This is a genomic window from Methylobacterium sp. JK268 (genome assembly GCF_054052225.1).
Genome location: NZ_JBSVZN010000043.1, coordinates 1 through 57671, shown reverse-complemented (window position 1 = coordinate 57671; position 57671 = coordinate 1). Strand labels below are relative to the sequence as shown.

The 57671-nt window shown below is 69.0% G+C and carries 51 protein-coding genes and 1 pseudogene (1 of these 52 running past the window's edge); 21 read left to right on the top strand and 31 right to left on the bottom strand.

Translation table 11 applies throughout. From position 1 onward, the window contains the following. The 5 genes from ACW9J6_RS31490 to ACW9J6_RS31470 all read left to right on the top strand — a co-directional run. On the top strand, window positions 1-808 hold the 3' portion of the coding sequence (locus tag ACW9J6_RS31490; protein WP_457120264.1) for a hypothetical protein. Its footprint begins 554 nt before the window's first position; 808 of the gene's 1362 nt are visible here — the last part of the coding sequence; the start codon falls outside the window, past its left edge; its stop codon occupies window positions 806-808. Between the two features lie 737 nt (window positions 809-1545). Next, on the top strand, window positions 1546-2787 hold the full coding sequence (locus tag ACW9J6_RS31485; RefSeq protein ID WP_457120263.1) for a PGN_0703 family putative restriction endonuclease: 1242 nt from the start codon (window positions 1546-1548) through the stop codon (window positions 2785-2787). A gap of 334 nt (window positions 2788-3121) precedes the next feature. Continuing rightward, entirely contained in the window at window positions 3122-3643 is a 522-nt protein-coding gene (locus ACW9J6_RS31480) for a hypothetical protein (RefSeq protein WP_457120262.1), read from the top strand. 103 nt (window positions 3644-3746) lie between these two features. After that, window positions 3747-3917 (top strand): hypothetical protein, encoded by a 171-nt coding sequence (locus ACW9J6_RS31475; protein ID WP_457120261.1) that lies wholly within the window; start codon window positions 3747-3749, stop codon window positions 3915-3917. Between the two features lie 317 nt (window positions 3918-4234). After that, on the top strand, window positions 4235-4738 hold the full coding sequence (locus tag ACW9J6_RS31470) for a hypothetical protein (RefSeq protein ID WP_457120260.1): 504 nt from the start codon (window positions 4235-4237) through the stop codon (window positions 4736-4738). A gap of 374 nt (window positions 4739-5112) precedes the next feature. Here the strand turns inward: ACW9J6_RS31470 and arsH are convergent, their stop codons facing one another. Further along, window positions 5113-5859, bottom strand: a complete 747-nt coding sequence (gene arsH / locus ACW9J6_RS31465) for an arsenical resistance protein ArsH (protein ID WP_457120259.1) — start codon at window positions 5857-5859, stop codon at window positions 5113-5115. Window positions 5860-5909: 50 nt separating this feature from the next. On the opposite strand from arsH, the gene ACW9J6_RS31460 reads away from it, so the two are divergent. From ACW9J6_RS31460 to ACW9J6_RS31445, 4 genes are read left to right on the top strand one after another with little or no spacing between them, the layout of a single operon-like run. Beyond that, the gene (locus ACW9J6_RS31460; protein WP_457120258.1) at window positions 5910-6269 is read left to right on the top strand and encodes an ArsR/SmtB family transcription factor; all 360 of its coding nucleotides are present in this window, start codon (window positions 5910-5912) and stop codon (window positions 6267-6269) included. Further along, window positions 6262-6699: an arsenate reductase (glutaredoxin) gene (arsC, locus tag ACW9J6_RS31455; protein WP_457120257.1), complete on the top strand. Its 438-nt coding sequence runs from the start codon at window positions 6262-6264 to the stop codon at window positions 6697-6699. The genes ACW9J6_RS31460 and arsC overlap by 8 nt, the downstream gene beginning before the upstream one ends. Before the next feature lie 6 nt (window positions 6700-6705). Further along, window positions 6706-7773, top strand: coding sequence for an ACR3 family arsenite efflux transporter (gene arsB, locus ACW9J6_RS31450; RefSeq protein WP_457120256.1), 1068 nt, complete (start codon window positions 6706-6708; stop codon window positions 7771-7773). Further along, complete coding sequence (locus tag ACW9J6_RS31445; RefSeq protein WP_457120255.1) at window positions 7763-8965, top strand: MFS transporter; 1203 nt, start codon at window positions 7763-7765, stop codon at window positions 8963-8965. Before arsB ends, ACW9J6_RS31445 begins: the two co-directional genes overlap by 11 nt. A 125-nt stretch (window positions 8966-9090) precedes the next feature. Here ACW9J6_RS31445 and ACW9J6_RS31440 read toward each other — a convergent pair whose 3' ends face one another. Together ACW9J6_RS31440 and ACW9J6_RS31435 are read right to left on the bottom strand one after the other, a co-directional pair. Next, window positions 9091-9261, bottom strand: a complete 171-nt coding sequence (locus ACW9J6_RS31440; protein WP_457120254.1) for a hypothetical protein — start codon at window positions 9259-9261, stop codon at window positions 9091-9093. A gap of 94 nt (window positions 9262-9355) precedes the next feature. After that, window positions 9356-9811: a Cj0069 family protein gene (locus tag ACW9J6_RS31435; RefSeq protein ID WP_457120253.1), complete on the bottom strand. Its 456-nt coding sequence runs from the start codon at window positions 9809-9811 to the stop codon at window positions 9356-9358. A gap of 6 nt (window positions 9812-9817) precedes the next feature. Between ACW9J6_RS31435 and ACW9J6_RS31430 the strand changes: the two are divergent. Further along, a pseudogene (locus tag ACW9J6_RS31430) lies at window positions 9818-10010 on the top strand (DUF1236 domain-containing protein); the annotation flags it as partial. Between the two features lie 112 nt (window positions 10011-10122). Here the strand turns inward: ACW9J6_RS31430 and ACW9J6_RS31425 are convergent. Together ACW9J6_RS31425 and ACW9J6_RS31420 are read right to left on the bottom strand one after the other, a co-directional pair. Further along, entirely contained in the window at window positions 10123-10851 is a 729-nt protein-coding gene (locus ACW9J6_RS31425) for a sigma-70 family RNA polymerase sigma factor (protein WP_457120252.1), read from the bottom strand. A gap of 386 nt (window positions 10852-11237) precedes the next feature. Then, a complete protein-coding gene (locus ACW9J6_RS31420; protein WP_457120251.1) occupies window positions 11238-11513 on the bottom strand; it encodes a hypothetical protein in 276 nt (91 codons plus the stop codon). A 254-nt stretch (window positions 11514-11767) separates the two neighbouring features. Here ACW9J6_RS31420 and ACW9J6_RS31415 point away from each other — a divergent pair, with 254 nt between their 5' ends. From ACW9J6_RS31415 to ACW9J6_RS31405, 3 genes are all read left to right on the top strand, one after another. Then, complete coding sequence (locus ACW9J6_RS31415) at window positions 11768-12628, top strand: Dps family protein (protein ID WP_457120250.1); 861 nt, start codon at window positions 11768-11770, stop codon at window positions 12626-12628. 384 nt (window positions 12629-13012) lie between these two features. Then, window positions 13013-13540, top strand: coding sequence for a cytochrome b (locus tag ACW9J6_RS31410; protein ID WP_457120268.1), 528 nt, complete (start codon window positions 13013-13015; stop codon window positions 13538-13540). 5 nt (window positions 13541-13545) lie between these two features. Then, a complete protein-coding gene (locus tag ACW9J6_RS31405; protein ID WP_457120249.1) occupies window positions 13546-14241 on the top strand; it encodes a VIT1/CCC1 transporter family protein in 696 nt (231 codons plus the stop codon). Here the strand turns inward: ACW9J6_RS31405 and ACW9J6_RS31400 are convergent. The 4 genes from ACW9J6_RS31400 to ACW9J6_RS31385 are packed head-to-tail and all read right to left on the bottom strand — an operon-like array spanning window position 14238 to window position 19464. After that, a complete protein-coding gene (locus ACW9J6_RS31400; RefSeq protein ID WP_457120248.1) occupies window positions 14238-14630 on the bottom strand; it encodes a hypothetical protein in 393 nt (130 codons plus the stop codon). The two genes, ACW9J6_RS31405 and ACW9J6_RS31400, sit on opposite strands and share 4 nt — an antisense overlap. Further along, window positions 14627-14929, bottom strand: coding sequence for a hypothetical protein (locus tag ACW9J6_RS31395; RefSeq protein WP_457120247.1), 303 nt, complete (start codon window positions 14927-14929; stop codon window positions 14627-14629). The genes ACW9J6_RS31400 and ACW9J6_RS31395 overlap by 4 nt, the downstream gene beginning before the upstream one ends. A 16-nt stretch (window positions 14930-14945) precedes the next feature. Next, window positions 14946-18080, bottom strand: a complete 3135-nt coding sequence (locus ACW9J6_RS31390) for an efflux RND transporter permease subunit (protein ID WP_457120246.1) — start codon at window positions 18078-18080, stop codon at window positions 14946-14948. 4 nt (window positions 18081-18084) lie between these two features. Beyond that, window positions 18085-19464 carry an efflux RND transporter periplasmic adaptor subunit gene (locus ACW9J6_RS31385; RefSeq protein ID WP_457120245.1) on the bottom strand — a complete coding sequence of 460 codons (1380 nt, stop codon included), beginning with the start codon at window positions 19462-19464 and terminating at the stop codon, window positions 18085-18087. Window positions 19465-19970: 506 nt separating this feature from the next. Here ACW9J6_RS31385 and ACW9J6_RS31380 point away from each other — a divergent pair. From ACW9J6_RS31380 to ACW9J6_RS31355, 6 genes are all read left to right on the top strand, one after another. Further along, window positions 19971-20225 (top strand): hypothetical protein, encoded by a 255-nt coding sequence (locus ACW9J6_RS31380; protein WP_457120244.1) that lies wholly within the window; start codon window positions 19971-19973, stop codon window positions 20223-20225. Between the two features lie 159 nt (window positions 20226-20384). Then, entirely contained in the window at window positions 20385-22160 is a 1776-nt protein-coding gene (locus ACW9J6_RS31375; RefSeq protein WP_457120243.1) for an ABC transporter permease, read from the top strand. Window positions 22161-22194: 34 nt separating this feature from the next. Next, complete coding sequence (locus ACW9J6_RS31370; protein WP_457120242.1) at window positions 22195-23565, top strand: ABC transporter ATP-binding protein; 1371 nt, start codon at window positions 22195-22197, stop codon at window positions 23563-23565. A gap of 128 nt (window positions 23566-23693) precedes the next feature. Then, window positions 23694-24005 (top strand): hypothetical protein, encoded by a 312-nt coding sequence (locus ACW9J6_RS31365; protein ID WP_457120241.1) that lies wholly within the window; start codon window positions 23694-23696, stop codon window positions 24003-24005. 762 nt (window positions 24006-24767) lie between these two features. Further along, window positions 24768-25769, top strand: a complete 1002-nt coding sequence (locus tag ACW9J6_RS31360) for an ArdC family protein (protein ID WP_457120240.1) — start codon at window positions 24768-24770, stop codon at window positions 25767-25769. After that, window positions 25766-26341 carry a hypothetical protein gene (locus ACW9J6_RS31355; RefSeq protein WP_457120239.1) on the top strand — a complete coding sequence of 192 codons (576 nt, stop codon included), beginning with the start codon at window positions 25766-25768 and terminating at the stop codon, window positions 26339-26341. Before ACW9J6_RS31360 ends, ACW9J6_RS31355 begins: the two co-directional genes overlap by 4 nt. Window positions 26342-26434: 93 nt before the next feature. On the opposite strand, the gene ACW9J6_RS31350 is transcribed toward ACW9J6_RS31355, so the two are convergent. The 19 genes from ACW9J6_RS31350 to ACW9J6_RS31260 form a co-directional block, all read right to left on the bottom strand. Continuing rightward, window positions 26435-28771, bottom strand: a complete 2337-nt coding sequence (locus ACW9J6_RS31350; RefSeq protein ID WP_457120238.1) for a hypothetical protein — start codon at window positions 28769-28771, stop codon at window positions 26435-26437. Further along, window positions 28768-30897 (bottom strand): AAA family ATPase, encoded by a 2130-nt coding sequence (locus tag ACW9J6_RS31345; RefSeq protein ID WP_457120237.1) that lies wholly within the window; start codon window positions 30895-30897, stop codon window positions 28768-28770. Before ACW9J6_RS31345 ends, ACW9J6_RS31350 begins: the two co-directional genes overlap by 4 nt. 102 nt (window positions 30898-30999) lie before the next feature. Continuing rightward, on the bottom strand, window positions 31000-32583 hold the full coding sequence (locus ACW9J6_RS31340) for a hypothetical protein (protein WP_457120236.1): 1584 nt from the start codon (window positions 32581-32583) through the stop codon (window positions 31000-31002). 79 nt (window positions 32584-32662) lie between these two features. Next, window positions 32663-32875, bottom strand: coding sequence for a helix-turn-helix transcriptional regulator (locus tag ACW9J6_RS31335; protein ID WP_457120235.1), 213 nt, complete (start codon window positions 32873-32875; stop codon window positions 32663-32665). 87 nt (window positions 32876-32962) lie between these two features. Continuing rightward, the gene (locus ACW9J6_RS31330) at window positions 32963-33913 is read right to left on the bottom strand and encodes a hypothetical protein (RefSeq protein ID WP_457120234.1); all 951 of its coding nucleotides are present in this window, start codon (window positions 33911-33913) and stop codon (window positions 32963-32965) included. Between the two features lie 54 nt (window positions 33914-33967). Next, on the bottom strand, window positions 33968-35149 hold the full coding sequence (locus ACW9J6_RS31325) for a tyrosine-type recombinase/integrase (RefSeq protein ID WP_457120233.1): 1182 nt from the start codon (window positions 35147-35149) through the stop codon (window positions 33968-33970). Window positions 35150-35577: 428 nt separating this feature from the next. Further along, window positions 35578-38001 (bottom strand): PAS domain-containing protein, encoded by a 2424-nt coding sequence (locus tag ACW9J6_RS31320; protein WP_457120232.1) that lies wholly within the window; start codon window positions 37999-38001, stop codon window positions 35578-35580. 309 nt (window positions 38002-38310) lie between these two features. Further along, window positions 38311-38916 (bottom strand): SOUL family heme-binding protein, encoded by a 606-nt coding sequence (locus tag ACW9J6_RS31315; protein WP_457120231.1) that lies wholly within the window; start codon window positions 38914-38916, stop codon window positions 38311-38313. Between the two features lie 62 nt (window positions 38917-38978). After that, window positions 38979-40091, bottom strand: coding sequence for an FAD-binding domain-containing protein (locus ACW9J6_RS31310; RefSeq protein WP_457120230.1), 1113 nt, complete (start codon window positions 40089-40091; stop codon window positions 38979-38981). A 35-nt stretch (window positions 40092-40126) separates the two neighbouring features. Beyond that, entirely contained in the window at window positions 40127-40777 is a 651-nt protein-coding gene (locus ACW9J6_RS31305; protein WP_457120229.1) for an NAD(P)-dependent oxidoreductase, read from the bottom strand. 93 nt (window positions 40778-40870) lie between these two features. Continuing rightward, entirely contained in the window at window positions 40871-41353 is a 483-nt protein-coding gene (locus ACW9J6_RS31300; protein WP_457120267.1) for a hypothetical protein, read from the bottom strand. A gap of 116 nt (window positions 41354-41469) precedes the next feature. Further along, window positions 41470-41952 (bottom strand): Hsp20 family protein, encoded by a 483-nt coding sequence (locus ACW9J6_RS31295; protein WP_457120228.1) that lies wholly within the window; start codon window positions 41950-41952, stop codon window positions 41470-41472. A 157-nt stretch (window positions 41953-42109) separates the two neighbouring features. Next, window positions 42110-44287, bottom strand: coding sequence for a carboxypeptidase-like regulatory domain-containing protein (locus ACW9J6_RS31290; RefSeq protein ID WP_457120227.1), 2178 nt, complete (start codon window positions 44285-44287; stop codon window positions 42110-42112). 298 nt (window positions 44288-44585) lie between these two features. Continuing rightward, window positions 44586-45371: an ABC transporter substrate-binding protein gene (locus tag ACW9J6_RS31285; RefSeq protein WP_457120226.1), complete on the bottom strand. Its 786-nt coding sequence runs from the start codon at window positions 45369-45371 to the stop codon at window positions 44586-44588. Between the two features lie 21 nt (window positions 45372-45392). Next, window positions 45393-46394 carry a fumarylacetoacetate hydrolase family protein gene (locus ACW9J6_RS31280; RefSeq protein WP_457120225.1) on the bottom strand — a complete coding sequence of 334 codons (1002 nt, stop codon included), beginning with the start codon at window positions 46392-46394 and terminating at the stop codon, window positions 45393-45395. 14 nt (window positions 46395-46408) lie between these two features. Continuing rightward, a complete protein-coding gene (locus tag ACW9J6_RS31275) occupies window positions 46409-47224 on the bottom strand; it encodes a class II aldolase/adducin family protein (RefSeq protein ID WP_457120224.1) in 816 nt (271 codons plus the stop codon). A 136-nt stretch (window positions 47225-47360) separates the two neighbouring features. After that, the gene (locus ACW9J6_RS31270; protein WP_457120223.1) at window positions 47361-48017 is read right to left on the bottom strand and encodes a carboxymuconolactone decarboxylase family protein; all 657 of its coding nucleotides are present in this window, start codon (window positions 48015-48017) and stop codon (window positions 47361-47363) included. 97 nt (window positions 48018-48114) lie between these two features. Further along, window positions 48115-49167, bottom strand: a complete 1053-nt coding sequence (locus ACW9J6_RS31265; protein WP_457120222.1) for an esterase — start codon at window positions 49165-49167, stop codon at window positions 48115-48117. Window positions 49168-49264: 97 nt separating this feature from the next. After that, window positions 49265-49705 carry a hypothetical protein gene (locus tag ACW9J6_RS31260; RefSeq protein ID WP_457120221.1) on the bottom strand — a complete coding sequence of 147 codons (441 nt, stop codon included), beginning with the start codon at window positions 49703-49705 and terminating at the stop codon, window positions 49265-49267. Window positions 49706-50417: 712 nt separating this feature from the next. Here ACW9J6_RS31260 and ACW9J6_RS31255 point away from each other — a divergent pair. Next, window positions 50418-51110 (top strand): ArsR/SmtB family transcription factor, encoded by a 693-nt coding sequence (locus ACW9J6_RS31255; protein WP_457120220.1) that lies wholly within the window; start codon window positions 50418-50420, stop codon window positions 51108-51110. 60 nt (window positions 51111-51170) lie between these two features. Here ACW9J6_RS31255 and paoC read toward each other — a convergent pair whose 3' ends face one another. The 3 genes from paoC to paoA are packed head-to-tail and all read right to left on the bottom strand — an operon-like array spanning window position 51171 to window position 54913. Further along, window positions 51171-53402: an aldehyde oxidoreductase molybdenum-binding subunit PaoC gene (gene paoC, locus ACW9J6_RS31250; RefSeq protein WP_457120219.1), complete on the bottom strand. Its 2232-nt coding sequence runs from the start codon at window positions 53400-53402 to the stop codon at window positions 51171-51173. A gap of 3 nt (window positions 53403-53405) precedes the next feature. Next, a complete protein-coding gene (locus ACW9J6_RS31245) occupies window positions 53406-54356 on the bottom strand; it encodes an FAD binding domain-containing protein (protein ID WP_457120218.1) in 951 nt (316 codons plus the stop codon). Beyond that, entirely contained in the window at window positions 54353-54913 is a 561-nt protein-coding gene (gene paoA / locus ACW9J6_RS31240; protein WP_457120217.1) for an aldehyde dehydrogenase iron-sulfur subunit PaoA, read from the bottom strand. The genes ACW9J6_RS31245 and paoA overlap by 4 nt, the downstream gene beginning before the upstream one ends. A 395-nt stretch (window positions 54914-55308) precedes the next feature. Between paoA and ACW9J6_RS31235 the strand changes: the two genes are divergently transcribed. Beyond that, window positions 55309-57671 (top strand): phosphatase PAP2 family protein (locus ACW9J6_RS31235; RefSeq protein WP_457120216.1); only part of this gene is annotated, 2363 nt, incomplete at its 3' end.

The following is a 57671-nucleotide window of genomic DNA, read 5'->3' as shown; positions in this document are numbered from 1 at the left end:
GTCCATCCTCGCGACCAGTAATCCGGCGAGGCGCGCCGAGGCCTGGCTCGAGAAAGGGGGGATCGACGACAGCAACCCCGTCGCGAATCGAGGTGACCGGTACGAGGAGTTGTACCGTGGCCGCATTGTCGACGCGATCGGGCGGAACGCGCTCATGAGGACCGCGGCCTGCGCGCAGCGCGAAATCAAGAAGTCGAAAGATTTTCCAGAACAGGTGGACCTGCTCGTCTCGTTCGGCGGCTTGTGCCTCGTGGCGGAAATCAAATTCTTCCTGATGCCCGTCGACGTGCACGAGCGCGAGCGGTACGACGAAAAACTCCGAAAGGCGGCCGAACAGGCCAAACGAAAGATGGAGGCGCTGCGGGCCAGGCCGGATGTCGTGGCGTCGGCGCTTGGCATCGACCTCGATGCCGCCAAGACGCTCAGGCTGCTCCCCCTTGTCGTGACGGCGCAGGGCTACGGGTTCTCCACCAAAGTCGACGACGTTTGGATCATGGAGGCCGAGTTCCTGCGGACGTACCTCTCCGGTGACGAGGTCGTGACCGGTCTGGCCATGGTGCCCGCGACTGGCAAATCCGTGCAACAGACGATCTCCTTCTACAACGGCGAGGGGTCCGCGGCGGCCAAGTTCGAGGAGACGATAGCCAAGCCCTACGTCCTCAAGCGTTTCCTCGACCGCGTGAAGTGGAAGGAAACCCCTTTTCCGGCCTTGTCCGGCCGCGAGACAGTCGTCGAGGCACCCACGCTTAACGACGTTTCCGGGTTCGAGCGCTTGCAAATAGAGGCAATGGCCGCGGAACTCGGTTGACGAAAATCAAGGACGGGATCAACGACGCCGTCTGATGCTCGGCAGCAGCCAGGCGAGAGACGGCCGCGGTCACGAGAAGCGCTCGGGTGGAGCTGCGGCCCTGCTCCTCTCAGCGTGACGCCGGCTCAGCGAAATGCACAGCCCGCCAAGGTCGACGCGGGGTGTTCGCTCATCCGCGACGACCGTGCGAAAGCAGTCGAGCGGGTTACGGCCAGGTCGGCCGACCTAGCTCAGTGAGCCTGCCCGTAAGCAGACGTTCTGAGGTTCGCAGATGGGTCAGGTGTAGTGGTTCAGCACCGACCAACCCAACGCCAGCTCATGGCGTATCCTATAAGCGATATTCATATGACGGCGCTTTGACGCACGAGACCGAGTACGACTCGGCCGTCGGACCCGCTATCTTCGGGAAAACATCAGCCAGACCAGGGACGAGGCGCACGCAGCCGGCCGAGTGGCGGCAGTGGTGCACTACCTGCGCCTACCACCCCTACACCGACACCCGCCGGCATGCCAGCCGTACCGCCACCGACATGGACGACGACGGCTGCGACCGCCCCCCTGGCGGACCAGCACCTCGACTGGTGACCACGCCGAAGCACCAGCGCAACCACGACTATGCGCACTGCCGGCGTGGCTCCCGACAACGCCGCGCCGTCCTCTTCGTCGTTCATCCCGCTGCCCCCTTCCGGGAAGCCCGGTCTAGCCGCCCCCCGCGGCCCTGACCCAGGATTCACCCGATGGACATCACTGCACACCTTCCTTCCGCCGCCGACCCCGACACCCTCGCAGCGGCCGCCCGCGCCGTACTTGACCCCTCCGGCCTCGGCCCGATCGACCGCGTGCCCCTCATTCCCGAGGCCGCCCGCCGCCGACACCGCGTCTTCGTGCCCACCGACCACCGCTTCAAGGCCGCCGCCCGTTTCCTCCAGGCGCTCTGGCGCGAGGACCGCGGCCTCGCGATGGGCACCTACGTCAACCGCCGTGAGCCGCATCGCCCCCGCCGCCTCGGCTCGCGCATCTCGACCGCAGCCGGCGCGCTCGGCGCCAACTTCCTTCATCCGGACATCGTCCCGGTCGTCACGCGCGCGCTGGCGTATCGCGAGCCGTGCGCGGCCTACGACATCGACCGCCTCAAGACCAACCTGCTGTCCTCCCAGCCGCTGGCCTTCAACCTGTTCGGCCCGCTCGCCCGCGACCTGCAACTCGCCACCCGCTTCGTCACGGAGTTCCTGCCGGGGACGGTAACGGAGGTCACGGACATGCTCTTCGAGCACAGCCCGGGCCGCGGCGACCCGCGCTTCACCGCCGACCGCACCGCCTACGACATCGTCTTGCGCGGCCGGAACGCGACCGGCGCACGCGGCCTGATCTGCATCGAGATCAAGTATAGCGAGCCTGGCCACGAGCCCGCGCCCCCACCCCACCCGCGGCACACACAGATCGCACACGCCACCCCAGGCCTGTTCGTGGACCCCGACGCCCCGACCCTGACAGGCGCCACCTGTCAGCAGTTCTTCCGCCAGCACTGCCTCGCGAGCGCCATGCTCACGGCCGGACTCGCGGACACAGCGACCCTGGTCTTCATCGCCCCCGCCCACAACCAGTCCGCGCACACCGCAGCGGCGACCTACCGGCGCCACCTCACGGACCCCCAGACGGGCCCGATACCGTTCGTGCCCACAACGCTGGAGCACGCATTCGCGGCTATGGCGACCGCCGGTCTCCCAGACCACGCCCGCGCCCTTCATCGACGTTACACCGACTGGTGGCTCGTCGACGGCGAACTCGACCTCGCCGCAGCGGCGGCGGTCGCTGTATCGGCCTCTCACGCCGTCACGCTGCCGTCGTCGGCAGTACCGGCTAAAGCTCGCGGCCCTAGGGGTAAGGCCTCACCATCAAACGGCGGCACAACGGTTCGTACGCCTCACGGGTCGCACCGCGCTCGCACCACAACGCCGGCGGCGGACATCGCTGCCTGATCACCCTTTAGCTGCTGTAAGCAGGCCACCGGAACCGACCGCATCTATTACTACTCTTTCCCCGGCGCGCGCGACGTGTCGGGGCACCTCACAAGACGATGCCCACCGACCTGCCACCAACATACGCGCTGGCACAGACTGGCCGCCCCCACTCTGCCAGCAGCCCGGCCGCGCAGCCGAATTAAGCTGACGTGCCGCCGATGCGGCCTCACAGACACGCACACCACGCAGTCTGTCTGTGTGTACGGCCGCGATGCCCAAAACTATATGACAGTAGTCGCCCCGCAAAACTGAAGTGCAAGGCGGCAACTCACTGTCACAAAGGAGCTATCTCGTGAGCAAGGATCCCATAATATCGCTGACCAAGATCGCCAAAAAGATCAAGGTGCATGACCACTACCTGGCCCGCCGCCTGGAGACCAAAGCCGACGACGCATACCGCACGTGGCGCGACCCGAACTCCTTCCTGCGCTGGTTCGTGCCGCCAGAGCTGAGTGTCGTCTCCTACGAACACGACGAGGAACAGAACAAGATCGTTCTTGAGAACAATCTCGGACACGAGATCGGATACCGCCTCCGCTACAACCGCGACGAGCCAAACTCCATCATCCAGCTCAGTGGCGGCCTGTACTTCGACGACCAGCGCGAAGGCGAAAACGAGGCGACCTTCACCGTCAAGTTCGACGAACTCACCGAGCTGTGCGACGTGCTCGGCGAAGAGACAAAGGTCACGTTCGTCCAACTGCTCATCCGCCATCCCACTGTCTCGGCCTGGTACAGCGCTGACGGCTGCGGCCTTCACAAGCAATGGACGTCCGCATTTGAGCGTTACGTCGCGCGCGCCGAAGCGCGCTGATTCCAAGGCGGGGCGAGGCCATGGGCGACTCGCCCCGCGCTCAATGGTTGTCTACGGCGTGGCCGACTATCGCGACGCGACTTGCGCTGGAGAGCGAGCCCCCGTGGCGGACCCCGCTCACGGTAAGGTCAAGCATCACGCTGCCAACCAGATCCCCGTGCGGGAGGACAGGGTCGGGGCGTACCTCGAACGCGACTTTCTGCTGCGCATGCGCGGCGAACGGGACGGCCAAGTCAACCTGATCTCAGCCGTTGAAATCGTGCGGGAGGACTGATCAGTTCCGGGTTGAGGGCGACCTAGCCCTCATCTTGGGGGCGCGGACACGGTCCACTCAGCTGCTGTGCGCCAAACAACCGAGTCGCAACGCTTGATAGCTTCGTAGAAGCGGTGCGAAGGTGCTCTGTAGCAAATCAAGCCAATCTTGTTTAAACTATTTCCGTCGATCGACAGCGCCGCACCAGCTTCGGCAGCAAGAATCACTTATCCCACCTCCACTTCTGCACCTGCCGACGGCAGGCACCACTTCCCTGGTTCCCATACCAACTCGCTGCACAGCACTGGTGCGGCGTCCCTCCCACAGGACGCCACGCGATGTTCACGCACCACACCGATCCCGCTCCCTCCGTCAGCTCGCTCACCACAAGCCGCCGAGTCGACGTCACACCGTACGCGCTCGAACACGCCCTTGAGGCTGCATTTCTGTCCACGCGCAAACCGGAGGGCGTGAGCCGACACCCGATCGTAATCGATCTCAAGTTCGGCACCCAAGGTCGAGGCGCGATCACCTTCTGCTGCCAAGAAACGAGCACCAGCGAACGTCGGCCTCTTCGAGCGCAACGCCGATCATACTGGGAGCTGACAGTCGCGACGGAGGGTGACGGGCGCACTCGCGGAGAGACTAGAACTCCCGCCTTTGCGCTGACCGTGGCTCTGACGCCGCTCCTTCATCCAGGGCGGCCCTTAGCAACCCGCATCGGCATGTCCCTCCACCTCGTTCATGAACCCTGGTGGCCAGCCGACCTGACCGACACGCTCGCAAGCCTCGCCAACACCTGGCATCGCTGCATCGCGGAACGCACGCAATCGACGGCTTGAGCTAGCCGGGAGCGGTACGCGCGCCACCGCGACCAGCCAAGGCGGCACATCGACGAAATCGCGCCCCTCTACGCCCTGCCAAGTGCCTGAAACTTGGCACGTCTGACCGCGCGACTTCTGCCAACATGCCGCCTCGGCCGCACCCAACGACCTGTAGCTCACCCCCACCCGGAGCCGGCCGAGAAGGACTACGGCGCCCGGATCCTTGAGCGGCTCACCGAGGTCGGGAGCCAACTCGACCCCTTCCGGGCCGGTGAGTTCTGGAACCGCATCATACAGGAGATAGTCGAGCTCCTGGTCGAGCGGAGCCCCCCTAACGCCGACGGAGATCCTGCCAGAGCTCCGGACCTGGACGACCCGGACGGACGACGGCGTCAGCGCCTCGCGAACCCGATGTCGGTGGCGACCGCCTTCAGGCGCTCCGGCTCTCGCTCCTTCCTCTCGGAGTAGCGGTCGACGAGGTACTCGGCCCGGCCGCGGGTCAGCAGGGTGAACTTCATCAGCTCCTCGCAGACATCCACCACCCGGTCGTAGAGCGGCCCCGACCGCATGCGGCCGGCATCGTCGAACTCCTTGTAGGCCATCGGCACCGACGACTGGTTCGGGATGGTCACCATCCGCATCCAGCGCCCGAGCACCCGCAGACTGTTGACCGCGTTGAAGCTCTGTGACCCGCCCGAAACCTGCATCACCGCGAGCGTTCGCCCCTGGGTCGGGCGCACCGAGCCCTCGCTGAGCGGCAGCCAGTCGACCTGCGCCTTCATCACCCCGGTGAGGTTGCCGTGCCGCTCGGGGCTGACCCAGACCTGCCCCTCAGACCAGATCGAGAGTTGCCTCAGCTCCTGCACCTTCGGGTGGTCGGCCGTCGCATCGTCGGGCAGCGGTAGGCCATGCGCGTGGAAGAGGCGCACCTCGCCGCCCATCGCCTCCAGCAAGCGGGCGGCCTCGCAGGCGAGGAAGCGGCTGAAAGACCGGTCCCGGAGCGACCCGTAGAGAATCAGGAAGCGGGGCGCGTGCGCCAACGGCGCCGACGCTTCCACCCGCTCGGGGGTCGGCATCTCGAAGTGCGTTTCGGAGAGGTTCGGCATCCCGTCGGCGAACGGCTGCTGGGGCTTGTCCACGCTGCGATCATCCCATATTATTCAACAAACGTTGAATTGATGGATCATCTATGGACGAACGGCAAGCCCTCGCCGCCTTCGCGGCCCTCGGCCAGGAGCACCGGCTTCGGGTCGTGCGCGCCCTCGTGACCGCCGGGCCGGACGGCCTTGCCGCCGGCGCGCTGGCGAGCGAGGTCGGTATTGCGAGCACCAACCTGTCCTTCCACCTGAAGGAGCTCTCCCATGCTGGGCTGATCACGTCCCGGCGCGAGGGCAAGTCGGTCATCTACAGCGCCGCCTACGCCGGTCTGTCCGGCCTGATCGCCTTCCTGATGCGCGACTGCTGTCAGGGCCGGCCCGAGGTCTGCGCCCCGGCCGTCGCTGCCCTGTCCGCCTGCGACTGCCCCACCGGAGACACCGCTCATGCCTGAGGCGTTCGACGTCGTCGTCTACCACAACCCCGCCTGCGGCACGTCCCGCAATACCCTGGCGATGATCCGCAATGCCGGCGTCGAGCCACACGTCGTCGAGTACCTCAAGACGCCCCCGAGCCGGACGCTTCTGATGCAACTGCTCGCCCGGGCCGGCCTCTCGGTCCGGGACGCACTGCGCGAGAAGGGCACGCCCTACGCCGAGCTCGGTCTCGCCGACCCAGCGCTGACTGACGACCAGCTCCTCGACGCCGTCGAGGCCCACCCGGTCCTGCTCAACCGCCCGCTGGTGGTGAGCCCGAAGGGCGTGCGCCTGTGCCGGCCGTCCGAGGCGGTGCTGGACCTGCTCCCCGCCCAGCAGGGCGAGTTCGTAAAGGAGGACGGCGAGCGCGTCGTCGACGAGCGCGGTCGCCGCTTCGCCATCGCCTGAGGCACCATGAGCACCTTCGAGCGCTACCTTACCCTGTGGGTCGCCCTCTGCATCGTGGCCGGCATCGCGCTCGGCCACGTCATGCCGGGCTTCTTCCACGCCGTCGGCGCCGCCGAGGTCGCCAAGGTGAACCTGCCGGTCGCCGTCCTGATCTGGCTCATGGTCATCCCCATGCTGCTCAAGATCGACTTCGCCTCGCTGCGGCACGTCGGCCGGCACTGGCGTGGCATCGGCGTGACGCTGTTCGTCAACTGGGCGGTGAAGCCCTTCTCGATGGCCGCGCTCGGCTGGCTTTTCATCGGCTACCTGTTCCGGCCCTACCTGCCGGCCGACCAAGTCGAAAGCTACATCGCCGGCCTAATCATACTAGCGGCAGCCCCCTGCACCGCCATGGTGTTTGTCTGGTCGAACCTGACCCGCGGCGAACCGCATTTCACCCTGAGCCAAGTGGCGCTCAACGACAGCATCATGGTGGTGGCCTTTGCCCCCATCGTCGGCCTGCTGCTCGGGCTCTCCGCGATCACGGTACCTTGGGGCACGCTGATGCTGTCAGTGGCGCTCTACATTGTCATCCCGGTGGTGGTCGCGCAGGTCGTGCGGCGGAGCCTCCTCGCCTCGGGCGGTCAAGCCTCCCTCGACCGGGTGCTCGCCAAACTCGGGCAGGTCTCGCTCGTCGCGCTGCTCGCGACCCTTGTGCTGCTGTTCGGCTTTCAAGGCGAGCAGATCCTGGCCCAGCCGGCGGTGATTGGCCTGCTGGCGGTACCCATCCTCATCCAAGTCTACTTCAATTCGGGGCTGGCCTACCTTCTGAACCGGATCGCTGGCGAGCAGCACTGCGTCGCCGGCCCGTCAGCGCTGATCGGTGCCTCGAACTTCTTCGAGCTTGCGGTGGCCGCGGCCATCAGCCTATTCGGCTTCAACTCGGGCGCGGCGCTAGCCACCGTGGTCGGCGTCCTCATTGAGGTGCCGGTCATGCTCTCGGTCGTGTGGATCGTGAACCGGAGCCAGGGCTGGTACGAGCGCGGGGCGGCGGGCAAGGGAGCGGTCATGAAGCCCGCCTCCCGTGAGGTCTGAGGTCCGCAACCGCCTCGTCGTCATCTCCGCCCTAGGCGTGGTGGAGATCCTCGCCTGGGGCTCGTCCTTCTACCTGCTGGCGGTGCTCGCCGGCCCCATCGCGGCGGATACCGGCTGGCCACTGGCCTGGGTGGTCGGTGGACTATCCATCGGCCTCCTGGTCGCCGCCCTGGCCTCGCCCCACGTGGGAATCCTTATCCACCGGCACGGGGGTCGCCCGGTCCTGGCATCCGCAGCCCTGCTGCTGGCGGCAGGCCACGTCGTGCTCAGCCTGTCGCCGAGCCTGCCGGTGTTCCTCGTCGGCTGGCTCCTCCTCGGTCTCGGCATGGGCTGCGGGCTTTACGATCCGGCCTTCGCCACTCTCGGTCGCCTCTACGGGGCCGAGGCGCGGCCAGCCATCACCACTCTGACGCTCTGGGGCGGGTTCGCCAGTACCGTCTGCTGGCCGCTCTCAGCCTTCCTCGTGGAGCAGGTCGGCTGGCGCCACGCCTGCCTGGCCTATGCCGCGTTACATCTCGCCGTGACCCTGCCGCTCGTGCTCGGCCTTATCCCGGGGGCGCCTGAGCCGGGGAACGTGCGAGGAGAGGGACACCACGCCGACGGTTCGTTGACGCCCCGCGAGCGCCGGGCCTACCTGCTGATGGCCGGCGTGCTGGTCCTAGGCGGCACCGTGATGACGCTGGTCTCGGTACACCTGATCACGCTGCTGCAGGCCCGTGGCGTCGCGCTCGCCGCAGCCGTCTCCTACGGCGCGCTGATCGGGCCGGCACAGGTCGGGGCCCGCATCGTCGAGATGGCGAACAAGGGTCGACACCACCCGCTCTGGACTCTGACCGTGGCCATGGTGCTGGTTGTCGTAGGGTTGGCCATCCTAGCGGCGGACGTGCCAGCAGTCGGCCTCGCTCTGGTCCTTTACGGCGCGGGCAACGGGATCTACTCCATCGCCCGGGGTACGGTGCCGCTCGCCCTGTTCGGCCCAGGCCGCTACCCGGTCCTAGTGGGCCGCCTGGCGCGGCCGGGATTGGTCGCACAGGCGCTCGCTCCCTCGCTCGGTGCCCTGGCCCTCGCCTACGGCGGCGCCGACGCTGCCTACGGCCTGCTGGCGGCGCTCGCGCTGGCGAACCTATGGTTGGCCATAACTTTGTGGGGCGCGCGGCCGGACGTCGTCGAGGGAAGCGGGGGGCTTGGCTGAAGGGAGCCTGCCCGCCGGCTTCAGAACAGGTTCAACGCGGTCCATGCAGTCTGGCGACATCTCGAATGGAGAGGGTCCGCCCGTGAAGCTCCGCGTCGCCGGTCTGATCGCTGCCACTCTCGTGCTCATACCACGGCGCGGCCTCCGCGCAGTGGTATGAGCACGGGCCGCAGCACTACAATCACCAACACCGGCACCATCACCGCCATCCTGGCCATGGCTACGGCCACGACTTCGAGCGGCACCGCCACCACGGCTACGACCGCCCTGTCCACTTCGAGTGCGGTGACCACCATCACCACCGCAGATACTGACGGCGTCGGCCGAATACCGAACGCGTGCCGCCGCCCGGTCGGGCGGCGAGCCGACTACCAAAGCATGCTCCGTCGATCAGCGGGCACGGGACCCAGTCAGCAGCCTCAGCGTCGTCGCGGCCAGGACGTCGTGCGCCTCCTCCGAGATAGGGTACACCGAGCTCGCATTGATCTCGCACAGCACGTAGCTGTCCTCACCAGCCGCGTCCTTCGTCCCGAGCAGGAAGTCGGCGTCCCAGACCACCGGCAGGTCATCCTCCCGCAATCCGAGCCGTGCCGCCATCTCGGGTATCCACTTCACCTCCATCAGGGCGCGCAACCTCTGAAAGCGCGCGTCCTCTGGCCCCGAGTAGAGACGGGGCGGTGCCCGCTCGTGATCAGGTGAAGCCAGGGCAGTGACGTACTGGGTGCCGAACCCCGCGACCCGCGTGCCACTCACGTAGCAGCGGACCATCCCCTCAAGATGCCGAGACTGAAAGGGCTGGTCGACAAGGGTGCCGCCAGCCGCGAAGTCGACGGCGCGCTCGGCCACAGGGCACGCTGCGCGGCTGAAGGGGCCGAGCGCGGGGCCGACGCGGCTGGTCCCGTCGGCGGGATCGTCGGAGGTGCAGTCCGTGCCGCGGCCGGCACCATCGGCGATCTCCTGGACGTCGACGACCGCCCCCCGCTTCCGCTCCTACGTTCGCGAGCGCGGCGTGCGGTCCTACAGCTGGGGAGGACCGGTGCAGGTCGACCGAGGGCGTCGCATCGTCGAGGTCATCGACTGAGACCTGTGGTCCAACCCTGACATGATGGAGCCCGCGCGGCCTGTACCGTAGCGGGCTCTCGCTCTCGGGGTACGGCTTAAGCCAAGCTGCGGTCCGCCTCGATGCCGAGCAGCTCGGCGAGCAACGTCCGGGCCCGGCTGACGCGGCTTTTGACGGTCCCGACCTGGCAGCCGATTAGCTCAGCGGCGGCCTCGTATGTCATGCCCTGGGCGGCCACGAGAATCAGGGCCTCGCGCTGGGGGACGGGCAACCTGCCTAGGTACTGCCATACCCGTCGCAGGTCGCTGCTCGCCTCCTGCGCGGCGGGCGCCGCGACGTTCCCGGCAAGCATGCCGTCCGCATCCTCGACTTCGCGCTTGCGCTTGCGGCACTCGGTATAGAACTGGTTGCGCAGGATGGTGCAGAGCCAGGCCTTCAGGTTGCTCCCCGGGTCGAAGCGGTGCCGATTCGCCCATGCCCTGAGCAGCGTCTCCTGCACGAGGTCGTCGGCCGCCGTTGGGTTGATCGCGAGCGAGAGGGCGAACGCGCGAAGGCCCGGCAGGGAGGCCATGAGTTCGGCACGAAAGCCGTCGCCTGCCACCGACGGGATCGGTGCAGGCCCGACATCCAGCTTTGTGATCAGGTCGAGGAGCGCATCGGGCTGCCGCTCCGCGAGGATGGTGGCGTAGAACGCCTTGAGCTCGGAACCGAGATGCATACGTACGGCTTCCGGCATCCCGCGCCCGGCGGGGTTTACGCTCGGCGACGTGAGCACGGGTTCAGTTTGGGTACCCGGCGCGGCTACCGGGACGGCTGCAACGGTCATGCCTACTTTCGACCTCGCCAAGTACTGCGTTCACCTGGACATTTTTCGGAAGATCTCCTGGGAGCTTCTGGCAAACCAAAGCTGAACGCGCCCTAATGAAGTGTTCATTCGATTGCCAGCCGAGCGTGGCGATATAGCTCGCCTACGCTGCCGTTTCTGTCGGCAAGCGCTGGAGACGATGCCGCATGCATGCGGCACGACGCCTGCTATAACGCGGCCGGCCACAATGGGCGCGTTTGCGATGCGACGCCCGAGTGCGAGGCCGCGGCACCTGCCAGTTCGAGCACATCCCTCAAGGTCCGGCACAGTGCGCCCACAGCAATCGAGGCCGCGGGAGCAATGAACTACCGCGCCCATAATCCCAGCCTGACAGGCACGAAAACCGATCACGGGAACAGGGAAAGCCCGTGACCTGGAAGCAGGGTAGTGCAACTCCGGTCCCCGTTCAGCTCCAGCGTCAAACCCTTGAGATACGCGGCGATCCGCCTGCGCGCGCCGGGCTCCGAGCAGGCGACCGTAAAGCCAATGGCGAGGGTCTCACCCTCGTAGCGGCGCAGCACCGACTCGGCCATCAGCGCGACTTCGCGCTCGGCCTGAGCCGTCAGAACGCGCAAGCCCTCTCGCGTGGCCAGGGTCACCTCGTAGCGGAAGGCAGCAGTCACGGATCAGCTCTCGTCGGCGGCTGGGTCCGGGCCCCAGCCCGGATCGAAGTCACGGTAACGGACGAAGTCCATAAACCGATCCAACATTCCCTCCTGGTCATGAGCGATGATCCGGCTCAACACCAGCCTACGGGAGACCATCGAACCTTAAATTCGGTGTCATTCAGGAACGTCGGGCGGACCCCGTTCGTCCTCGTCTGCCGGATCGCACCGCCGGCATCTTCTTCGTCTTCGCTGCTCACCCAAGGTTCCTGATGAACAGCTCGATCAAGTCACTCGCGATCGGACTTCTTATCGTCTCGACGGCCCTGCCACCTGCCTTCGCCCGCGAGGCCGCCGTCGCGCAGACCCGAAGCGCGGCACCCTCCGCCACTCACGTCTTCGCTCGCATGCAGCTTGCACAAGCCGACCGGACAGGGGCCGCAGCAGACCCGCAGGCATCGGGAGCGCGGACCGACGGCGTCCGCCAGTCCTCGCAGACCCAGGTCACCAGCCGGCAGTCGCTCGGCGCCTTCCCGACGAACGAGATCAGCCGCCAGCCGGTAATTGACCTCGGCGCCGGCGAGGACGGAGTGAAGAAAGACATCACCGCCCTGCAGCAAACGCTCACAGAATTGCAGCAGCTCCAGCTCCAGACCAAGCAGGCGCACTGGAATGCGTCCGGCACACTGTACTATCCGCTGCATCTCCTGTTGCAGGAGCACTACGAGGGCCTGTCGAAATACGCCGACACCATCGCGGAGCGGCTGCTCGCTGTCGGCGCCTCGGCAGACGGTCGGGCCAACACCATCGTGCGGACCTCAGGCGTACCTGAGATCCCCGGCGGCTTCCTCGACGACGCGCAGATCCTGGTGTGGTTCACCAACGCCTACAAGCGCGTCGGCGAGGAGGTGCACGCGGCCATCAAAACGACGGAGGATGTCGACCCGACCACCTCGAACCTGCTGCAGGAGATCGAGCACGGCGTCGCCAAGTACCAGTGGCAGATGCGGGCACAGCTCCAGCGGACGCAGACTGACCCGAACACCGGCTGGGACCTCAACGACAACAAGCCGGTCGACCTACAGGGCCAGCAGGGCCAGAAGGCTCCGAGCCAGGCGCCCGCTAAGCCTTGAGGCGATGCGCCCCCCCGCAGCCAGGCGCGGGGGCGCCCTTGACCCACACTTAGTTTGTAGTAGTTCTAGAAAGACTATGCAGCGTCGGGATCGAACTGCTCCCCAGTCTCCCCTCCCACCCGGCCAGCGGGCCATACTCCTCCGGCTCGACCGGGAGGGGCCGCTCGTCTCGCCCAAGCCATGGGAGATGCGGACGGTCCGGTCCCTGCGCGAGTGCGGACTGATCCGGCCGCGACTATCGAGCCGGGACCCCGAGGGCCTTTGGTTTCTCAGCGCCAAGGGCAGGCGGGCCACCGAGCCGCTGGGCCCGGCCGTCGGCGACCGTCATCACACCGCAGCATCACCGGCTTAAGCAGGACCTCGACCATGACGGCACGTGGGGACATGACGCCCCAGGCGGCGCGATACGACGGCGGCACCATCGCGCTGCATTGGCTGACCGCCGTGCTCGTGTTCGGCCTGTGGCTGGTCGGGACCTTCCTGGAAGACCTCGTCCCCAAGGGGGCGCTTCGTTCCGGCATCTGGTCGGCCCACTTCGATTTCGGCTTCGTCCTCACCGCCTTAGTCGTGGCCCTCCTCGTCTGGCGACGGGCCGGAGGACGCGACCTCCCGGTGGAGGATCCCGGTCCACTTCACCGCCTCGCCAAGGCGACCCACGCCGCGCTGTACGTCCTGCTGATCGTCATCGTCGGCCTCGGCATCACCAACGCCTTTGTGCGCGGCGTCTCCCTCGGTCCGGTCAGCCTGCCGCAACTCGGCGACCCGGAATGGCGGCGGTCCCTGACGCACTGGCACGGGCTCGCCGCCAACATCCTGATGGCCCTGGCCCTGTTCCACGCGGTCGCCGCCCTCGTGCACCACTACCTCTGGCATGACGCCGTCCTGCGGCGCATGCTGCCCCGGAGATCCTGACGACCATGCGACCCGTCCACCGCGAGCGTCACCTCATCGACCGGATCGGCTGGCTGCGCGCCGCCGTCCTCGGCGCCAACGACGGCCTCGTCTCCACCGCAAGCCTGATCGTCGGCGTGGCGGCCTCCGCCGCCAACACCAGCGAGATCCTGGTCGCCGGCAGCGCGGGACTCGTGGCGGGCGCGATGTCGATGGCGGCGGGCGAGTACGTCTCGGTCAGTTCCCAGTCCGACACCGAGCAGGCCGACCTCGCCCGCGAGCGCCAGGAACTCGCCGACGACCCGGGCGCTGAGCGGGAGGAACTGGCGCGGATTTACGTCGACCGCGGCCTCGACCATGCACTCGCCCTTCAGGTCGCCGAGCAACTCATGGCCAAGGACGCGCTCGGTGCCCACGCCCGGGACGAACTCGGCATCTCCGAGGTGACGACGGCCCGGCCGGTCCAGGCGGCGTTGACCTCGGCGGCGACCTTCTCGGCCGGTGCCGCGCTACCCCTTGCGACGGCGGCGCTCTCCCCCGGCAACCTCACGGTATATACGGTGTCGGGGGCCTCGCTGATGTTCCTGGCGGTGCTCGGGGCGCTCGGCGCCAAGGCGGGCGGCGCACCCATCGCCCGGGCCACGGCGCGGGTGACCTTCTGGGGTGTACTGGCCATGGCCGTCACCGCCGGCATCGGCAGCCTGGTCGGTAAGGCCGTCTAGTTACCGTTGCGGAACGTGGCAGTGCATCTTCGGTGGTACGCTCCCGCAATCGAGCGAGCAGTCTGGTCGGGCCGGCAGAACCACCGCAGGGCGCCGGTCTTCCAGCAGGAACCCGACCAGTACCAATGGGCCGCGTCGGGCGACTCGACGAAGGATGCCGGCGCGTCCGGCGACGCGGCGGGTTGCTGGCCGAGGGCGGCGGAAAGCCCGGCCACGGTGGCGAGCATCGCGTACATGGTACGGATCATGTGCAACCCATCTCCGGGGTTTTCGTCGGTTTGAAGACTTCTCGGCCGGCCGGCCGAACGAGGTTCGGAGATCGGGCGGCAGGCGTCGACCGGTTGCGGCAGGCTGATCTGACGGTGGGAGACGCGGCGCCAGTCGGTCACGGACGTACGACCGTCGGAAACTTGGTTGAGAGCCCTACGCATACGGCATCCAGGTTCCGATAGGCGGCCAGCCGGTCGAACTGCGCCGCGCCGGAGTAGATTTCCGTCGCGCCGATGCTGGATCCGACCTCCTCGAAACATTCGCGCGCCTGCTCGACGATGGCGGGATTGAACGCCGAGAACCGACAGACCGCCGTCGCTTGCCTGAGGAAGCCGTGCATGCGCAGGAAGTCAGGGCAGGCGAATGTTCGCGACGCAGCGGGCGCGACCGTGCCACAGACCAGGATCAGCCCCGCCACGAACGGGAGTCTTCGGTCACGCATCGACGCTGACCCGACCTGCGAGAAGGGGTGACCGTTTCTCCTTCGCGGGCGCCTTAGCTCCAGGCCAACGCAGCCTCGATACGAAAGGGTAGACGGCCGGTAGGACCACCAGCGTCAGCAGCGTCGCAGTGAGCAGGCCGCCGATCACGACCGTGGCCAGGGGGCGCTGCACCTCGGCGCCCGCGCTGGTCGACAGCGCCATCGGCAGGAAGCCGAGCGTCGCGACCAGCGCGGTCGTCATGACCGGCCTAAGCCGCATCCTCGCGGCCTGCATCGCGGCCGCCTCCGGCGAGAGGCCCGAGCGCTCCAGATCGCGGATGTAGCTCGCCAGAACCACGCCGTTCAGCACCGCTATGCCGAAGGTCGCGATGAACCCCACGGCGGCGGAGACCGAGAAGGGCAGTCCGCGGAGGTAGAGCGCGACGATGCCCCCCGTCGCCGCCACCGGCACGTTGAGGAAAATCAAGCCCGCGATCCGCAGGTCGCCGAACATGACGACCAGCAGCAGCAGGATCGCCGCCATCGCGGCGGGAACCACCACCGAAAGACGTGAGGTGGCCTCCTGCAGGTTCTGGAACTGCCCGCTCCAGCGGAGGGCGTAGCGCGGGGGCAGGGACACTTGGCTCCTGACGGCTTCCCGCGCCTCCGCGACGAAGCCCTGGACGTCGCGGCCCCGGACGTTCGCCTGGACGGAGATGCGGCGCTGAAGGCGCTCGCGGCTGATCTGCGCCGGCCCGGTCCCGGCCTCGACGGTCGCGACCTCGGACAGCGGCACGAGCGGCCGGCCCGCGCGACCGACGGGCAGGGAGCGTATCCGCCCGATGTCGCCGCGGTCGCCGGCGTCGAGCCTCACCACGATGTCGGTGATGGCGTTGTCCTCGCGGTAGACCATCCCGGACGAGCGTCCTCCGACCGCTTCGACCACGTCGAGAATCTCGCTCGCGCTGACGCCGTAGCGAGCCGCCGCGGCGCGGTCGATCTGGATGGTCACGGCCGGCATCCCGGCCTGCGCCTCGGCCTTCACGTCGGCGGCCCCGCGGACGCCAGAGACGGTACGCACGATGGCGTCGGCCCTGTCCTTGAGGACTTCGAGATCGTCGCCGTAGAGGCTGATCGCCACGTCGCCGCGCACGCCCTCAAGGAGGTCGTCCATCCGCATCTGAATCGGCTGCGAGAAGGAATACGCCACCCCCGGCACCTTCGCCCGAAGGCGCGCTTCGAAGGCCGCCACGAGACCTTCCTGCGTCTCCGCCGTGGTCCACGTCGAGGGATCGGTCAACGCGATGAAGCTGTCGGTCGATTCCACGCCCATCGGGTCGGTGGGGATCTCGGCGCTGCCGGTGAGCGACACGACGCGCTTCACTTCCGGAAAGGACTTCAGCACCGACTCGATCCGGTTGACCGCCATGAGGGACGCGTCGAGGTTGATGCCCGGCAGCTTCTCCGAGGTGACGACGATGGAGCCTTCGGAGAGCTTCGGCAGGAACTCTCCGCCTAGCCGGGTCGCCAGCAGGCAGCTTCCCGCAAAGAGGACCAGGGTGGCGAGCACTGTGACGCCCGCCCGCCGCTCGGCGACCCGGAGCACCGGCTCGTAGGTTGCGCGCATCGCACGGACCAACCGGGTCTCCCGCTCGCCGACGCCGCTGCCCGAGAGCATGATCGCCGCGAGAGCAGGCATCAGCGTCATGGTGAGGACGAGGGAGCCGGCGAGCGCCAGGATCACCGTCACCGCCATCGGGCGGAACATCTTCCCGGCCACACCTTCGAGGGCGAGCACCGGTACGTACACGAGCATGATGATGGCCACCGCGAAGAGGATGGGCTTCGCCACCTCGGCGGCGGCGTCGCGGATCACCTCGAAGGGCGGCCGGTCCGGGTGCTCGCCACGGGCGCGCAGCACGTTTTCGACCATCACCACGGCGCCGTCGACGATCAGGCCGAAGTCGATGGCTCCGAGGCTCATCAGGTTGCCCGACAGCCCGAGGAAACGCATGCCCGCGAACGCCATTAGCATGGAGAGCGGTATGGCGGCCGCGACGACGAGCCCGGCTCGCAGGTTGCCGAGCAGGAGGAGCAGGACCGCAACGACGAGCGCCGCGCCCTCGACGAGGTTGTGCTCGACCGTGCGGATCGTCCGCTCGACGAGGGTCGACCGGTCGTAATAGGGCTTGATCTCGACGCCCTGCGGAAGTTGGGGGCGCAGTTCCTCGACGGTGGCCTTCACCCTCTCCACCACGGCGCTGGCGTTCTCCCCCTGCTGCATCATGGCGATGCCGACCACCGTCTCGCCGCCGGCGTCGTGGCTGACCGCCCCCAGGCGGACCTTGGGCGCCTCGATGACCTCGCCGAGGTCGGCGACGGTGACCGGCAGGCCGCCCGCATTGGTGGCCACCACGATGCCGGAGATGTCCGAGGGGCCCTTGGCGAGGCCGAGGCCGCGGATCGTCTGCTGCTGGTCGTTGTGCTCGATGTAGGCACCGCCCCGCGCCAGGTTGTTCTCGGACAACGCGGCGTAGACCTGCCCCAGGGTGATGCCGTAGCGGCGGAGCGCATCGGAGGAGACGCGCGCCTCGTAGGTCGGCAACTGGCCGCCGTAGATGTTCACGTCGGCGATGCCTGGCGTCAGCTTCAACCGGGGTGCGACGGTCCATTGCAGGATGCGCTTGAGCTCCATCGGCGAGTAGGCGGGACCGCGCAGCTCGAACTGGTAGATCTCGCCGAGCCCGGTCGCCATCGGACCCATCTGCGGGTCGCCGACTCCTGCCGGCATCATGGTCTTGGCCGCAGGCAGCCGCTGGAACACCTGGGCGCGCGCTTCCGTAACGGGAACGCCGTCGTCGAAGGTGACGTAGACGGCGGAGACGCCGGCCCTCGACGTCGAGCGAATGCCGGTGAGTCCCGGCGCGCCGGCCATCGCGTTTTCCACGGGGAAGCTGACCAGGCGCTCGACCTCAAGCGGCCCGAGGCCCGGCGACAGGGTGAGGATCATCACCTGCTTCGGCGAGATGTCCGGCACCGCGTCGACGGACAGGGCCCGCAGGTTGGCGAGGCCGCCGGCCGCGCCGGCCAACGCGACCGCGAGGACGAGCCAGCGGCGGCGGATCAGGAGGGAAAACCAAGCCGACATCGGATCAATCCGTGGAGCCCAGGAGGCCGCGCATGAGGATGGCCTTGAGGCCGAAGCTGCCGTCGGTCGCCACGGTCTCGCCGTCGGCAACGCCCTCGACCACCTCGACCCAGTCGGGTCTCTGCAGGCCGAGGGTCAGCGTCCGCTTCTCGAAACGCTCCTCCCCCGTGCGCACGAAGGCGATGAGACCGTCTTGCGTCTGCTGGACGGCGGAGGCCGGTATGGTCACCCCCTCCCGGTCGAGGTCGGCGGCGATCTCGACCGAGACGAACATGTTGGCGCGCAGCAGGCCCGCCGAGTTGTCGATCTCGATCCGCGCGGGTGCCGTGTTGCTGGCGGGGTCGACCGCGGCGTTCACGGATCGGACCCGGCCGTCGAGGCGGGGACGGCTCGGAGCAGCCCTCACGGACGCAGCGTCGCCGGCTTTCACCGCGGTCATGTCGCTGCCGTAGAGGCTCGCCAGCACCTGCACCCGTGACGGATCCGCCACCGTGAAGGCATCGCGTCCGGTGTCGACCACCTCGCCTAGGGTGATGCCCGCGGTCGTCACGACACCGTCGAGGGGCGCGACGATGGCGCTGGTGCCCGGGGCGGCCCCGGCTTCCGGGGCGAGGCGCTCGTACTGGGCGGTGAACAACTCGACCTTGGACTGGGCCGAAAGCGTCGCCGCATGAGCCTTGGCGAGATCGACCCTGCGGCGGTCCGCCTCCGACTGCGCGACACTGCCGACCTTCAGGAGATCGAGCCCGCGCTTCAAATTCGTCTCAGCGACCGCCTCGGTCGCCTGTGCCTCGGCGAGGCTTGCCTTCGCCTCGGACAGGCCGTTGCGCGCGTCGAGGACGCCCGCCGCGTCGAGGGTCGCAAGCGTCTGTCCAGCCCGGACGGTGTCGCCGGGTTGAACCGCGAGGCTCGTCACCCGGCCCGGCGTGCGAGGCTTCACGTGCGCGACGCGACGTTCGTCGAAGGCGACCATCCCCGGCGCCCGCACCGGCTGAAGGATTCGGCGGGTCGTGGCCTGCCCCGACGCGAGCCGGAGACTTGCTTGGCCGGCGGCATTGAGGATCACCACGTTCGGATCGACCTGGGTCGCGACTTCGGCCTGGTCGCTCGACCGCGTCGACGCCTCAGGAGCGGCTCCCGTCGCAAGCCCCATCAGAACGAGGTAGGGGCGAATGACCGCTTCCGTCGGGGGTAGCAGCGTATCGCGCATCGACCAGACGCACCCGCCCATCAAGCAAACGCCACCCAAAACAATCGTAGGCAGTCGTATTGCGCGCGATATGGATGTCCGGTAGCCGACATCGACCGTCGCGCTTCCGGGAGCGACTCCACCGTGATCGCGAGAGCCCCGATCGCCGTCTGCGGCCGCGGACTGCGGTTCCATCGTCAAAAGCAAGGCCGCCCCCGGCAACTCATTCTAGAATTATTCTAGAGTAGGGCGTTGAGGGAATCGACGTCCACTAAATTTGCGTTCACTGCCGTGAGCGTTCGGGCTGCCGGCCACCCGGACCCTGGGCGGGAATAACTCGGCGAGGAGCGGCGCTTCGGACCCGACAGGCGATGGGTCTGGCGGTCGGCTGATGCGCCGATGATTGCAGCGGCGTCACGGCATGGGGCGTCCGCCGAGATACCTGCACACTCGCGTGAACGCACCGCGGCGAGGCACGCTGGCGCTTGACTGCACGATGATCCGGTGTCAGTGCGTCGACGCCGGGCAAAGCCATCATCGGCTCCGCGCAACCCACATTCAGGATCCCTGAACCCCATGCCAAGCGACAGTCACAGTCGATTGTCCGCGCCGTTCGCGCCGACCGTTTCCCGCTTGGACGCCTGACCCGGCGCACCTTCAGGAACCGGCCGCACGGACGGCCGGACCATAAAAGGTGCACCATGAACATGATCGTCTCGATCCGTGCGCGCGCTCATGCACGCGCCGTCGTTATGGACCTGCGGAACGGCGTCGTTGCCCAGCGATCCATCGCCCCGTCCACGCTAGCTCCGGCCCGGCGCGGCGCCCTGCGAGCCCGGTGGTCCACCGACCCGGTGAGCGGCCGCCTGGAATGCCGGTGGACGTCCGACGAAGACGTGCCGGACAGTTGCTGCGCCGCGCACGCCATGACGTCTATCGAGCGATTGGCCGCCTGAAGCTATCCCCTGCGCATAGCCTGACGTCGCGGCGGCCGGGCCGCCGCGCGATCAGCTTTGGGGTGTGCGTCGCATTTGCGCCGCGTGCGCGTTCTCGCCTGTCCGACTGAGTCCTTTCCACCCCAAGCTTAAGCAGCGCTGCTGCCGGCGAGATTCTGAATGCTCGACGCCCGCGCCATCCATGATGCTACGCGCCGTGCGCCCCTCGGCGTCGGCCGCTTGGGCAAGGCCCTGCTGCCCAATGGCTACGACGTCGTGGCCTTCTTCATCGTGATCGGCGGGCTCGTCGCGCTGACGCACGGCGTCCACGAGATGCGCGCGCCGCTCGTCGCCCTCGACGTGAATCCCGTCACGCTCGATCTGTGGAAGCTGCCCGACTACGCCCTGCGCACGACCCTGCGCATGTTCGCGGCCATGGCCGCCTCGCTCGTCTTCACCTTCATGGTCGCGACGCTCGCCGCCAAGAGCCGCAAGGCCGAGCTCGTGATCGTGCCCGCCCTCGACATCCTACAATCCGTGCCGGTGCTGGGCTTCCTGACCTTCACGGTCCTGTTCTTCCTGAACCTGTTCCCTGCGAGCCAGCTCGGCGCGGAATGCGCGGCGATCTTCGCGATCTTTACGAGCCAAGCCTGGAACATGGCCTTCTCGTTCTATCAGTCGCTCCGTAACGTGCCGCGCGATCTGACCGAGGTCGCCAAGGGCTTCGGCTTCTCGCCCTGGCTCACGTTCCTGCGCCTCGAAGCGCCCTACGCCGTTCCGGGCCTCGTCTGGAACGCCATGATGTCGATGTCGGGCGGCTGGTTCTTTGTCGTCGCCTCAGAGGCGATCTCGGTCGGAGACAATCGTATCGCCCTGCCGGGCATCGGCGCGTGGCTCTCCCTGGCCATCGAGCGGCGCAATATCCCGGCCATCGCCTGGGCCGTCTTCGCGATCGCCGTCGTTATCCTGCTCTACGATCAGCTCGTATTCCGGCCGATCGTGGCGTGGGCGGACAAATTTCGCTTCGAGCAGGTCGCCGCGCAGCGCCGGCCGCAATCGTGGGTCTACGACCTGATGCGGGCGACACGGCTCGCCAAGACTCTCGTTTGGCCGGTGCGCTGGCTCATGGGGCACCTGACCCTGCTGCTCGCGTCGTCCCGCGTGCGCCGAAGCTCCTCGACCGATCGTCAGGCGGCGGCAACGGCGACTGGATCGAACCTCGACATCGTCTGGCTGGTCCTCGTCGTGGCGGTCGCCGCCTACGCGGCGTGGCACGTCTTCGCGTATGTCAGCGCGACGCTGGGCCTCGCCGACCTGCTGCAGGCCCTCGGCGACGGCCTCCTGACGCTTCTGCGGGTGATCGTCCTGATCGCGTTGGCGTCGCTGATCTGGGTGCCGGTCGGCATCTGGGTGGGTCTCCGGCCGACCGTGGCGGAGCGCGTTCAGCCGCTAGCCCAATTTCTGGCGGCTTTCCCCGCCAACGTGCTGTTCCCTTTCGCGGTCGTGGCGATCGTCGCCTTCCACCTCGACGCCAACGTCTGGCTGTCACCGCTGATGGTGCTCGGCACCCAGTGGTACATCCTGTTCAACGTCATTGCCGGGGCGAGCGCGTTTCCGACGGACCTGCGCGAAGCGGCGACGCTCTACCGGCTGCGCCGCTGGCAATGGTGGCGGCAGGTCATCCTGCCGGGGATCTTTCCCTACTACGTCACCGGCGCGTTGACCGCCTCCGGCGGCTCCTGGAACGCGAGCATCGTCGCCGAGGTCGCCAGCTGGGGCGACATCAAGCTGCGAGCGGCCGGCCTCGGCGCGTACATCGCCGACGCTAGCGAAGCCGGGGACTTCCCGCGCGTCGTGCTCGGCGTCGCGGTGATGAGCGTCTTCGTCGTAGCCTTCAATCGCCTGATCTGGCGACCGCTCTACGCCTACGGCGAACGGCGCTTCCGCCTGAACTGACCCAGCGCAGCCCATGCCTTTCGGAGCTCCATCCATGGATGCCACGGTCGATCCATCGATCACGGCGGCCTCGGCCGCCCCCGCGCTCGTGTCGGTCTCGGGGATCAAACACTTCTATCATAAGGGCGGCGCGCCCGACCTCGTCGTCCTCGACGACGTCGATGTCGATCTGCACTCGGGTGAGATCGTCTCGCTGCTCGGCCGCTCGGGCTCGGGCAAGTCGACGTTGTTGCGCATCATCGCCGGTCTGATGCCGCCGAGCCGCGGCACGGTGCGGATCGGTGACGAGATCGTGCAGGGCCCCGCCCGTCAGATCGCCATGGTGTTCCAGTCCTTCGCACTGTTTCCCTGGCTGACGGTGCTGCAGAACGTTGAGGTCGGGCTCGAGGCGCAGGGCGTTCGGCCGGCCGAGCGTCGCACGCGCGCGCTCGCCGCCATCGACCTCATCGGCCTTGACGGCTTCGAGAGCGCCTACCCCAAGGAACTCTCCGGCGGCATGCGCCAGCGCGTCGGCTTGGCCCGGGCGCTGGTCGTCCAGCCCGAGATCCTGCTGATGGACGAGCCGTTCTCCGCCCTCGACGTCCTGACCGCCGAGAATCTACGCACCGACCTGCTCGATCTCTGGATCGAGGGCCGGATGCCGACCCGCTCGATCCTGATGGTGACCCACAACATCGAGGAGGCGGTGCTGATGAGCGACCGGATCCTAGTGTTCTCGTCCAATCCCGGGCGGGTCGTGGCCGACATTCGGGTCGAGCTGACGCAGCCGCGCAACCGCCTCGACCCGACCTTCCGGGCCATCGTCGATGACATCTACGCGCGGATGACGGCACGCCAAGTCACAGCCGCCGGACACGAGGTCTCGGCGGCGGACGTGCCGTCCCAGCCGAGAGAAGGGCTGTTTCCCGGTATCGGCATCGGCATGATCCTCCCCGCAGTCTCGACCAATCTGCTGGCCGGCTTGATGGAAGCGGTCGCGGGCACGCCGTACGAAGGCCAAGCCGACCTGCCACTGCTCGCGAGCGCGCTGGCGCTGGAGATCGACGACCTCTTTCCCATCGCCGAGACGCTCCAACTCCTGCGCTTCGCCGAACTGGAGGGTGGCGACATTCGTCTCACCCCCGACGGCCGACGCTTTGCCGAGGGCGACATCGATGAGCGCAAGGCCCTCTTCGCCCAGCACCTGATCGCGCACGTCCCGCTCGCGGCGCATGTCCGCCGTGTCCTTGACGACCGCAGCTCTCACGCCGCCCCGCGAACCCGCTTCCAGGTCGAGCTGGAGGACCACATGTCGGAGGATTACGCCGACCAGACCCTGAAGGCCCTGATCTCCTGGGGCCGTTACGCCGAGGCGTTCGCCTACGATGAAGCGGCCGGGACCTTCAGCCTGGAGGATCCGAAGTGAGGTCGCGGCGTCTATCGCCGGGGCAGCGGATCGCGCGTCGCCTGCTCGCCCTATCACGGACGGTTCGCGACTGGAGCATTTGGGCGTATCACCGGGGCTGGCTTGGGGCGGCAGCGACTAGCCACCTGTTGATGGTCGCCGACGCGATCGCGGCGAAAGCCGCCCACCTTGCCGTACGCGGGCTCGTCCAGATCAAAGCTGCGCCGGCTCCCGGATTTCCGTCGGTCACCCTGGTGACGATGCGGACGATTCCAGTCGGCGTTCTGGCAGCAGCGCTAGGGCCAGGCCTTCGCGGCCTCGCAATTCTGTTCGCCGTCGCTTGCGCCGCCGCCTCTGCGATCATCCGCAAGCAGAGCCCCGTATCCCCGCGCCTCACGGATTGGGATGTTGCTGTTGCCGCATGCTTCGGCGGGGCCATCCTCGATCGCGTTTTCTCGTAGCTCTCGGGCGGTCACGATGCGCAAGCTGCTTCGCGCGATGCCACGCGATTGGCACGTATAGGCGACGTTCGTCGCGGTCGGACTATCGAGCCACACCGATGCAGTCGCGGCCGACCTTGGGCGCCCGGCCGTCGGTTCCCAGGCAGTTACCTACACCGACTGGTCGGGTACCCGGGGACGAGCCGGCAGGTGCACCGCTTCGTCGCCGAGCGCCGGACGAGGCCGGTCCGATCAGGCCGCAAACCCCTCTGTGCGAGGGCCAGTGCATCGCAGCGGCCTGGCACGGAAGCTCCATTGCCGCCCGCACGGCAAATGGCGTGGCTGCTCGTCCAGCCACGCTCAGGGCTGGACGCTGGCGACGCAGCTGTCGTGAGACGCATCGAGCAGGATGACACCGCACGGACGATCACGGGTCTGGCTAGCCGCTTCACGGCCCTGGTGCGCGCCGCAGGGAAGGGCAATCCCACTCAAAGGTTGCACCTCGATCCGCCGGTCGACCGACGGCGTGGCTCCGGGATCCGGACCTCCTCGGTGGAGGCAAGCCGGCCTCCCTCAAACGTTCACCAGGATCCAGAACAAACAGTCAAACAGGGCGAGCCCCCTGCAGACAGCAGGCAGGAATGCGCGGCGCCGACCCAGCGCACCCGGCGGAAGCCGAGGTGCGAGAGCCCCGGACACCATTGAGCCGGTCAACATCGCCAGCCGCCCCGGGAAACAGCAGTCAGGCCGCAAAGACGCGGCTGCTCGGAGCCTCGCCCCTTCATGTCCGCCACCGACCTGCACACCCGCGTTGTCGCCATCATCCTGGCGCAGCTCGATACCGCCGACCCCGCTTCGTGGACCCCGCCCTGGCATGGCGCCGATCCCATGCCGCGCAACGCACACACGGGCCGACGCTACCGCGGACTGAACATCCTGGCGCTGTGGTGCGCCGCGCAGGCGCACGGCTACGCCGATGCACGCTGGGCGACCTACCGGCAATGGGCCGCGCTCGGCGCCCAGGTTCGTCGGGCCGAGCGCGGCTCGCTGGTTCTGTTCTACAAGGAACTACCCCGCAGCGCCCGCGCCGACACGAGTGATGCCGACACGATGGATGGCGCCCCCTTCGTCGCCCGCGCCGCCTACGTCTTCAACGCCGCCCAGGTCGACACAGCCCCGCCGGCAGCCAGCGCCCCCAGCAGGATGTCACCGCCCACGCCCCTACCCCTACCCACCTTCGACGCCTTCGTCACCGCCACCGGCGCGCGCATCACCGAAGGCGGCACCCGCGCCTGCTACGTCCCGGCCATGGACACGATTCGTCTGCCGCCCCGCGCCGCCTTCCACACGCCCACAGGCTACGCAGGCACGCTCGCCCACGAACTCATCCATTGGACCGGCGCCCCCCACCGGCTCGCCCGCGACCTCACGGGCCGGTTCGGCGCCCGCGCCTACGCCGCCGAGGAGCTGACAGCCGAACTCGGCGCCGCTTTCGTGCTGGCAGACCTCGGTATCGCGCGCACGCCGCACCCGGACCACGCCGCCTACTGCGCCTCCTGGGCACCCCTGCTGCGAGCGGACCCGCGCGCACTCAGTCACGCCGCCACCCAAGCCTCGCGCGCGGCCGACTACCTCGCCGCCCTGCCGACATCGGACAACGCGATCCGCGCCGCTGGCGAGCACAACGGCGAACACAGCGCCGCCACCCCGGACATCACCACCGACCAACCGCCCCCAAGCGCGACGCCGGCCGCTATGCGCCCCACTTGCGCGAGCGCGGCATGAGCACGGTGCCGCCCCTCTCCCGCCGCGTGCTCATCGCCCTGCACCCGACCACGCCGACGACCGGACCGGACAGCGTAGAGCCAACAGCCGTCGCCCGCGCCTTCGTCCGCGTAGAGGCCGCCCTCGAGGCGCACCTTACCGCCCTGTCAGTCCTCGACCGGATCGAGGAGGCGGTGGTGACCGCCCACGGCTATCCGCGCGTCCCCCTGCCGAGCCGGAGCGGTGCACCAGACTACGCCGCGGACACCGCCACGATCACACGACGCCTCGGTCCCGGCCCGACCGCGCGCCGGCTCACCGCCGAGTTGCGCCGCCGACAGATGACTTTCGCGCAGGCCGCGGCTGCGACCGGCCTGGGCACAGCCAGAGCGCAGGAGGCGCGGACGGCGCGGGAGCTGAGCGACGCAGCCTGCCACCTACTGTTGGCGCCGGCCGAGGTCCGCGCCGACCTCGCGCTCAAGCTCACCGTGCTGATTGCGGCGGGCGAGGCGACAGGGGACGACGCACTCACTTTCCCCTGGCTCTACCTGCGCGCGCTGCACGCCGACCTGACTGGAATAGCGGCCGAATAGATCGGACTTCGTGACATCCGTCAGGGCGAGGCAATGAGCCTCGGGGTCGCGCGCGCCCAGGCCGGGCTACCCCTCGAGCACATCGAAAGGCCTTCACGAGCCGTCCGTCTCCGCCAACCACATCTCGATCATTCGCGTCCAGATTACCCCAACGTCCACCCCCTCGCGACTAGCCTGTGCCCCGGCCATGACGGCCAATGCCTCAAATCTCTGCTCATTGAGGTGGCGCAGGGCCAAGTCGGACGTCGCGATTACTGTCTCACCCCCATTGACGCCGCACAAATGGACTACCTGCAACAGGGCCTGGACACGTCGCGTCGCCTCAATGCGCGAAATTTGCCAGCGCCGCATCAGCTCGGTCAGAACGCTGTGATCTCCGATCAGGAGCGCGGGCCAGAACGACAGGATCGCCTCGCTCCAGCCATACCCGAGAGCAGTACGGATCGCGGCTAGGCTTGTGGCTCTCTCCGCGGCGACGATCCCGCAAGCTTCGTGCAGGCGCCCGGGAAGGCCAGCGCTGGCTTCGATCAGTAGGGCGCGGGTGGCCGTGTCGAGGATTTTTCCGTGCGTGGCGAGCATCACCCGCAGCACAGCATCGGCTTCGCTATCATCGAGTGGGCGCACGGGGTAGTCGAAGCAGCGCGATTGCCCAGCCAGCCGCACCGCCCTTCGATCCCGGGCGAGCAGCACGAAGCTTGCCCAGGTACTGTTCTCCATCGGGTCGAGCAGCGCGTCGAAGATCGCCGGCGGGTACCGATCGGCGTTGTCGACGATGACCACGCAGCGGCGCCCCCAGAACGTCGATCGGATGGCGCCCGCGACCGACCCGGTGATACTGGCGATGCGATCGCTCGCGCCGTCGTATGAGAAGATCCTCGGATGCGAGCCGTCGGGGTAGGAACAAGATGTGCACACGCCGCAGGCAAGGCCCTCGGCGCGCGGCGCCTCGCACAGTATTGTCCGAGCGTAAACCCGGGCCAGGGTGCGCTTGCCGACCCCATCCGGACCGTGGAGCAGGAGGTTGTTGGCTGATTCCGGCTGGGCCGCTTGCCGACGAAGCGCAGCCACGAGACGCGTTCTACCGATCAGCGTTGCAAAGCTCTGCGGTGGGGTTGTCACGCTCGATTGCGCCACCGTCTTCGTCTCCGGCTGCGCCATTCCCTCAAGCCCGCAATCACATGGCGCGAGCCAGCTGCGGGCAGCCATGACCTTGACCAGCAGACGGAGTATCCATCCGTGATGGGCACCCGGCGTTCGCACGATTGCCGCTTCGATTGCATCCAAGAGTTCCGCGCGGGGTCGTGCCAGCGGCCCTTCCTCAACGCGGAGCCCCAAGGTGCGTCCGAGCGCTGACCATCGGCCGGCCAAGGGATCCGCATCCTCCACATCCGGTGCCCGCGCGAGGAAATCGCGCCCAAGGCCTGCCAGGTTCGTGACGACCGTATCCGGGCCTCTCCGATACCCGGTCGTCTCCTCGTGCTGGCTCGAACCGAGGCGCTCCTCCCAGGCAAGCAGCAGCGCTGCCCAAAGAAGGCCGCCGTCGAAGATCCGCCGCGGGGATACACGCCCACGTTGAGCAAGTCGGGATCCAAACGGTACCGATGATCGAAGCAGCACGCTTGACTTGCGGTATATCTCGCTCAGGAGTTCGGCGGTGGTCCAGCCACAACCCGAGCGCCGTTCGTCAAGCCCGCTGACGAAATCGACGAGATCTTGCTCGCGGCGAAGTTCCGTGAGGTTGCGCAGGGTCGGCAGCAGCGCGTGCCGCCCCGACCGGCGCACCGTGGCACGGGTGTGCAGGGCTACATCGAAGCGCCGCGTCAACGGGTCAAGGCACACGAGCACGCGCTCGTCGAACGCCTGCATGATCGCTGGCAGCTCGGCCCGGGCCTCGACCAGCTCCCCGAAACTCTTCACGAAACCGGGCTGGGCCAGGAGATCTACATCGGATGCGAGGTCGGTCGTCGCCGCGAGATAGGCCAAGATCGGCCGCAGGCTCTCGCGGGTGACCACTGGTTCTTCAAGAACGAGGACGTCGGCCTCGATCTTGCGCCATGCGGCGTGCTGCGCCACTTCGCTGCCGTGCGGCACGGCGTGGATGCTGGGGTGCGGCAGGCTGTTCGATAGATCGTTGAGCGCAGATGACAGCTTCATGCGGGTGAGGCCCCGCGTTGGCCGCTTCGGCCAATCGTAGCGGAACAAAGCGCTGCCGATGATGCCCGTGAAGTCGAAGCCGTTTGGCGGCGGCAGCGCAGCGGGCGCCACCGTGCGGCTGTCCCGCGCGGCGCTCTGTTCCAGGATGGCATGCAGTCGCGGGCGCAAGATCCCCGAGCGATAGCGATACACCACCGGTCGGTCCAAGGCCGGCAACCCCGCCCGACACGCCTCCAGTAAGTAGTCGACGTCGAGCCTGGGTCTCGCGAGCGTCACGCCCACCACCCCCGCCAGCTGCGTACTCGCGAGTGCGGATCGGGCGACCAGGTTCGCATGACGGTCTCGATTGCCGCTTGGGTCGCGTCAGGATTGTCGCGGTAGCGCAGCCGAATTTTCTCGATCTCGGCCGTGCGCTTCAATCGGCGCTCCACGCGATCCGCGCGCTCGCTTGTCTCCCATCCAGTCCTGATCTCGGCGAAGGCGCCATCGTCGAACGCCGATAGCGGAGCGAGGCGGTATTCACAGGCTCGAGCGATGGCCGTGTCGGACAACTTCTCAGAGACGCTGACACGGGCAACATCGTAGACGGGGCCCGAAGACCTGGCGCGAACACCGAGTAGCGCGCAGAGCGGTCGATACTGCTCGCGGGTACAATCCCAGACCTCGAGCCGGTCCGACAAGCCCCCACACAGGGCGAGTGCGACGTCCCAATGAAACGCCAGGGCGGTCGTCTCGCCGGCAGGGGCCATCCGCGGCAGCACGACGCCGCGGGCGGCTGGGTGAGGCCCGCACCAGCCCCGCGCCCAGGCGTCTAATCCGGGCAGACCGGTCGCCAGTCCGTTCGGCCCCCCGGACGAGTCGGGTTCGGGCATGATGACATGCGCGACGAGGTGGCCGACCACGCCGAGTGCTGCATCGCGCTCGACCAGGGTGATGCTTGCGAACACAGTGCCGCCGCCGGCCTCGGCCCTGGCGTCCAAATCATTGCGGAACGCCCTGATCAGGCGGATCGCCTCGGCCTGCGGTCGCGCCCCGGCACACTCCGGCCGAATCTCGAAGGCAGCGTTGAAGAAGACGGCGTGCTCCTGAACCAGGAACGAGGCGGCGTTGACGATCCACCGGGCCTCCTGCGCCGTCAGGAAGCCGGGTTCGCCCGTCTCACCGCGAAGGCTGGCCAGCGAAGGTGCAAGGGGCGCGAAGCCCTGGTGCGCCGCCGCCATCGAGGCCGCGTCCGTCGCAGGTAACGGCGGGGTGAGCTTGCGACCTATGGCGTCGGCACTGGCTGCATTGCCGTTGACGAGCTGGTGGAACAGCGTCAGGCGCAACGCGAGCGCCGTGTCGTCGCGCGCCGGCTCGCCCCCCACCCAGAAATCCATCATCGCACACCAGATCGGCGCCAGCTCAGCCGGTCGAGCCAAGCCCAGCCGCTGCAGAAACTGATCCACGATCGACCGGCGCGTGCTCTCGGGAATCGCGTCGATCAACCCGTCGAGGAGCAGGCGGCGATGCAGAATGTCGTTGTGGTAGAGGGAGACCAAGAAGCCCTGAATCCAGCGAACTTTGTCGCTACCGGCCTCCCGCCAGTCACCAAGAACGGCCGTCTGCCGATCGAGACGGCCTTCGCCAAGCGCCTCGAAGTAGGCGACCAGCGCGTCGGTCTGGTCCGCATCGAAGGCCTCGCGTACCTGCTCGACCTTCACGTACGGGCGTTTGCCGTCGTAGACCCGTTCGAGGCCGAACAGCAGGTCCCGGGGATAGCCGTTGCGCAGACCCGCGAGTAGCTCCAGGGCACCAGGTTCGTAGTCGATCTCTGCCTTCTTAGCGATCCGGCGCAGGAACGCGACCGCCATGGGTACGGACAAGGGCCTAACCAGCACATCGAGCAGACGGGAGCGCAACGCCGGCCGGAGGCGCTCCATCTCCGTTGTGGCGAAAAAGAACAGCACCCCTTTAGCGGGCCTCTCCACGGCATCGAGGAGCATGTCGCAAGCGCTCGGCGTTAGGGCATGGGCCTCGTCGAAGAACAAGATGCGGTAGCGGAACACCCGCTCCTCGCGGTTACGCTCGTGCACCCACTGCCGAATTTGAGCGAGCTCACCGCCGCGCGCGGCGACGTTGTAGGTGTCAAAGTAGGTGATTTCGTCCTCGACGAACCCCCTGCACGGCTCGCAATGTTTGCAGCAGGGCGAGCCGTCCGGGGCGGGGTTCTCGCAGTTCAGGGCGCGGGCGTAGATCTGAGCAAGGGCGGTCTTCCCGGAGCCGGAGGAGCCGTGAAGCAGGATCGAGCGACCGAGTTGCCCGAAGCGGATCAGGTTGGCCAGGCAGGTGACTGCGCTTTCCTGTACGAACACTTCCGAGAATACTTCCGGGCGATACTTGTCGGCGAAGTTTTTCTCGCGCATGGGATACCACAGCAGGTCAGTTGCGGCCGGGGGTAGGAATGCGTTGCCCCACGCCGGACCCGGACTTGGGCCGGCGTGGGGCAGCGGTTGCGATCGACAACCTCAGAGCGCAATTGTCGGCTCGGCGGTGCGGAACCGATCCGGATCACGGCGCGTGGGTCCGTTTGGATCCAACGGCATCTCGACGGGACTACGAGGGTACTTCAGAGGATATACCCATCCCTTGCTCACGCGGACCTTGGGCCTAAAGGGCACCTCGGGATCACCCACGAGCACCGACATGCGCAAGCTGAAGGCCATGTTCGAGATCGCCACGCCCATGCGCGCGCACAGCAACTCCCGCAACTCGTCCGCCCGCACACCGCCACGCACGGTGATGTTCAGCACGGCCTCGTCGTGGACGTCGAGTTCAAGGAGATAGTCCCGCAGCGGATCCACGGGTGTCGCCGCGGCCTGCAGGGCCGCCAGGGCACTCAGGTGCTCCACGATCGGCGAAGGGCCGAACCCGTCGACCGAGCGCCACAAGAGGTGATAGTCAGTCTCGTTGACGGCCCGCCATACCGCCGCGTCGCCTCCCTTGGCGACAGCACCGTTGCGGAACGGCAGCCCGACGAAGCGGCGGTGGCCGGTCGGATCGGCAATGAGCGCACCGATGGGTTCGTTGGCCGTGCCGATCGGAGTGCAGCGCTGGTGCCGGTTCTCGGCGAACGACGAGCCGAGGCGGCGGCGGCTCACCGTCTCAGCCGTAAGCAGACTTTTGAGTACCGGGACCTGCCGCGGATCGAGACGTTCGACGTCGTCGACTATCACGACGGGCGAGCGGAGGATGTCGCCGCTGCGAGGATCGGCGAGTTGGGAGAGGAGCACCGGCGCGCTTGCCAGTTCCATCAGCGGCGCGACGAACCGCTTCAGCAATGTGGTCTTGCCGGTACCCTGCCTCGGGCTGAAAATTACAACCATGAGATGGTGCTCGACGGGCAGCCAGAGCTGCTTGCGCTTCACTTGCCAGATGAAGTGCTGCAGCACGGCCACGCCCAGTTTCGGGTCGATCGCCAAGGTTGTGCTGACGAGATCAAACCACAGTGTTCGCGCCTGCTGGTGCTCGGCAAGGTTGAGAGGATTGTACAGGAGCGGTTTCATCACGGCATTATAGCGGGCATGCTGCTCCTCCCGGGCAACGCGGCTGAGAGCCCGCCGCATATCGGCCGCGATAAACGGGTGACCGCCGCCGCGAACCTCGTCCATTACCGTGTCAAACAACCTTCGGAGGCTCCAATCGTCTGGGCGAGCGAGCCAGGCTCGCACCTCCTCGCGGCCGAAGCCTCGATGGGGCTCGCTGCCGACCACAATTGACAGGTCGAACAGGATGACGAGATCGTTTGACGCAATGACCTCGCGCACGAGAAGTACGGCTTTCTCGTCGAGGCGTGCATCCGCGACTGCATCGGACACGCAACAGCCGGCCGCCGCGGGAGCGGGCGACGCGTCGGCAACCCCAATCTGCGCGGGCGGGCGATCGCGCAGCACCTGACGGGCCTCAAGCAAACGTAGGTACGAGGCAATCCGGGCTGGGTCGCTGCCGTCCGGGTGGCGGCGCTTGGCCATTTCACGAAAGCGAGCTTCGATGCTCTTGAGTGTCACGCCACGCGGCAGTTCGAGTTCACGATAGGCGTCTTCTAGGGTCATCGGATTCAAGCTCCCTCGAAGCCGGGTCGCGGCATGGCGTGCCCGGCCGATCCATCGTCTGCGGTGATCGGGATGGGCCTCAGCCGACCCGGGCGACGCCATTCTCGGCGAGTTCCTGAATCAGGTGAGCGGGCCACACGGTGATGCCGGGGCCGAGCTTGATCGGTTGCGGGTAGCGTCCGGAGGCGACGCCCGCCCACCAGGTTGAGCGGGCGATTGGCAGCAACCCATGCGGCTTCACGATCTGGCTGACGCGCAGGCAGGCCGAAGGAGGGTGTGGAGAATGAGGCATGACGGCTCCCGCCAACGAGGTCGATGACGGGAGAGTGTCAGGCTGCAGCTTCTACGTACGGAAGCCGTGGCGTCGCTAAGAGAAGTTCTAGGGCAGCGGTTCGATTTTCTCTTCCATGAGGGGGTCGTGGCGGAGCTTGGCCAGCTTCTTGTCGGCCTCTGGGAGCGTGGCGACGGCGGATCGAATGTACCCCAGTACAGTCTTTGGATCCTTCGCGTTCCAATAATCTTTCAGGATGTCCCGGATTATCCGGGTTGCAGCGTTGCGCTTACCATCCGGCCTGAACCCGTATATGTCGACGCACAGCGCGGCAAAGAGCTTCACCGACATCTGGTAGTAAGGCTTATTTACTTCTTCCAGCCTCGCCGTAAGATGTTCGATCTGACGACGAAGAGCTTTCACTTCGTGGTTCGTCCCCTCGTGCTCCTGACCGGGCATACCGGTTGGCACCGTGCTGCCTGGCTCTGCAACTAGCGCGTCGGGCAGCCGCAAGTCCTTGAGCATTGCCCACTTGATGAACGATGTCGGGGAGAGGGGCTCGACCAACACGCCGACCCAGAAGGCCCGTTCGAGCAACTCCTGCCGTTTTATGATCTCGGCGGCTGCTTTCGTTAGCCCATAGTTCCTCCGGGCCCAGGCAGCGAGATTAACACTCGTGCGGGGCGCAAAGCCGAACCAGAGGCTAAGGGCTTCCGCCGGATACCACACTTCCTTGCGTGCCCAATCTCGAAGCGTAATATCGTCTGCCGGAGCGCAATATAAATCTAACTCACGTTGCAGCTCACGGCGTTCGTTTTCGTAGAGGCGCTCAAATTCAGCTTCCGGCATACTCGCTAAAGACTCGAAGCGCACATTACGCTCCTCCCTATCGTCATCGGTGAGAAGAACGTCGCGCTCTTCCTCCGTGAGAGATTCGAGATAGTATACGCTTGGAATACCGGTTTGACGCTGAATGACAAAATCTATCCGCTGGGCCCGGGTTTCCATAGGCGCAGCAACCTCGTCCGATGCAACCCGCCAATCGCTCTCTTTGCGCATATTTACAAGCCTCCTACGACAATCGCAACCGCATAGATTTATCTGCACGCACGTTCACTGTCGACAATCCAAATATATTGCCCATACATGCATCAATTCTCTACGTTTTTCCAATAAATCGCCGCGACGGTAGGCGGCCTCGACGCGATTTTCCACAGTATGCGCAAGAGCCATCTCGGACACCTCGCGCGGCAGGTTAGTCTGCTCCGCTGCCCAGTCTCGGAACGACGACCGAAATCCGTGTGCCGTGATGCCGAGCTCCATGCGCCGCAACAGCATCAAGAATACCATGTTCGACAGTGGTCGCTCGCCCGAACGTCCGGGGAATACCAGTGCCATGCCCGTGCTCAGCGCCTTCGCCCGAGCCAAGACCGCTAGAGCCCGGTCCGACAACGGCACCCGGTGCTCGCGCCCCGCCTTCATGCGTGCGGCGGGCACCGTCCAGAGCCGTTCGGCTATGTCGACCTCAGACCAGTTCATGCCCAGCACCTCGCCGGTGCGGGCCGCAGTCAGGATCAGGAATTCGAAAGCCAGACGCACCGGTTCGCTACCGCCGCAAGTCCGCAGCCGGGCCACGAAGGCCGGCACCTCAGCGTAGGGCAGTGCCGCATGGTGCTCGTCCCGGTCGGTCTGCTTTGGCAACCCCTTGCCCACGCCGTCGATCGGATTATCGCCCGAGCGGTGCCCGGCGGCCTTAGCCCAGTCCATCACCGTGCCGATCCGCTGCCGCACCCGGCGAGCGGTCTCAGGCTTGGTCAGCCAGATCGGTGCTAGCGCCTTCAACACGTCTGGCGTCGCGATCCGATCGACGGGCATCGCGCCGAGGTGAGGGCAGGCGTAGGTCTGCAGCGTATTTATCCACTGCTGGGCATGCTTGGCGTTCTTCCAGGTTGCCTTGTGCTCGTCGTGCACCTTCTCGACAGCCTCGGCGAACGTAGGGACGCTGATCGGGGTCTTGCGACGTTCAGCCAACGGATCGCCGCCCTCGCGGGCGAGTTTCCGGAACGCGAGGGCCTTCTCGCGAGCTTCGGCGAGAGGCACGACGCTGAGACCGCCGAGGCCGATATCGCGACGGTGACCTTGAACGATGGTGCGCAACATCCAGCGCTTGGCACCAGAGGGATCGACGACAAGGTAAAGACCATTGCCGTCGGCATAGCGGCCGGGTGCCTTCAGCGCTCGGATTTTGATAGCTGTAAGGGCCTTGTCGGGATGGCGTCCCCTGGCCTTCGTCATCGCCTTCCCCCAATCTTTCAGCCCACATTTCAGCCCACATTATGTACTGGATGCGTCTGGGCTACAATGGACGAGCCAGGTCACGTTGTGGAGCTCAACGCTCTGATTTGCCTTGGCTTTTGGATTGGACTAGATCGCCTGGGATCTGTGCTGGGCGGACTCCGTCTCCGCCACCTGCCCCCTAACAGCCAAAAATCGATTACGCGGCAAGCGGTTTGGCGTGCGCCAACAAGAGACTTGTCCCCGCAGAACGACGCCGCGGAAAAAGCCTGGGCGCATGGCGTGATCGGCACCGAACGGACCCCTAGCGAGCCCGGCCTCGTGTCAGGTGATTGGCCGGGCATGAGGTCAAGGGCAAGAGGCCCCCGTCGGACGCGTCGCCTCAAGGTCCCGGAGAGTGGGCGACCGGCCGTGCGAGACAGGGCCGTTCAGGCCGATGCACGATGTCGTCTGGTTGAAGCCCCCCTCAGGGCGCCCGCAACCTGCTCCGCGGAGTAAGGCTTGCGCACGACCTCGAAATCGTGGGTGTCGTCCTGGGCCAGCACGTCGCTGTAGCCGGTCGTCAGAATCACTGGCAGTCCGGGGTGGCTCGCCCGCAGCCGGCGGGCCAGTTCGACGCCGTCTATGCCCGGCATCACCACGTCCGAGAAGACGGCATCGAACCGGGAGGGAGTCCGCTCCATCTCGGCGAGCGCCGCCTCGGCGTTGTGCGCCCAGACGGTGGCATGGCCGAGGTCCTCCAGGAGTTGCGTGCAGAAGCGCCCGACGTCGAGATTGTCCTCGACGATGAGGACGCACAGCCTGCGCGCCGCCTCCGTCGCCGCGATGGGGCCCCCGGCGGGACTGACGGCCGGGATGGGCGGCGGAGCGACCTGGGGCAGGTACAGCACGAACGTGGACCCATGCCCCACCGCGCTGGCGACATCGACGTCGCCGCCCGATTGTTTCGCGAAGCCGATGACCTGGCTGAGCCCGAGGCCCGTGCCCTTGCCGACCGACTTCGTCGTGAAGAACGGCTCGAAGATCCGGGGCAGCACGTCCGGTTCGATGCCGGTCCCGCCGTCCACCACGGACAAGGCCACGAACGGACCGGTCGCGCCCGCGTGGGAGCGGATGCGCGGCAGCGACCGATCGGGGTCGAGCCGCAGGGTCAGCGTGCCCTCGCCGTCCATGGCGTCCCGCGCGTTGACCGCCAGGTTGATGAGCGCGGTCTCGAACTGGCTCGCGTCCGCCCGCACGTGACAGGGCGCCTCGGGCACCTCCATGACGATGCTGAGACGAGCGCCCGTCACCGCGTTCAGCATATCCGCCAAGTCGCGCAGGCGCGCCCCGACATCGAACACCTCGGGCGTGAGGGGTTGCCGCCGGGCGAAGGCCAGGAGCTGGCTCGTCAGCTTGGCGGCGCGATCCACCGTGTCCGAGACCGCCTCCAGGTAGCGGGTGCGCCGCTCCTCGGCGAGGTTCGGACGGCGCAGGAACTCCACCGACGAGCGGATGATGGTCAGCATGTTGTTGAAGTCGTGCGCGACCCCACCGGTGAGTTGCCCGACCGCCTCCAGCTTCTGGGTGTGCCGGAGCGTCTCCTCGGCGCGGGCAAGCCGGTCCTGCTCGCGCAGGCGCTCGGTGACGTCCTGGACGTACTGGAAGGCGCCGATCCGCGCGCCCTGGGTGTCCCGCAGCGTCGTGAACTTGATCTCGTAGTGCCGGCGCCGCCGCTGCTCGTCGCCGAACGCCTCGACGAGCGTGAACTCCTCGCCCGCCAGCGCCCGCGACCAGAGCGACCGAACCGGCGCGAGCAGGTCGGGCCAATGCGACAGGAGGTCGAGGAGATTGTCGCCGATCCGCGGCCGGACCCCGTAGACGGCCCCGACCTCCTCGATCCAGGCCCGGTTGGCCGCCAGGACGCGAAATTCGGTATCCAGGGCGCAGACGAGGGCATCGGTCGTCTCGAACACGTCGGCCCAGAGCTTTCGCTGGGCGAGCGCCTCCTCGACCCGTCGCTCGAGCGTCGCGTTCATCTCCTGCAGCCGCGCCTCGGCCATCTTGCGGTCGTGCACGTCCTCCACGACCCCGTACCAGCGGATGATGGCGCCCGCCGCGTCCCGGCGCGGGAAAGCGCGGGCCCGCATCCAGCGATACTCGCCGGTGGCCGCCAGGCGGATGCGGTAGTCCACGTCCACCGGCTCGCCCGACGAGAGGGCGGCCGCGAAGACCGTCGATGTCCAGAGCACGTCATCGGGGTGCAGGACCTTGATCCACCCGGTCCCATCCGGTTCGCCCGGCGCCTGACCCGTCAGCTCCAGCCAGCGATTCGAGTAGGACGTGATGTTGCCCTTCGAGTCGCAGGTCCAGGGCACCTGCGGGTTCAACTCGACGGTGTGCCGGAAGTGATCCTCGCTCTCCAGCAAGGCCGCCTCACCGAGGACCCGGTCGGTGGTCTCCGCGGTGACGCAGAACAAGCCGTTGATCGCGCCCGCCTCGTCGTAGGCGGGCGAGTAGGTGAAGGACCACCAGCTCCGCTCCGGCTTTCCCTCGCGCGAGAGGTCGAGCATCACGTCGGTGAGCGTCTGGCTCTCGCCGACGAGGGTGGCTTCCACCAGGGGCTCGATCTCATCCCAGATGGAGGCCCAGACCTCGCGGAAGGGGCGGCCGAGGGCGTTGGACTGGCGGTAGCCGAGGAGCGGCCGGTAGGCATCGTTGTAGAAGCAGAGCAGGTCCGGTCCCCAGGCGAGGAACATCGCCGTCGGGCAGGCGAGCATCTGGGAAAGCCTGACGCGAAGGGACGGCGGCCAGCGGTCGGGCGGTCCGAGCGAGGTGGTCGACCAGTCATGGGCGCGGATCTCGGCGCCCATTCGGCCTCCGGAGGGCAGGAACTGGAAGGCGTCAGGCAAGGGGCGAGCAGCCCTTCAAACAATTGGCGGGAGGAGCGGATTCGCCAGGCCCATCGCGGGCCGGAGGCGTTGACGCGGGACGGCGGCGGATGCGCCTGAATCAGATGTACCAGATACCATGCCGTTTGCTCCACGCCCTGAGGCAGCATGACACCGCCGCCGCCCCCATCCGTGCCGGGATCGCGGGCCGCGCGGCGTCACCCGCGGCGCGGGGACGTGAGGCCCGAGGATGGCTCACAGCCCTTCGTGGCGGGCTCAAGGTGCCGGGGTTCAGGACTGGTCGAGACGGACGGCGACCTCGTTCCGGCGCAGGAACGGGATCGCGAAGGGCGGGTCGTAGCTCATGACCATCGGGCCCTCGCTGGTCTTGAGGCCCGCCGCCGCCAGAACCTGGGCGAGGATGCGCTCCTGTTCCGCCCTGGTCTCGGGGGTGATGCGGCCGGAGAAGCGAAGCGCGATCACGCGCTCGGCCGGGACCTGGACCAGGCGGATTCCAGCCTCGGTCGGCTCGGGCGCTCCGGCCTCGGCGACCTTGCGCGGCAGGAAGAAGCGCATCGTGCCGCCCGCTCTCCGCTCGACGGGCACCGTCATGGCCACGAGTTGGCCGGTCGTCTCCACGGGCGCGGTCATGGCGATGCGGCCCGCCCCCCTGTTCGCGCCCGTGATGTAGCGGAACAGCCGCCCAAAGGCCTCGCCGTCCCCCAGGCCGCGCGCGTCCGTCTCGACGGCTAGGCGCGGCTCGTAGGCGCGGATCTCGACCCCGCGGTCGAGGCGCTCGATGACGGCGTAGCGGGGCTGCTCGTAGAGGGCTCGCACGCCGAAGATCCCCAGCACGGCCTCGACCAGGGTGACGAGGGAATAGACGAACGTGTCCACGGCTGCGGCCTCCGGCTCGGAAGGATCGACGGGGAAAAGTTCGCTGCAGGGAATGCCGCAGGTCACGCCCTCATCAGGTCGGGGATGGCGCTCCGGAGGCGAAAGAATCCCCTCGTCGCGAGCGGCCAGGCCCGCTCGTCCCACTCCCGACGGACGCGCAGGCATCCCGTCGGCAGCGCCTCGGCCGAGGGGCCGACCGGAGCCCAGGCGGTGACCACCGGCAGGTCCCCTGCCCAGCCCGCGCGCACGGGCTCGGCCGGGCAGCCGAAATGGGCCTCGGCCCGCGACAGCGCGTCCGCCATCGCCGCCCGGTCGGCGGCGCGGACGGGGTCGGCCGCCCCCTCCGCGTGGGCGAGGAGGCCGCCGATGCGGGCCACCTCGGCCCGGCCGAGCGGCAGGCTCTCCGGATGCAGGTCGTCGAGGTGCAGCAGCAGGGCGACCGGCCCGTCCGGCGCGGCGTCGGCCGGCGGCAGCGGCACCTCCCGCGGCGGCCGAGCCTCCTCCAGCGGCGCGGCACCCTCGTCGAGGCCCTCCGGGTCGTGGCGGTCCTCGGTGAAGCGCCGGATATTGTCGCGCCGCGCGAGGTAGTGCTTGCCCCGCGTGTGCAGGCCCGCGACCCAGCGCCAGGACAGCGTGTTGCTGGCCGGGTCGCCGTCGAGCAGGTGCCGCAGGAACAGATCCGCCCCGAGTTCCCAGGGCAACCGCAGCGTGAAGATCCAGATCGAGGCGAACCACATGCGGGCGTGGTTGTGCAGCCAGCCCTCCGCCGCGAGCTGGACGGCCCAGTCGTCGAACCCGTCGAGGCCGGTGCGGCCCTCGACCGCGCGCGCATAGGTCCGGCGCAGGCCGGGCTCCTCCGCGAGGCGCCGCTCCGCCTCCGCCAGCCCCGTGCGGGAGCCGGTCCAGGCCTCCGGATGGGTCTCGAGATGGCCCTTGAAATAGGTTCGCCAGAAAACCTCCGCGATGAACCGCTCGGCCCCGGCCGCGCCGAAGGCGCGCCGGGCGGCCTGCGCCACCTCCTGCTCGCTCAGCAGCCGGCGGCGCAGATAGGGGGAGAGTTGCGAGGTCGTGGGCGCGCGCCCGCGGCCGCGATCGACGTTCCGGGCGGCGGCGTAGTCCGACCCGGGCCCGGCCAGGAACGCCGCCAGGGCGTCGAGGCCGGCGGCCCGGGTCATGGCGGGCCGGACCGGCCCGGACTCGGGCAGGGCCATCAGAGCGGAAGGGCGTGGCTGATCAGGACCACTGCCTTGCCCACTCGGCCGGTCTCCCCGATCTGGCCGACGAGGAACTGCGCCACGTCCGCCCGCGCGATCAGCCCGTTGCGCCAGGATGACGGTTCGTCGAGGACGCGGTAGCGGCCCGTCGCCGCCCCGCCGGTCAGCACACCGGGGCGGACCAGCGTCCAGTCGAGGGAGCTGCGGCGGATCCGCATCTCCTGCGCGTCCTTGTCGGCATAGGCCCGCGCGAAGACCAGTTCGAACGGCAGGCGCTGGAGGGGGCTGATCGCCGCGCGGCTGTCGCCCGTGCCGAAGCCGGTGACCGCGAGCAGGCGCCGGATGCCGGCCTTCTCCATGGCCGGAACCAGGATGTTCGTCGCGTCCGAGAACAGCCGGACCGGTCCGAGCAGGGCGCGGGCGGGCACGCCGAGGGCCTGGACCACGGCGTCCACGCCGTCGAGGGCGCCCGCGATGTCGGCCGCGTTCAGGGCATCCCCGGCACGGCGTTCCAGATTCGGGTCGGACAGCGCGATCCCGTCCGCCGAGCGGGCGAAGGCGCGCACGCGGTGGCCCGCGGCCAGCGCCGCCTTGACCGTTTCCAGCCCGATGCCCTGGCTGGCGCCGATGACGAGCAGGTGGGCCATGTGCGCTCCTGGGTGCGGGGCGCCAGAAGACCGCACTCCGCCCGCCCGCGCCATGTGGCCGCTTGCCCTGTCGCCGCTTGCCCGGTCGCCGGTCTAGGCCGGGACCGCGACGGCCCAGGTCGTGCCCGAAGGCGTCCGCGGCCGCGGCATCGCCGCGGCCGGGCAGGGCGGTGGGTCGTCGTCGTCGCGGCGGCTGCGCCGGAACAGCCGGCCCGGGTTCGGGCGCCCCAGGGGGCGACGGGCCCGGGCCCGGGTCGCGGGGTCGGCCGTGGCCGGCCGCGGGCCGGCGCGATCGAGCTCGGACAGGGCCGCCAGGACGGCGTCGATCGAGACCGGCTCGGCCCGGCAGCCGCTCAGGCAGCGCAGGTCCGGCGCGTTCTCGAGGGCGCTGGCGTCGGAGGCCCAGGACGCCAGGATCGCCCGCTTCTCGGCGGTCGTGAGGAGCGGGTGAGCCAGCACCTCGCGCGGGTGACGGAACACGTCGCCGGGGGCGGCGAGCGCCTGCCACGTGTCGAAGCAGGCCGCCCGCGGCCCGGCCGCGATCGAGGGACCCGAGTGCAGGAATTGCGTCTCCATCATCGTCACGATTCATCCTCCCTGGGGAGGCGCGGCCCCGCGCGCAGCGGGGCGCGGCCCTTGGGGTCTTTCCGCGTCGTCGGGGAACGGTTCGGCCAATAGTGGATGGGCGGGTCTCAGGCGGCCTCGGCGCGCGCCTCGACCCGAGCCGGCCCGTCCTCTCGGCCGCCCGCCCCCTGCGGGGTGCCGATGGCGATGCGGCGCGGCTTCAACGCCTCCGGGACCTCGCGCTTGAGCGCGATCGTCAGAAGCCCGTGGTCCAGGCTCGCGCCCGTCACCCGCACGTGCTCGGCCAGGTTGAACGTCTGCCGGAAGCCGCGCGCCGCGATGCCGCGGTGCAGGAACTGGCGCTCGCCCTCCTGTCCCTTCTTCTGGCCAGAGACGAGGAGCGTCGTGTCGTGCTGGGTGAGGTCGATCTCCTCCGGCGTGAAGCCGGCCACCGCCATGGTGATGCGGTAGGAATCCGCGCCGACCTTCTCGATGTCGTAGGGCGGCCAGGCGGTGGAGGGCTCGACGCGGGCGGCCTGATCGAGCAGCGAGACCAGGCGGTCGAAGCCGACCGTGGAGCGGTAGAGCGGGGCGACGTCGAAGGTCCTCATGACCACATCCTCCTCGGAGCAACGTGATGACGAGGGCCGCCGGATCGGTGTCCGGCGCCCATGATGCGAGCCCGTGCGGGCCTCGCACGCGCGAAACGCGGGATCGGCCGGACGGTTCCCACGCTTTGCGTCTTTTTTCTCCGGAGCCCGGCCCGCCTCAATGCGCCAGGGGATCGGGCCGCAATTGCAGCTTGAACACCTTGGCGAGCACGCCCTTGCCGCCCTCGCTGTGGAAGTTCGCCCGCGTGCCGGAGGTGGTCCAGAGCCCGCGCCCCTTCCAGCCGGCGGCCGGGTCGTCGATGCGTCCGTCGACGTTCTTGCTGAAGAACCCCATCGGGTAGGGCACGCGCAGCCGCACGAAGCGTCCGTCGACCAGGGCGAGGAGCGACTCGCCGCCATTGGTCATGGCGAAGGGGGTGTCGCGCCCGAGTCCAAAGGTGTCGTGCACGTCGACCCAGACGTAGTAGGCGTGGTCCGCGCTGCCGGACGGGTCGACCCCGCGGAATTGCGGCCCGGGGAAGCGGTAGAGGGTCCAGCCCTCGGCACAGTGGCGGCCCGTCGCCGCGTCCGGTCCGTCGAGAGGACCCTTGCAGCGGCGCCGGTCGAAGCTCGCGAGATGGCCGCTCGACAGCACCGTCCAGGCGACGCCCTGCGAATCCACGTCGACGCCCCGGCTCCCGAAGCTGCCCTCCGGCGGCTGGAAGAGTTCGGCGGTCGCGGTGCGGCTCGGGTCGGCGCCGGGCGTGAGGCGGATCAGCAGGCTCGGCTGGTCCATGCGCGAGAAGCCGGGCCCCATCGACTGGCCCCAGATCACGTCACCCTGCGGGCTCGGCGCGATGCCGTAGAAGGCGGCCCGCACCCACTTGTCCTTGCCCGCCTCGACCGGCTGGTCGGGCTGCACGAACGGCGCGCGCCGCCCGGACCCGGTGACGTCGGCGATGATCGGCGTCCAGCCCTGCGACCCCGCCTCGTCGTGGGTCGCCGCGAAGCGCTTGGTGTCGAGCCAGCCCACGACGCCGCTGGTGGGCTGGCCGGCGCTGAGCCAGAGCGTGTCGTCGCGGTCGTAGCCGAAGGTCAGGTGCTGGGTGGTGAAGCAGGTGTCGATCAGCGTCCAACTCTCCGCGGCCGGGTCGTAGACCGAGAGCTGGCGGCCGGATTCGGCGAGCGGCGTCACCGCCGCCGAGGGGTGGCGGGAGGCATCCTTGCACCAGGCGGGGTCGGCTGCCGGCCGGATCCGGGCGGTGAACCAGACCCGCCCGCGGGAATCCATCATCGGGTTGTGGATGCTGGTGTGCCCGTCCCAGATCTTGTCGTCGCCCCAGAACACCGAGGTCCCGGTCGGCTCGTCCCGGCTGCTCGGCGTCGCCGGGTCGCGGTAGGGGTGGCGGATCAGCCGCGCCTCGTTGCGCACGGGGTCGAGCACCGGCACGAGGTCCGAACTCTCCTCGGGCGAGCCGTAGATCGGGCCGTTGGCGTTCACCCGCGGGTCGCGCTTGTCGGTCGAGACCGCGTCGTGGAGGTACATCGTCGGCAGGCCCCAATCCCACAGGCTGATGACGAGATTGCGCTCGATGCCCGAGGGACGCTGCGGCTTGTCGAAGGGCAACTCGCCCGCCGCGATCCGGTCGGTCCAGTCCGCATACATCCGCAGGCCCGCGTCGGGCCCGAGCCGCGACAGGGTGAGGGCCATGTTGCTCATGGCCTGGCCCGACTGGAGCCGGCGCGCCCAGAGGTCGGTGGAGGCCGAGAAGGCGCCGAGGGCCGGGCTCGGCGAGCGGATGTTCTTGCTCCCCAGCGCGTGGCAGGACTGGCAGGAATTCTTGACCGTATCGATCCAGTCCGCCTGCGAGCGCATCGCGGCCGGGATGCCGGCCGGATTGTCGTCGGAGCCCGGGAACGCGTCTGCGGGCGGGATGCGCAGCATGGAGTACCAGTAGACGCCCGGGTAGAACTCGGCCGCCGCGGCCGCGCTCGGTGCCGGCTTGGCGGAGAGGCGCAGGACCTGGCCGGGCTTCGCCTCCGTCTTGTCCGAGTCGACGAGGCCGTAGCCGCGCACCCAGACCCGGTAGCCGGCCGCCGGCAGGTCCGGGATGACGAACCGGCCCTGCTCGTCGGTCACCACCACCTTGGCGAATTTCGTGGGCAGGTCGGTCGTCTCGGCGATGACCCAGACGCCCGCCTCCGGCCCCTGCGGCCCGGCCACCTGCCCGCCGATATCGGTCCCGCCGATCGCCACCTCGGGCGCGGGCTGGGCCGCGGCCGGCGCGCTGAAGCTCAGGGCGGCGAGGAGCGCGAAACGGGACGGGGTGAGCCGGAATGCTTCCGAAACGCGCATCGGACGTCCTCGCTGGGGTGAGAATGGATGGGATTTGCCTACGGAGGCGACCAGGATGGCTCTTTTTTCAAGCCTGTCCCCCTTTTCCGGACGACTGAAACGAAGTGGAAGGAGATCCGGAAACCAGCGCAATAAGACGCGAAGCGACTGCTTGTCAGCAACGCTGCTTGCAGCAGAGCCGCTTCGCGGCGATTCCTGTGCTGGTTTCCGGATCTCCTTCCGCTGACGCTGCAGTCGTCCGGAAAAGGGGTGCTTCAGGTGAAGGAAGTGCGTGTTCAGCTTCATCAGCCCGCCCCCGTCACGGCGGGGCCGGCTCGGCCACGGTGGCGTCCTGGCCGTGCCGGCGCAGGGCCGCGGCCACCAGGCCCTCGGCCTTCGCCGCCTCCACGAAGGCGCGCAAGTACGTCATCCCTGCCGCCCGCCCCGGCTTCATGCCCATCGCCTGCGCGATCGCCATGAAGCGCCCCGGGACAACGCGAAAACCCGGATGCGCCGCCGCATAGGCCCGCAGCGGCTGGGCCACGCCCGCCGCCGCGTCGAGGCGCTGCTCGGCGAACAGCGCGATGGCCGCCGCCGAGGTCGGCGCGCGCACGAGCTCGGCGTGCTGGAGGGACCGCCCCAAATACAGGTCGTAGGCGCTGCCGCGGCCCACCGCGATCCGTATCCCGTCGCGGTCGGCCTCCGCGATCGCCCGGAGCGGGGAGTCCTCCCGCACCAGGTAGGTGCCCTCGATGAGGAGGTAGGGGGCCGTGAAGGCGATGCTCTCGGCCCGGTGCGGATCGACGGCGAGGAAGCAGATGTCCCAGGACTCCCCGGCCGCCGCGTCCGACACGAAGCCCGCGCCCTCGTAGGTGACGAACGCGACCGGGACGCCGAGACGACGCCCCAGTTCCCGCGCGAGGTCGACCGAGACGCCCTCCGGCGCGCCCGTCGCCGGGTCGCGCCGCGCCAGCACCGGGTTGCCGAAGTTGATGGCCGCCCGCAGCACCCCGCGCGGCGCGAGGTCGGCCCGCGCCGCCTCCGGCGGAGCTTGCGCGCGGGCCGCACCGGCCAGTGCTGCGGCCAGGAGGGCGAGCACCGCCATCCGTCGCATCCGCGGCCCCGCTCAGGTCAGCCGGAACGTCAGCTCGCCCAGGCCCTCCAGGCTGCAGGCGATCTCGTCCCCCGGTTTCAGCCATTCCCGCTCCGCGCGCGGCTTCTTCTCGCCGAAGATCACCCCCTGCGGCGTCCCGGTGTAGAAGACATCGCCCGGCTTGATCGTCATCATCTTCGAGGCGAAGCTGATCAGCTGCCGGCAGTTGAAGATCATGTCGTTGGTGTTCCAGTCCTGGCGCTGGACGCCGTTGACCCGCGTCTCCAGCCGCAGGTTGTTGGGATCCTTCACAAGGTCGCTGGTGACGAGGTAGGGCCCGAGCGGGGCGAACCCATCGGCGGTCTTGCCGATCATGAACTGCGAGGTGAGGGTCTGGAGGTCGCGCGCGCTGAAATCGTTGCCGGTGGCGTAGCCGGCGACGTAGTCGAGCGCCTCCGCCTCCGACACGTTGGAGCACTCCCGCCCGAACACGATCACCAGCTCGACCTCGTAGTCGAACTCGCGGGCGACCGAGGTCGGCAGCTTGATGGTGCCGCCGTGGTGGTTGAGGGTGTTGTTGTACTTGTTGAAGAGCGGCGGGTCCTTGGGGATCGGGGTCCCGGTCTCGGCGGCGTGGCGCCGGTAGTTGAACCCCATCATGATGATCTTCTCGGGCCGGGTGACCAGCGGGGCGTAGAGGATGCCCTCCTCGGGCTTGTAGGTCGTCCGCGGGTCGCGGGCGGCGCCCTCCACCACCGCCTTCAGCAGGCGGCCCTTCCCGTTCTGCAGGAGGTCGTCCATGTCGGCGGGCGCCGGCAGGCCCAAAGCCGCGGCGGCCTCGCTCACGTCGAGGATGCCCCGGTCGGTCTTGACCCCGAGCCCGTAGCCGTTCCCGCGCCGCATGTTGAGCAGGGTCATGCCCCGCGGCATCTCGAAGGGCAGGGGCGTGACGGCCGCGGCCGCGTCGGTGCCGAGGCCCGTCGCCGCCGCCAGCCCGGCCGCCCCTATCAGGAAATCGCGGCGATCCGTCTGCATGATGTCTCCTCCCGTCACTTGCTCGGCGGCGCCGCGGCTTGTCCCGCCTCGGTCACCTTGCGCTTCCACAGGTCCCAGGCCCTCAGGTGGATCTGGTCGAGGGCCTTCTCGGCCTTCCCTCCCTCCTCGGCGTCGAGGAAGGTGAGGGGAGCGCCCAGCGCCATCGCCTGGCTCTGGATCCGCGCGTTCACCTCCGTGTAGACGGCGCGGAACACCGCCATCGGCAGGGTGGGGCCCACCACCACGTCCCCGTGGCCGCGCATCAGCGCCACCGCCCTGTCGCCCAGGGTCGCCGCCAGCGCACGGCCGAGGGCCGGGTCTCGGACCAGCATGTCGGTCGCACCGGCGGCCGCGCGGATGTCGAAGACCGGCACGCCGGGCGCCAGGAAGGCGGCGATGTGGTAGGTCGGCCGCAGCGGAACCTGCTGGGCGATGCCGAACGGGATCACGGCGGGTGAGTGGCTGTGGACGACCGCCTGCACGTCCGGCCGCGCCCGATAGATCTCCGCGTGGATGAAGCGCTCCAGGAACACGGCCCGGCCCCGCGGGTCGATGGCGGTGCCGTCGAGGTCGAACTCCATGATGTCGTCGGCCGTCACCAGCGCCGGTGCGACGGAGCGGGACATCAGGAAGCGGTTCGGGTCGCCCGGATGGCGCACGCTGACGTGCCCGAACCCGTCGACGACGCCCTGATCGGCCAGGATGCGGCTCGCCGCCACGAGGTCCTCGACCAGCGCGGCCGGTGCGGAGGCGGGCGCCTGGGCGCGGGCCTGCCCGCCGAGCCAAGCCCCCAGAAGGAGGAACGCGGCCGCCGTCACGACAACCCTCATCGGGGCGACCCCTCTCCTCCCGCGCGGCCGTTGTCCGGCCGCTCCGGCCCGGCGGGGGCGGGGACCCGCCCCGCCCGCCCGGCTCGATTGTGGACCGAGGATCGTGGAATCCACGGTTGAGTCAACCGGGCCCCGGTCACGGCTCGCCGGGCTTGAAGGGCGGCTCCTTGCCGGGCGGGACGCCCTCCTCGGCCATGGCGAGCAGCATCGCCACCGTCACGTAGGTGCCGGTGAGCGCCGTCAGGTCGACGACGCCCTGCTCGCCGAGCACCGCTTTGGCCCGGGCGAAGGTCTCGTCCGAGACCGCGTGCTTGGTCGAGAGCTCCGTGCAGAAATCGTAGACCGCCTCCTCGTCGGGCTTCATGCCGCGCGGGCGCCGGTTGGCCTTGAGGTCGGCGGCGACTTCCTCGGACAGGCCGGCCTTGAGGGCGAGCGGGTAATGGGCGAACCACTCGACCTGCGAGCGCCACTGGCGCCCCTGGATCAGGATGGCGAACTCGTTGAGCCGGGTGGGCACGGAGGTGTGCCAGCGCAGGTAATCGAGGAGGTCGTACATCCGCTGCGCCATCTCGGGGCTGCGGATCATCGGGTTGTAGGGGCCGGCGAGCCCGACGCTGGAGATCTTCAGGATCTTCTCGCCGAGCGGGCGCTGCTGGTCGCTCAGGGTCTCGAGCGTGAGCTGCGGGAAGCGCGGCTCCTTGCCGAGGGCCGCGTCGGGCGCGTGCCCGAGGGCGAGGCCGCCCGCCGCCATGACCGCGAGCAGCGCGAGGCCGCCGAACCGGTATCGTCCCATCGTTCCCTCCCTCGGGCAGCCCATCGTGGGGGGGGGCTGCTCATCGTTGTCGTGGCGCGCGGACGCGGTCCCGGGAGCGGGGCGGCCCGCGCCGGCCCTAGGGTGCGGCGGCGACGTGCTTGTCGATCCAGCCGAGCAGGATGTCGGCGATGTCGAGGCTGTTGTCGTCCTGCATCAGCATGTGCGAGTTCCCCTTGATGCCGATCTCCGGCAGCACGAGGATTTCGGCCTTGCCGCCGGCCGCGGTGAGCGCCGCCGCGAAGGCGCGACAGGTCTTGAGCCGCGGCGCCCAGCGCGGGAAGGCGTCGATGTAGTCCCCGAACAGCACCAGGATCGGCACGCTCCGGTAGGGCGCGAGGTCGGCGGTGGGTTCCGGGCAGGCGCCGGGCTCGACCGCGACGATCCCGGCGATCCCCTTCGTGGAGAGCGCGGCGGTCTGGAACGGGTAGATGCCCGACTGGGAGTGGCTCATGAGGACCGTCCCGCCGATCCGCTGCGCGAGGTCCGACAGGGCCGGCACGGTGGGGTTCGGCGTCGGCAGGCCGGCCGCGTAGTCCGGCACCATCTGCTTCCAGAACTCGGCCTGGGCCGCGAGGGGAAAGCGCAGGCCGGGCATCACCTCCGGGTAGGTCTGGCCGAAGCGGAAGATCGCCCAGGCCCCCTCGTGTCCGGCGGCGACGACGGTCGGCAGCGCGTCGACCGGTTTCCGCCCCGTGCGCACCGCGTTGAGGGCCGTCTGGTCGGAGGCCGACCGGCCGCGCCACGCCTGGTCGATCACGTAGGTCGGGTGGCCGTGACGCACGAAGTACTCGTCCCAGCCCATGCGGCCATCCGGCGTCGTCTCCCAGGTCTTGCCGGTCAGGCAGCAACCGTGGATCAGGGTGATGGGCACGCCGGCGCGCCCCGCCGGCACCTGGTAGCGCACGTACATCTGGTCGACCGTGATGGTCCCGGACGGCGCGTAGGCCGGCAGCGTCGAGAGCGTGTCGGAGGCGACCTCCCGCCCGCCGACGAAGAAGCTGCCCTGGCGGGCGAGGGTCAGCGGCCCCGGGTCCGGGCGCGGCGCTTGACCGACCTGCGGCGCTTGGGCGGCGACCGGACCCGCCAGCGCACAGAGCGCGGCGGCGAGCAGCGTCAGGCGCATCGGCATCGTCCTCCCGGGCCCGCTCGTTCGGCGGCTCCCCTGTAAGTGGGGCCGCCGGCCGCCCGGCAAGGGTGCCTGGGACGATATTCCAGAGAGCGCGGGATCAGATCGTCAGGTCGCGCGCTCCGAACGGCCGATACCGGGGGGTGATGGGGCGCCGCCCGCCCGGAAACACGTCGTGGCGCGACCGTTGGGCCGCGCCCGGGACGTAGTCGGGACCGGGATGGCCGCGCCCGGGCCGGTAGTCCGGGCCGGACGGGAATCCGCCGCCGCGCCCCTCTCCGCCGGCCTGCCCGAACCGGCGCCCCTCGCCACGGTCGCCGAACGGGTGCCAGGTCCGCCCGCCGGCGCCCGGATGCCGGCCATACCCGCCGCCGTGAGACCCGCCGAACCGGGGCGGGCCGCCGTGCCGGGACGCACCCCAGCCCCCGAGCCGGGCGCCGTAACCGGCCCGGCCGCCGTGGAAGCCCCGCGCCCACGCGGGTTCGGCGGCAAGGAGGCCAAGGCCGAGCACGGCGAGACCGACGATCACCGATCTGAACATGATGCCCCGCATCGCACGGCAAAGTTGAGTTTGCCATCCAATGCAAAGATCGGGGGTGCCGTCGAGCCCGTTCCGCTTGCGTGGTGAATCGCGGTCGGGCGCTTGTTCGGGGACGGCGCGGCCCTCCCTGGCCTGAACGCGCTCGCGCGTTCGCGGGACGATGGGATTGATGACGTCGGACGGGCTCAGCCCTGGCCTGCGCCGTCGCTCAGTCGGGCGCGGGGATCCCCTCTCCCAGGCTGGCTTTGGGATTCACTTATCGCGAGAAATAGAAACGGGGCAGATACTTACGCCGATACACGACGGTGCCCGGGTCTGTCGCGGGGAACCCCTCTCCCGTGCGGGAGAGGGGCAGGGGTGAGGGTCCAGGTGGTTCAGAAAGAAGACTGAACGGTCCCGCTGCCAGCACCACCGTTCAGCCAGTCTGCGGCACGGTCCGGGACCCTCACCCCTACCCCTCTCCCGCACGGGAGAGGGGATCCTGCGGGTCTCCTCGGTTTCGTTCAAGTGCCTGATAAAGAGATCTTTCTGATCCCGAGAGACGAAGTGTGAAGCCGCGAGCCCACTCGGGAGAGGGGATCCCGCGCCCGACGTCCAAGATGGTGGACCCCGTGGCCGCGGCGATCCTCGCCTCGCCGCACCCGCGAACGCTTCGGTCCACGCCGAAGCGTTCGCGGGTGCGGCGCGGGGTGGGGCGGCGTAGTCTCGCCTCATGTCCACCGGTCTTCCCCTCGCCGAGATCGGCGCGCTCGTGGGCGATCCGGGCCGCGCCAACATGCTGTCGGCCCTGATCGACGGTCGCGCCCTGACCGCCTCCGAACTCGCCTGGAGCGCGGGCGTGACGCCCGCGACGGGGAGCGGGCACCTCGCCAAGCTGGTGGCGGGCGGCCTGCTCACGGTCGTCCGCCAGGGCCGGCACCGATATTTCCGTCTCGCCTCCGCGGACGTCGCCCGCATGCTGGAGGGGATGATGGTGGTGGCCGACCGCGGCGAGCCCGCGGACCGCCGCGCGACGCCCCGAATCGCCCCGGGCCTGCGCGAGGGGCGCACCTGCTACGACCACCTCGCCGGGCGCCTCGGCGTCGCGATCGCCGACGCGCTCGTCGCGCGGGAGGTGATCGTGCTCGGGGACGAGGCGGGCGAGGTCACGGAGAGCGGGCGCGCCTGGCTCGCGGCCTTCGGAGTCGCGCCCGAGCCGGCCGGGCGGGTGCGGCGCCTGTTCTGCCGCCCCTGCCTCGACTGGAGCGAGCGCCGGCCGCACCTCGCGGGCGTGCTCGGCGCCGCCCTCTGCCGCCGCTGCCTCGATCTCGGCTGGATCCGGCGCGCGCGCGACAGCCGGGCCGTGACGGTCACGCCCGAAGGCCGTCGGGGCTTCTCCGCGGCCTTCGGGCTGCCGATGGCGTGAGGCGGTGCGGGCACGCGCCGGAGCGCGTCCCCGTCGCGGGGGTCGGTCCCGGCCCGCGCCTCACGCCGCGTCCGGCATCTCGGCGAGGAGCTTGTCGAGGGTGATGGGGTAGTCCCGCACCCGCACGCCGGTGGCGTTGTAGACCGCGTTCGCCACCGCGGCGCCGACCCCGCACAGGCCGAGCTCGCCCACGCCCTTGGCCTTCATCGGCGAGGAGGTCGGGTCTGTCTCGTCGAGGAAGATCACCTCCTGGTGCGGGATGTCGGCGTGGACCGGGACCTCGTAGCCGGCGAGGTCGTGATTGGCGAAGAACCCCCGCTTGCGGTCGACCGCGAGCTTCTCCATCAGCGCCGCGCCCACCCCCATGGTCATGCCGCCGATGACCTGGCTGCGGGCGGATTTGGGGTTGAGGATGCGCCCCGCCGCGCAGACCGCCAGCATGCGCCGCACCCGGATCTCCGCGGTGTGCGCGTCGACCCCGACCTCCACGAAGTGCCCCGCGAAGGTGGATTGCTGATAGGTCTGGGCGAGGTCCCCGAAGGCGATCTGATCCTCGGCGGAGAGTTCGCCCCCGGCGGCGGCCTCGGCGAGCGGCACGGTGCGGTTGCCCGCGCGGACCTGCCCGTCGGCGAAGACGGCGTCCGCCGAGTTGATGCCGAGCCGCTGCGCGACCGCCTCGCGCAGCTTCACGCAGGCCGCGTAGACGCCCGCGGTGGCGCTGTTGGCACCCCACTGCCCGCCCGAACCCGCCGAGGCCGGGAAATCCGAATCGCCGAGCCGGACGCTGACGCGCTCCAGGGGCAGGCCCATCATCTCGGCCGCGGTCTGTGCGAGGATCGTGTAGGTGCCGGTGCCGATATCGGTCATGTCGGTCTCGACCGTGACCGTGCCGGAGGAATCGAGCCGCACCCGGGCGCCCGAATTCATCACCAGGTTGTTGCGGAACCCGGCGGCCACGCCGAGGCCGATGCGCCAGCGCCCGTCGCGGACCTGCCCGGGCCTCGGGTTGCGGTGCGCCCAGCCGAACCGCTCGGCCCCGAGGCGGAGGCAGCCGACGAGGTCGCGGTGCGAGAAGCGCCGGCCCGGGTCCCGCGGGTCGACCTGGGTGTCGTTGCGGATGCGGAACTCCACGGGGTCGAGCCCCAGCGTCTCCGCCATCTCGTCCATCGCGGCTTCCAGGGCGAGCAGGCCCGGCGCCTCGCCGGGCGCCCGCATGGCGTTGCCCTCGGGCAGGTCGAGATGGGCGAGCCGCAGGGCGGTGAGACGGTTCGCCCCGGCGTAGAGGAGCTTCGTCTGGTCGACCGCCGTCTCGGGCGGCCCCTCGTCGAGGTTGCCCGAGGTGCTCTCGTGGGCGATCGCCGTGATGAGCCCGTCCCGGGTGGCGCCGATGCGGACCCGCTGGATCGTGGCGGGCCGGTGCGTGGTGTTGTTGGCGATCATCGGGCGCGTGAGCGCCACCTTCACGGGCCGCCCCGCCGCCTTGGCGCCGAGCACGGCGAGCACCGCGTCAGCGCGCACGAACAGCTTGCCGCCGAAGCCGCCGCCCACGTAGGGGGCGTCGAGCCGCACGTTCTCCTTCGCGGTCCCGAGGACGGACCCGAAGATCTTGGCGAGGCTGCCCTTGCCCCAGGTAATCATCTGGTTCGCCGTCCAGAGGGTGACCTTGTCGCCGTCCCAGGCCGCGGTGGTCGCGTGCGGCTCCAGCATGGCGTGGGTCTCGTCGGAGGTCGTGTAGGTCCGGTCGAGCGTGACCGGGGCCTGCGCGAAGGCGCCCTCGAAGTCGCCGGTGCGCTCCGCGCCGTCGCCGCCGCTGCCCTCCTGGCTGTCGCCCCCGGCGGGCGGCGCCGAGGGCGCCTCCGCGGCGAGGTCGAAGCGGCCCTCCTCGGGCGCGATGTCGACGCGGACCAGGAAGGCGGCCGCGCGGGCCTGCTCGAAGGTCTCGGCCACCACCACGGCGACCGCCTGGTGGTAATGCTGCACCTCTGCGCCGCCGAACAGGTAGGCGTAGTTCATGACGCCGCGGCCGAGGCGGGGCGTGTCGAGGGTCGTGACGATCGCCAGCACGCCGGGGGCGCGGCGCGCCTCCTCGGTGTGCACGGCGAGCACCCGGCCCTTGGCGATGCCGGCGCCGATCACGTAGCCGTAGGCGGCGTCCGGCGCGACGTCGTGGCGCTCGTAGGCGTAGGGCGCTCTGCCGGTGGTCTTGTACTTGCCGTCGATGCGGTCGGTGGGCCGGCCCACGACGTTGAGCTGATCGATCGGGTTGGTGCCCGCGGGCGTGTCGAACTTCATGGCTCAGGCCCTCGCTTCGTGGAGCGCCGCGCCGAGGGTTCGCTCGGCGAGCGTCAGCTTGTAGGCGTTCTCGGGGGTGGGGGTCGCTCCGGCGAGGAGCCCCGCCGCCACGGCCTTGGCCCCGCGCGGCAGGTCCGCCTCCGCCGCCTCGACCCGCCAGGGCTTGTGCGCCACGCCGCCGAGCGCCACGCGGCCGGTTCCGTCCCGCTGCACCACGGCGGCGACCGAGACCAGCGCGAAGGCGTAGGAGGCGCGGTCGCGCACCTTCCGGTAGATCTGCGTGCCGCCCAGCGGCTTGGGCAGCGTCACCGCGGTGATGAGTTCGCCGTCCTTGAGCGCCGTCTCGACCTGCGGGGTGTCGCCGGGCAGGCGGTAGAACTCGGCGATCGGGATCCGCCGCTCGCTCCCCGCGGCGTCGATCGTCTCGATTGTCGCGTCGAGGACCCGCATGGCCACCGCCATGTCGCTCGGGTTGGTGGCGATGCAGGCCTCGCTGGTGCCGATCACCGCGAGCTGCCGGCTGACCCCGTCGAGGGCCGAGCAGCCCGAGCCCGGCTGGCGTTTGTTGCAGGCCTGGGCGGTGTCGTAGAAGTAGGGGCAGCGGGTGCGCTGCAGGAGGTTGCCGGCGGTGGTCGCCTGGTTGCGCAACTGGCCGGAGGCGCCCGCGAGCAGCGCCCGGGACAGGACCCCGTAGTCGCGGCGCACGCGCGGATCGGCGGCAAGGTCGGTGTTGCGCACCAGCGCTCCGATGCGCAGGCCGCCCTCCGGCGTGTCCTCGATCGTGTCGAGGCCGAGCCCGTTCACGTCCACGAGGTGGGACGGCGTCTCGATCTGCAGCTTCATCAGGTCGAGGAGGTTGGTCCCCCCGGCGATGAACTTGGCGCCGGGCCTGTTCGCGACGGCCGCCGCAGCCTCGGCCGGCGTGCCGGGGCGCTCGTAGGTGAACGACTTCATGCCTGCCTCCCGGCGACCTCGGTCACGGCCTCGACGATGTTGGAATAGGCCCCGCAACGGCAGATGTTGCCGCTCATGCGCTCGCGGATCTCCTCCTCGGTCACCGCCGGGGCCGCCGTGAGGTCCTGCGTGACGTGGCTCGGAATGCCCGCCGCGATCTCGGCCAGCACCGAGACGGCCGAGCAGATCTGGCCCGGCGTGCAGTAGCCGCACTGGTAGCCGTCGTGGCGCACGAAGGCGGCCTGCATCGGGTGCAGGTCGTCGGGCCCGCCCAAGCCCTCGATGGTGGTGATCTCGGCGCCCTGGTGCATGACCGCGAGGGTCAGGCAGGCATTGAGGCGCCGCCCGTTCACGATCAGCGTGCAGGCGCCGCACTGGCCGTGGTCGCAGCCCTTCTTCGAGCCCGTCAGGCGCAGGTGCTCGCGCATGGCGTCGAGCAGGCTGGTGCGGGTGTCGAGTTCGAGCTCCCGCCGCTGGCCGTTCACCGTGAAGGCGACCGTCGCCAGGCAGGGTCCGTCGTCGCCGCGCGTCGCGGCCGCGGGGGCGGTGGCTCCCATGATCCTGATTCTCCGTTCGGGCCGTGCCCGGGGATTCCCGTGTCGGCCCCCTTACGTAGCGCTCCCGCTGGCGGCGGTGAGGGGTCGAATGCCGCACCGGCTGCCGGCGCCGATTCGCGAATCGCTAACCGGGGAGCATCGGCGCGTGTCGCGGCTTGCGGCCTTGCGTTTCACCGCGGCGGCCGGATGCCCGATCGCGTCCCGCACGGGTGGGCTGAGAGCGGCGGAACGCGCTCGATCCCTCGTATTCTATTTGCCGGCAAAGACTATCTGTTGCGGGGCGGTGACATGCGCCCGCTCCCGATCAATTGTGACGGAGTATGACAACGACCGAAGCGTGGCTTTAAACTAAGCGCTGACCTCACACCGCTTTTCAGCGTGCCCTGGGGGGTCTCATGAGGTTTCTGTCGAGTGTCTCGGTCGCGGCCGTGGCCGTCGCGACCATGGGTGTCGGCGCCGTCTCGGCGCAAACCGCCAACACCACGCCGGCCAACGTCAACGTCCTGAACCTGCTGTCGCCGTTCCTGAGCCTGAACAGCAATGCGGTCGGTCAGCAGACCCTGCAGCTCAACCTGTCGCAGGCGATCGCCGACAACCTGAACGCGACGACCGCGCAGCGGCAGCTCGCGATCAGCGACAAGGCGCTGCCGGGCAGCGCGGCCTTCACGACCAGCATCACGCTGGCGAACGGCACCGTGGTCAATCTCGGCCCGGCCGACAACCTCGCGGGCGGCCTGCCGCTCCAGGCGATCCAGGGCAACGGCACCCTGAACCCGCTCCAGCCGGTGGGCGGCCTCGGCCCGCAGCTCGGCAGCATCTACCAGACCGGCATCCGGTCGAGCACCGCCAATGCGGGTCCGCTGCGCGCGACCTTCAGCCTCCTCAACACCGCCTACTCGGTGATGAGCACGGATCTCGGCGTCGCCAAGAACTACTTCGCCAACGGCGCGGCGACGAATCCGAGCACGACGCCGGCGAACTACGTGCCGGTCCCGGCGGTGGCGCCGGCCGGCTACACGCTGCCGACCTTCAACGGCCTGCCCAACACCCGCGACAGCGTCTACGACCTCGCCTACGGCGTGACGAACCGGCAGGCCGGCCAGGACGTCTACGGCTCGTCGCGGCCGATCCAGGTCGCCCCGAACAGCTACAACATCTTCGACCCGACCGCGCTCAACGGCATCGCCACGAACCCGTCCTTCCCGAGCGGCCACACCCAGTACGCCTTCACGGACGGCATCCTGCTCGCCATGCTGGTGCCGCAGGAATACCGCAACATGCTGGCCCGGGCCGCGGAATACGGGGACAGCCGCATCGTTCTGGGCGTGCACTACCCGCTCGACATCATCGCTTCGCGGGCCTTCTCGTCCTACGACATCGCCCAGGCGCTGACGAACCCGCTCTACATCAACAACGCGGCGACGACCGGCACGGCGATGAACCTGCCGAGCCTGTTCACCGCGGCCCAGGCCGAGCTGCAGAGCTACCTCTCGGCGCAGTGCGGCGCCTCCGTCGCGACCTGCGCCACGAGCACGGCCAACACCACCAACAACCCCTACCTGCCCACCGCCGCCAACCAGGCGCTCTACCAGTCCCGCCTGACCTACGGCCTGCCGACCCTCACCTTCGCCCAGGCGCTCCGCGAGCAGGCCCCGGCCGGCGGACCCGACGCCTCCATCCTGCTCGCCCCGCTCTACGGCGGCAGCACGACGGCTGCGGCGACCATCGCGCCGAACGGCGGCCTCTACGGCACGCTGCAGAGCAGCACCATCAACCAGATCCTGGTCAACACCGAGACCAACGCCTTCGCGGCCTTCTACGGCCAGCCGCTCAGCTACTGGTCGCGCCTCGACCTCTACTCGGCCGCCGGCTACTTCGACAACGTCATCGGCACGCTGCAGATGGACCCGGCCGACCGCCTCAACACGGCGGTCACCATCGGCAATACCGGCGCCCTCTACGCCAACGGCATCATCGCCGGCCCGGTCACGATCGGCGCGGGCGGCCTTCTCGGCGGCACCGGCACGGTGGGCGGCGTCGTCGCCCAGAGCGGCGGCACCGTGGCGCCCGGCAACTCCATCGGCACCCTCAACGTCGCCGGGAACGTCTCCTTCGCGGCCGGCTCGACCTTCCAGGTCGAGACCAACGCCGCCGGACAGGCCGATCGCCTGGCCGCCACCGGCACCGCCACCCTGGCGGGCGGCACCGTCCAGGTGCTCGCCCAGAACGGCGCCTACAACCCGCGCACCCTCTACCCCATCCTCACCGCCAATGCGGGCGTGAGCGGCACCTTCGCGGGCGTCACCTCCAACCTCGCCTTCCTCACCCCCACCCTGCGCTACCAGGCGAGCGAGGTCGACCTCACCCTCACGCGCAACGACATCGCGTTCGCCACCATCGCCCGGACCCGCAACCAGGCCGCCGTCGCCACCGCCATCCAGGCCAGCGGCGCCGGCACGGCGATCTTCGACCGCACGGTCGGGCTGACCACGCCCGAGGCCATCACCGCCTTCCAGGCCACCACCGGCGACGTCCACGCCAGCTCGGTGTCGAGCGCCTACGAGACCGCCTTCTTCGTGCGCGAGGCGATCCTCGACCGCCTGCGCTGGGGCGGCTCGGGCCTGCGCGACTACGGCAGCCTGCCGGCCACCTACACGGCCGACCTGCCCGGCCGCGCGGCGCCGGTGGCGCCGGTGCCGGTGCGGGTGCTCGACCCGCAGGTCTTCGCGCTCTGGGGCCAGGGCTTCGGCGCCTTCGG

Coding starts and splice junctions, on each gene's coding strand:
- ACW9J6_RS31485 (WP_457120263.1), top strand. CDS start 1,546: ATGGACATCACTGCACACCTTCCTTCCGCCGCCGACCCCGACACCCTC.
- ACW9J6_RS31470 (WP_457120260.1), top strand. CDS start 4,235: ATGTTCACGCACCACACCGATCCCGCTCCCTCCGTCAGCTCGCTCACC.
- ACW9J6_RS31460 (WP_457120258.1), top strand. CDS start 5,910: ATGGACGAACGGCAAGCCCTCGCCGCCTTCGCGGCCCTCGGCCAGGAG.
- arsC (WP_457120257.1), top strand. CDS start 6,262: ATGCCTGAGGCGTTCGACGTCGTCGTCTACCACAACCCCGCCTGCGGC.
- arsB (WP_457120256.1), top strand. CDS start 6,706: ATGAGCACCTTCGAGCGCTACCTTACCCTGTGGGTCGCCCTCTGCATC.
- ACW9J6_RS31440 (WP_457120254.1), bottom strand. CDS start 9,261: ATGGTGGTCACCGCACTCGAAGTGGACAGGGCGGTCGTAGCCGTGGTG.
- ACW9J6_RS31425 (WP_457120252.1), bottom strand. CDS start 10,851: ATGACCGTTGCAGCCGTCCCGGTAGCCGCGCCGGGTACCCAAACTGAA.
- ACW9J6_RS31415 (WP_457120250.1), top strand. CDS start 11,768: ATGAACAGCTCGATCAAGTCACTCGCGATCGGACTTCTTATCGTCTCG.
- ACW9J6_RS31410 (WP_457120268.1), top strand. CDS start 13,013: ATGACGCCCCAGGCGGCGCGATACGACGGCGGCACCATCGCGCTGCAT.
- ACW9J6_RS31405 (WP_457120249.1), top strand. CDS start 13,546: ATGCGACCCGTCCACCGCGAGCGTCACCTCATCGACCGGATCGGCTGG.
- ACW9J6_RS31390 (WP_457120246.1), bottom strand. CDS start 18,080: ATGTCGGCTTGGTTTTCCCTCCTGATCCGCCGCCGCTGGCTCGTCCTC.
- ACW9J6_RS31385 (WP_457120245.1), bottom strand. CDS start 19,464: ATGGAACCGCAGTCCGCGGCCGCAGACGGCGATCGGGGCTCTCGCGAT.
- ACW9J6_RS31380 (WP_457120244.1), top strand. CDS start 19,971: ATGAACATGATCGTCTCGATCCGTGCGCGCGCTCATGCACGCGCCGTC.
- ACW9J6_RS31375 (WP_457120243.1), top strand. CDS start 20,385: ATGCTCGACGCCCGCGCCATCCATGATGCTACGCGCCGTGCGCCCCTC.
- ACW9J6_RS31370 (WP_457120242.1), top strand. CDS start 22,195: ATGGATGCCACGGTCGATCCATCGATCACGGCGGCCTCGGCCGCCCCC.
- ACW9J6_RS31360 (WP_457120240.1), top strand. CDS start 24,768: ATGTCCGCCACCGACCTGCACACCCGCGTTGTCGCCATCATCCTGGCG.
- ACW9J6_RS31355 (WP_457120239.1), top strand. CDS start 25,766: ATGAGCACGGTGCCGCCCCTCTCCCGCCGCGTGCTCATCGCCCTGCAC.
- ACW9J6_RS31345 (WP_457120237.1), bottom strand. CDS start 30,897: ATGCGCGAGAAAAACTTCGCCGACAAGTATCGCCCGGAAGTATTCTCG.
- ACW9J6_RS31340 (WP_457120236.1), bottom strand. CDS start 32,583: ATGACCCTAGAAGACGCCTATCGTGAACTCGAACTGCCGCGTGGCGTG.
- ACW9J6_RS31335 (WP_457120235.1), bottom strand. CDS start 32,875: ATGCCTCATTCTCCACACCCTCCTTCGGCCTGCCTGCGCGTCAGCCAG.
- ACW9J6_RS31330 (WP_457120234.1), bottom strand. CDS start 33,913: ATGCGCAAAGAGAGCGATTGGCGGGTTGCATCGGACGAGGTTGCTGCG.
- ACW9J6_RS31325 (WP_457120233.1), bottom strand. CDS start 35,149: ATGACGAAGGCCAGGGGACGCCATCCCGACAAGGCCCTTACAGCTATC.
- ACW9J6_RS31320 (WP_457120232.1), bottom strand. CDS start 38,001: ATGGGCGCCGAGATCCGCGCCCATGACTGGTCGACCACCTCGCTCGGA.
- ACW9J6_RS31310 (WP_457120230.1), bottom strand. CDS start 40,091: ATGACCCGGGCCGCCGGCCTCGACGCCCTGGCGGCGTTCCTGGCCGGG.
- ACW9J6_RS31305 (WP_457120229.1), bottom strand. CDS start 40,777: ATGGCCCACCTGCTCGTCATCGGCGCCAGCCAGGGCATCGGGCTGGAA.
- ACW9J6_RS31300 (WP_457120267.1), bottom strand. CDS start 41,353: ATGGAGACGCAATTCCTGCACTCGGGTCCCTCGATCGCGGCCGGGCCG.
- ACW9J6_RS31295 (WP_457120228.1), bottom strand. CDS start 41,952: ATGAGGACCTTCGACGTCGCCCCGCTCTACCGCTCCACGGTCGGCTTC.
- ACW9J6_RS31290 (WP_457120227.1), bottom strand. CDS start 44,287: ATGCGCGTTTCGGAAGCATTCCGGCTCACCCCGTCCCGTTTCGCGCTC.
- ACW9J6_RS31285 (WP_457120226.1), bottom strand. CDS start 45,371: ATGGCGGTGCTCGCCCTCCTGGCCGCAGCACTGGCCGGTGCGGCCCGC.
- ACW9J6_RS31280 (WP_457120225.1), bottom strand. CDS start 46,394: ATGCAGACGGATCGCCGCGATTTCCTGATAGGGGCGGCCGGGCTGGCG.
- ACW9J6_RS31275 (WP_457120224.1), bottom strand. CDS start 47,224: ATGAGGGTTGTCGTGACGGCGGCCGCGTTCCTCCTTCTGGGGGCTTGG.
- ACW9J6_RS31270 (WP_457120223.1), bottom strand. CDS start 48,017: ATGGGACGATACCGGTTCGGCGGCCTCGCGCTGCTCGCGGTCATGGCG.
- ACW9J6_RS31265 (WP_457120222.1), bottom strand. CDS start 49,167: ATGCCGATGCGCCTGACGCTGCTCGCCGCCGCGCTCTGTGCGCTGGCG.
- ACW9J6_RS31260 (WP_457120221.1), bottom strand. CDS start 49,705: ATGTTCAGATCGGTGATCGTCGGTCTCGCCGTGCTCGGCCTTGGCCTC.
- ACW9J6_RS31255 (WP_457120220.1), top strand. CDS start 50,418: ATGTCCACCGGTCTTCCCCTCGCCGAGATCGGCGCGCTCGTGGGCGAT.
- paoC (WP_457120219.1), bottom strand. CDS start 53,402: ATGAAGTTCGACACGCCCGCGGGCACCAACCCGATCGATCAGCTCAAC.
- ACW9J6_RS31245 (WP_457120218.1), bottom strand. CDS start 54,356: ATGAAGTCGTTCACCTACGAGCGCCCCGGCACGCCGGCCGAGGCTGCG.
- paoA (WP_457120217.1), bottom strand. CDS start 54,913: ATGGGAGCCACCGCCCCCGCGGCCGCGACGCGCGGCGACGACGGACCC.